The 54,291-nt window shown below is 61.5% G+C and carries 57 protein-coding genes, 1 tRNA gene and 1 other RNA gene (1 of these 59 cut by a window edge); 32 read left to right on the top strand and 27 right to left on the bottom strand.

Annotated features, from left to right (window positions below; genetic code table 11):
• Positions 1 to 64: 64 nt before the first annotated feature.
• The 13 genes from CFA77_RS14215 to recR all read left to right on the top strand — a co-directional run bounded on the left by CFA77_RS14215 (position 65) and on the right by recR (position 9,585).
• Positions 65 to 568, top strand: coding sequence for a YbjN domain-containing protein (locus CFA77_RS14215; RefSeq protein WP_034810645.1), 504 nt, complete (start codon positions 65 to 67; stop codon positions 566 to 568).
• A gap of 10 nt (positions 569 to 578) precedes the next feature.
• Positions 579 to 1,388 carry a pyrroline-5-carboxylate reductase gene (gene proC, locus CFA77_RS14210; protein ID WP_206991250.1) on the top strand — a complete coding sequence of 270 codons (810 nt, stop codon included), beginning with the start codon at positions 579 to 581 and terminating at the stop codon, positions 1,386 to 1,388.
• A 13-nt stretch (positions 1,389 to 1,401) separates the two neighbouring features.
• Positions 1,402 to 2,040, top strand: a complete 639-nt coding sequence (locus CFA77_RS14205) for a hypothetical protein (RefSeq protein ID WP_206991249.1) — start codon at positions 1,402 to 1,404, stop codon at positions 2,038 to 2,040.
• Entirely contained in the window at positions 2,041 to 3,123 is a 1,083-nt protein-coding gene (locus CFA77_RS14200) for a phosphotransferase (RefSeq protein WP_051607420.1), read from the top strand.
• Between the two features lie 210 nt (positions 3,124 to 3,333).
• Positions 3,334 to 3,606, top strand: a complete 273-nt coding sequence (locus tag CFA77_RS14195) for a DUF1153 domain-containing protein (protein WP_206991248.1) — start codon at positions 3,334 to 3,336, stop codon at positions 3,604 to 3,606.
• A 106-nt stretch (positions 3,607 to 3,712) separates the two neighbouring features.
• Entirely contained in the window at positions 3,713 to 4,390 is a 678-nt protein-coding gene (locus tag CFA77_RS14190; protein ID WP_206991247.1) for a hypothetical protein, read from the top strand.
• Positions 4,387 to 5,316, top strand: coding sequence for a FliG C-terminal domain-containing protein (locus tag CFA77_RS14185; protein WP_206991246.1), 930 nt, complete (start codon positions 4,387 to 4,389; stop codon positions 5,314 to 5,316). Before CFA77_RS14190 ends, CFA77_RS14185 begins: the two co-directional genes overlap by 4 nt.
• Positions 5,313 to 5,717, top strand: coding sequence for a hypothetical protein (locus CFA77_RS14180; protein ID WP_034810659.1), 405 nt, complete (start codon positions 5,313 to 5,315; stop codon positions 5,715 to 5,717). The genes CFA77_RS14185 and CFA77_RS14180 overlap by 4 nt, the downstream gene beginning before the upstream one ends.
• Complete coding sequence (gene fliN / locus CFA77_RS14175; protein ID WP_034810661.1) at positions 5,714 to 5,980, top strand: flagellar motor switch protein FliN; 267 nt, start codon at positions 5,714 to 5,716, stop codon at positions 5,978 to 5,980. Before CFA77_RS14180 ends, fliN begins: the two co-directional genes overlap by 4 nt.
• A 171-nt stretch (positions 5,981 to 6,151) precedes the next feature.
• Positions 6,152 to 7,156 (top strand): flagellar biosynthesis protein FlhF-like protein, encoded by a 1,005-nt coding sequence (locus tag CFA77_RS14170; protein ID WP_242517382.1) that lies wholly within the window; start codon positions 6,152 to 6,154, stop codon positions 7,154 to 7,156.
• A 4-nt stretch (positions 7,157 to 7,160) separates the two neighbouring features.
• Positions 7,161 to 8,000 (top strand): AAA family ATPase, encoded by an 840-nt coding sequence (locus tag CFA77_RS14165; protein WP_034810665.1) that lies wholly within the window; start codon positions 7,161 to 7,163, stop codon positions 7,998 to 8,000.
• 135 nt (positions 8,001 to 8,135) lie between these two features.
• A complete protein-coding gene (gene ctrA / locus CFA77_RS14160) occupies positions 8,136 to 8,849 on the top strand; it encodes a response regulator transcription factor CtrA (protein WP_034810668.1) in 714 nt (237 codons plus the stop codon).
• Positions 8,850 to 8,979: 130 nt separating this feature from the next.
• On the top strand, positions 8,980 to 9,585 hold the full coding sequence (gene recR / locus CFA77_RS14155; RefSeq protein ID WP_206991245.1) for a recombination mediator RecR: 606 nt from the start codon (positions 8,980 to 8,982) through the stop codon (positions 9,583 to 9,585).
• Positions 9,586 to 9,591: 6 nt separating this feature from the next.
• Here the strand turns inward: recR and CFA77_RS14150 are convergent, their stop codons facing one another.
• Together CFA77_RS14150 and CFA77_RS14145 are read right to left on the bottom strand one after the other, a co-directional pair.
• Positions 9,592 to 10,734: a PQQ-dependent sugar dehydrogenase gene (locus CFA77_RS14150; protein ID WP_242517381.1), complete on the bottom strand. Its 1,143-nt coding sequence runs from the start codon at positions 10,732 to 10,734 to the stop codon at positions 9,592 to 9,594.
• Positions 10,735 to 10,853: 119 nt separating this feature from the next.
• Positions 10,854 to 13,727: a TonB-dependent receptor gene (locus CFA77_RS14145; protein ID WP_206991243.1), complete on the bottom strand. Its 2,874-nt coding sequence runs from the start codon at positions 13,725 to 13,727 to the stop codon at positions 10,854 to 10,856.
• 211 nt (positions 13,728 to 13,938) lie between these two features.
• Here CFA77_RS14145 and queC point away from each other — a divergent pair, with 211 nt between their 5' ends.
• Both queC and CFA77_RS14135 read left to right on the top strand, forming a co-directional pair.
• The gene (gene queC, locus CFA77_RS14140; protein ID WP_206991242.1) at positions 13,939 to 14,646 is read left to right on the top strand and encodes a 7-cyano-7-deazaguanine synthase QueC; all 708 of its coding nucleotides are present in this window, start codon (positions 13,939 to 13,941) and stop codon (positions 14,644 to 14,646) included.
• A 129-nt stretch (positions 14,647 to 14,775) separates the two neighbouring features.
• Entirely contained in the window at positions 14,776 to 15,195 is a 420-nt protein-coding gene (locus CFA77_RS14135; protein ID WP_206991241.1) for a 6-carboxytetrahydropterin synthase, read from the top strand.
• Here CFA77_RS14135 and CFA77_RS14130 read toward each other — a convergent pair.
• The 3 genes from CFA77_RS14130 to CFA77_RS14120 all read right to left on the bottom strand — a co-directional run bounded on the left by CFA77_RS14130 (position 15,192) and on the right by CFA77_RS14120 (position 16,870).
• Positions 15,192 to 15,683 carry a hypothetical protein gene (locus CFA77_RS14130; protein WP_206991240.1) on the bottom strand — a complete coding sequence of 164 codons (492 nt, stop codon included), beginning with the start codon at positions 15,681 to 15,683 and terminating at the stop codon, positions 15,192 to 15,194. The genes CFA77_RS14135 and CFA77_RS14130 overlap by 4 nt on opposite strands.
• 97 nt (positions 15,684 to 15,780) lie before the next feature.
• Positions 15,781 to 16,092 (bottom strand): cupin, encoded by a 312-nt coding sequence (locus tag CFA77_RS14125; RefSeq protein ID WP_206991239.1) that lies wholly within the window; start codon positions 16,090 to 16,092, stop codon positions 15,781 to 15,783.
• An 82-nt stretch (positions 16,093 to 16,174) separates the two neighbouring features.
• Entirely contained in the window at positions 16,175 to 16,870 is a 696-nt protein-coding gene (locus CFA77_RS14120; RefSeq protein ID WP_206991238.1) for a pirin family protein, read from the bottom strand.
• A gap of 137 nt (positions 16,871 to 17,007) precedes the next feature.
• Here CFA77_RS14120 and CFA77_RS14115 point away from each other — a divergent pair, with 137 nt between their 5' ends.
• The 8 genes from CFA77_RS14115 (at position 17,008) to CFA77_RS14080 (ending at position 24,679) form a co-directional block, all read left to right on the top strand.
• Positions 17,008 to 17,898, top strand: coding sequence for a histone deacetylase (locus CFA77_RS14115; protein WP_206991237.1), 891 nt, complete (start codon positions 17,008 to 17,010; stop codon positions 17,896 to 17,898).
• A gap of 49 nt (positions 17,899 to 17,947) precedes the next feature.
• Complete coding sequence (gene recQ, locus CFA77_RS14110; RefSeq protein WP_206991236.1) at positions 17,948 to 19,783, top strand: DNA helicase RecQ; 1,836 nt, start codon at positions 17,948 to 17,950, stop codon at positions 19,781 to 19,783.
• Between the two features lie 105 nt (positions 19,784 to 19,888).
• Positions 19,889 to 20,761 (top strand): hypothetical protein, encoded by an 873-nt coding sequence (locus CFA77_RS14105; RefSeq protein WP_206991235.1) that lies wholly within the window; start codon positions 19,889 to 19,891, stop codon positions 20,759 to 20,761.
• 139 nt (positions 20,762 to 20,900) lie between these two features.
• On the top strand, positions 20,901 to 21,500 hold the full coding sequence (locus CFA77_RS14100) for an ATP-dependent Clp protease proteolytic subunit (RefSeq protein WP_034810690.1): 600 nt from the start codon (positions 20,901 to 20,903) through the stop codon (positions 21,498 to 21,500).
• A 150-nt stretch (positions 21,501 to 21,650) separates the two neighbouring features.
• Entirely contained in the window at positions 21,651 to 23,282 is a 1,632-nt protein-coding gene (locus CFA77_RS14095) for an ATP-binding protein (protein ID WP_206991234.1), read from the top strand.
• Between the two features lie 49 nt (positions 23,283 to 23,331).
• A complete protein-coding gene (locus CFA77_RS14090) occupies positions 23,332 to 23,682 on the top strand; it encodes a DUF983 domain-containing protein (protein WP_242517380.1) in 351 nt (116 codons plus the stop codon).
• A gap of 90 nt (positions 23,683 to 23,772) precedes the next feature.
• A tRNA-Met gene (locus tag CFA77_RS14085) sits at positions 23,773 to 23,849 on the top strand.
• 65 nt (positions 23,850 to 23,914) lie between these two features.
• Positions 23,915 to 24,679, top strand: a complete 765-nt coding sequence (locus CFA77_RS14080; protein WP_206991232.1) for a hypothetical protein — start codon at positions 23,915 to 23,917, stop codon at positions 24,677 to 24,679.
• A 4-nt stretch (positions 24,680 to 24,683) separates the two neighbouring features.
• On the opposite strand, the gene trxB is transcribed toward CFA77_RS14080, so the two are convergent.
• The 3 genes from trxB to CFA77_RS14065 all read right to left on the bottom strand — a co-directional run bounded on the left by trxB (position 24,684) and on the right by CFA77_RS14065 (position 27,708).
• Positions 24,684 to 25,652, bottom strand: coding sequence for a thioredoxin-disulfide reductase (gene trxB / locus CFA77_RS14075; protein WP_206991231.1), 969 nt, complete (start codon positions 25,650 to 25,652; stop codon positions 24,684 to 24,686).
• Between the two features lie 86 nt (positions 25,653 to 25,738).
• Positions 25,739 to 26,701, bottom strand: coding sequence for a cation diffusion facilitator family transporter (locus CFA77_RS14070; RefSeq protein WP_206991230.1), 963 nt, complete (start codon positions 26,699 to 26,701; stop codon positions 25,739 to 25,741).
• A 92-nt stretch (positions 26,702 to 26,793) separates the two neighbouring features.
• The gene (locus tag CFA77_RS14065; RefSeq protein ID WP_206991229.1) at positions 26,794 to 27,708 is read right to left on the bottom strand and encodes a DMT family transporter; all 915 of its coding nucleotides are present in this window, start codon (positions 27,706 to 27,708) and stop codon (positions 26,794 to 26,796) included.
• A gap of 158 nt (positions 27,709 to 27,866) precedes the next feature.
• On the opposite strand from CFA77_RS14065, the gene CFA77_RS14060 reads away from it, so the two are divergent.
• Entirely contained in the window at positions 27,867 to 28,586 is a 720-nt protein-coding gene (locus CFA77_RS14060) for a VOC family protein (protein ID WP_206991228.1), read from the top strand.
• A gap of 129 nt (positions 28,587 to 28,715) precedes the next feature.
• On the opposite strand, the gene CFA77_RS14055 is transcribed toward CFA77_RS14060, so the two are convergent.
• From CFA77_RS14055 to CFA77_RS14025, 7 genes are all read right to left on the bottom strand, one after another.
• Complete coding sequence (locus CFA77_RS14055; RefSeq protein WP_206991227.1) at positions 28,716 to 29,387, bottom strand: hypothetical protein; 672 nt, start codon at positions 29,385 to 29,387, stop codon at positions 28,716 to 28,718.
• A gap of 155 nt (positions 29,388 to 29,542) precedes the next feature.
• Positions 29,543 to 29,728, bottom strand: a complete 186-nt coding sequence (locus CFA77_RS14050) for a DUF3008 family protein (RefSeq protein WP_206991226.1) — start codon at positions 29,726 to 29,728, stop codon at positions 29,543 to 29,545.
• Between the two features lie 288 nt (positions 29,729 to 30,016).
• On the bottom strand, positions 30,017 to 30,757 hold the full coding sequence (locus CFA77_RS14045) for a class I SAM-dependent methyltransferase (RefSeq protein WP_206991225.1): 741 nt from the start codon (positions 30,755 to 30,757) through the stop codon (positions 30,017 to 30,019).
• A 239-nt stretch (positions 30,758 to 30,996) separates the two neighbouring features.
• Positions 30,997 to 33,423: a DNA topoisomerase (ATP-hydrolyzing) subunit B gene (gyrB, locus tag CFA77_RS14040; protein ID WP_206991224.1), complete on the bottom strand. Its 2,427-nt coding sequence runs from the start codon at positions 33,421 to 33,423 to the stop codon at positions 30,997 to 30,999.
• A gap of 244 nt (positions 33,424 to 33,667) precedes the next feature.
• The gene (locus CFA77_RS14035) at positions 33,668 to 34,432 is read right to left on the bottom strand and encodes an enoyl-CoA hydratase (RefSeq protein ID WP_206991223.1); all 765 of its coding nucleotides are present in this window, start codon (positions 34,430 to 34,432) and stop codon (positions 33,668 to 33,670) included.
• Positions 34,433 to 34,510: 78 nt separating this feature from the next.
• Entirely contained in the window at positions 34,511 to 36,466 is a 1,956-nt protein-coding gene (locus tag CFA77_RS14030; protein WP_206991222.1) for a DEAD/DEAH box helicase, read from the bottom strand.
• Positions 36,467 to 36,683: 217 nt separating this feature from the next.
• Positions 36,684 to 37,913 carry a cytochrome P450 gene (locus tag CFA77_RS14025; RefSeq protein WP_206991221.1) on the bottom strand — a complete coding sequence of 410 codons (1,230 nt, stop codon included), beginning with the start codon at positions 37,911 to 37,913 and terminating at the stop codon, positions 36,684 to 36,686.
• A 233-nt stretch (positions 37,914 to 38,146) separates the two neighbouring features.
• Between CFA77_RS14025 and CFA77_RS14020 the strand changes: the two genes are divergently transcribed.
• Entirely contained in the window at positions 38,147 to 39,529 is a 1,383-nt protein-coding gene (locus CFA77_RS14020; protein ID WP_206991220.1) for a cytochrome P450, read from the top strand.
• Positions 39,530 to 39,534: 5 nt separating this feature from the next.
• Here the strand turns inward: CFA77_RS14020 and CFA77_RS14015 are convergent, their stop codons facing one another.
• The 5 genes from CFA77_RS14015 to CFA77_RS13995 form a co-directional block, all read right to left on the bottom strand.
• Positions 39,535 to 40,302, bottom strand: coding sequence for a siderophore-interacting protein (locus CFA77_RS14015; RefSeq protein ID WP_206991219.1), 768 nt, complete (start codon positions 40,300 to 40,302; stop codon positions 39,535 to 39,537).
• A 96-nt stretch (positions 40,303 to 40,398) separates the two neighbouring features.
• Positions 40,399 to 40,839 (bottom strand): PaaI family thioesterase, encoded by a 441-nt coding sequence (locus CFA77_RS14010; RefSeq protein WP_206991218.1) that lies wholly within the window; start codon positions 40,837 to 40,839, stop codon positions 40,399 to 40,401.
• A complete protein-coding gene (locus tag CFA77_RS14005; RefSeq protein ID WP_206991217.1) occupies positions 40,839 to 41,294 on the bottom strand; it encodes a PaaI family thioesterase in 456 nt (151 codons plus the stop codon). The genes CFA77_RS14010 and CFA77_RS14005 overlap by 1 nt, the downstream gene beginning before the upstream one ends.
• Before the next feature lie 15 nt (positions 41,295 to 41,309).
• Complete coding sequence (locus CFA77_RS14000; RefSeq protein WP_206991216.1) at positions 41,310 to 41,783, bottom strand: SspB family protein; 474 nt, start codon at positions 41,781 to 41,783, stop codon at positions 41,310 to 41,312.
• A 185-nt stretch (positions 41,784 to 41,968) separates the two neighbouring features.
• Positions 41,969 to 42,160: a hypothetical protein gene (locus CFA77_RS13995; RefSeq protein WP_206991215.1), complete on the bottom strand. Its 192-nt coding sequence runs from the start codon at positions 42,158 to 42,160 to the stop codon at positions 41,969 to 41,971.
• Positions 42,161 to 42,277: 117 nt separating this feature from the next.
• Here CFA77_RS13995 and CFA77_RS13990 point away from each other — a divergent pair, with 117 nt between their 5' ends.
• The 4 genes from CFA77_RS13990 to CFA77_RS13975 all read left to right on the top strand — a co-directional run bounded on the left by CFA77_RS13990 (position 42,278) and on the right by CFA77_RS13975 (position 46,508).
• The gene (locus CFA77_RS13990) at positions 42,278 to 43,522 is read left to right on the top strand and encodes an aminotransferase class V-fold PLP-dependent enzyme (protein ID WP_242517379.1); all 1,245 of its coding nucleotides are present in this window, start codon (positions 42,278 to 42,280) and stop codon (positions 43,520 to 43,522) included.
• Positions 43,523 to 43,550: 28 nt separating this feature from the next.
• Positions 43,551 to 44,420, top strand: a complete 870-nt coding sequence (locus tag CFA77_RS13985; RefSeq protein WP_206991214.1) for an SDR family oxidoreductase — start codon at positions 43,551 to 43,553, stop codon at positions 44,418 to 44,420.
• A 106-nt stretch (positions 44,421 to 44,526) separates the two neighbouring features.
• A complete protein-coding gene (locus CFA77_RS13980; RefSeq protein ID WP_206991213.1) occupies positions 44,527 to 45,732 on the top strand; it encodes a Gfo/Idh/MocA family protein in 1,206 nt (401 codons plus the stop codon).
• A gap of 104 nt (positions 45,733 to 45,836) precedes the next feature.
• Positions 45,837 to 46,508: a glutathione S-transferase family protein gene (locus tag CFA77_RS13975; RefSeq protein ID WP_206991212.1), complete on the top strand. Its 672-nt coding sequence runs from the start codon at positions 45,837 to 45,839 to the stop codon at positions 46,506 to 46,508.
• A gap of 3 nt (positions 46,509 to 46,511) precedes the next feature.
• On the opposite strand, the gene CFA77_RS13970 is transcribed toward CFA77_RS13975, so the two are convergent.
• From CFA77_RS13970 to CFA77_RS13960, 3 genes are all read right to left on the bottom strand, one after another.
• Complete coding sequence (locus CFA77_RS13970; RefSeq protein ID WP_242517378.1) at positions 46,512 to 48,128, bottom strand: amidase; 1,617 nt, start codon at positions 48,126 to 48,128, stop codon at positions 46,512 to 46,514.
• A gap of 98 nt (positions 48,129 to 48,226) precedes the next feature.
• Positions 48,227 to 48,585: a transfer-messenger RNA gene (gene ssrA / locus CFA77_RS13965) on the bottom strand.
• A 28-nt stretch (positions 48,586 to 48,613) separates the two neighbouring features.
• A complete protein-coding gene (locus tag CFA77_RS13960) occupies positions 48,614 to 49,441 on the bottom strand; it encodes a hypothetical protein (RefSeq protein ID WP_206991211.1) in 828 nt (275 codons plus the stop codon).
• Positions 49,442 to 49,681: 240 nt separating this feature from the next.
• Between CFA77_RS13960 and CFA77_RS13955 the strand changes: the two genes are divergently transcribed.
• Positions 49,682 to 50,647: an amidohydrolase family protein gene (locus tag CFA77_RS13955; protein ID WP_206991210.1), complete on the top strand. Its 966-nt coding sequence runs from the start codon at positions 49,682 to 49,684 to the stop codon at positions 50,645 to 50,647.
• 82 nt (positions 50,648 to 50,729) lie between these two features.
• Here CFA77_RS13955 and CFA77_RS13950 read toward each other — a convergent pair whose 3' ends face one another.
• The 3 genes from CFA77_RS13950 to dapB all read right to left on the bottom strand — a co-directional run bounded on the left by CFA77_RS13950 (position 50,730) and on the right by dapB (position 52,366).
• Positions 50,730 to 51,038: an HPr family phosphocarrier protein gene (locus tag CFA77_RS13950; RefSeq protein ID WP_034810777.1), complete on the bottom strand. Its 309-nt coding sequence runs from the start codon at positions 51,036 to 51,038 to the stop codon at positions 50,730 to 50,732.
• Positions 51,038 to 51,442 (bottom strand): PTS sugar transporter subunit IIA, encoded by a 405-nt coding sequence (locus CFA77_RS13945; RefSeq protein ID WP_034810778.1) that lies wholly within the window; start codon positions 51,440 to 51,442, stop codon positions 51,038 to 51,040. The genes CFA77_RS13950 and CFA77_RS13945 overlap by 1 nt, the downstream gene beginning before the upstream one ends.
• Positions 51,443 to 51,550: 108 nt before the next feature.
• Positions 51,551 to 52,366, bottom strand: coding sequence for a 4-hydroxy-tetrahydrodipicolinate reductase (gene dapB, locus CFA77_RS13940; protein WP_206991209.1), 816 nt, complete (start codon positions 52,364 to 52,366; stop codon positions 51,551 to 51,553).
• A 95-nt stretch (positions 52,367 to 52,461) separates the two neighbouring features.
• On the opposite strand from dapB, the gene CFA77_RS13935 reads away from it, so the two are divergent.
• Positions 52,462 to 53,337: a diacylglycerol kinase family protein gene (locus CFA77_RS13935; RefSeq protein WP_206991208.1), complete on the top strand. Its 876-nt coding sequence runs from the start codon at positions 52,462 to 52,464 to the stop codon at positions 53,335 to 53,337.
• The gene (locus CFA77_RS13930; RefSeq protein ID WP_206991207.1) at positions 53,337 to 54,125 is read left to right on the top strand and encodes a metallophosphoesterase; all 789 of its coding nucleotides are present in this window, start codon (positions 53,337 to 53,339) and stop codon (positions 54,123 to 54,125) included. The genes CFA77_RS13935 and CFA77_RS13930 overlap by 1 nt, the downstream gene beginning before the upstream one ends.
• Before the next feature lie 14 nt (positions 54,126 to 54,139).
• Here the strand turns inward: CFA77_RS13930 and CFA77_RS13925 are convergent, their stop codons facing one another.
• A protein-coding gene (locus tag CFA77_RS13925) for a LysR family transcriptional regulator (protein ID WP_206991206.1) crosses the window boundary here: on the bottom strand, positions 54,140 to 54,291 show its 3' end. The gene runs 757 nt beyond the window's last position; the window shows 152 of its 909 coding nt (coding positions 758-909); its start codon lies off the right edge, out of view — the gene reads right to left on this strand; its stop codon occupies positions 54,140 to 54,142.

The following is a 54,291-nucleotide window of genomic DNA, read 5'->3' as shown; positions in this document are numbered from 1 at the left end:
CAACGGGGATGGCCATTGGGCACGAATCCTGTGTCCATGACTTCAGAAAGAAGGGGAGACTTTCATGAGCCTTGATCTTTCACGCGAAGAATTCGAAGGGATCGATCCGCTCGATCGCGTCGAAGAGGCCCTCGAAATCGCCGGGTGGCAACACGAACGCGACGAAGAAGGCACTATTCAGGCTGTGGCTGAGACCCGTTGGGGTGATATGGGCGCGCTGTTTGCGTTTCGCCCTGAGCCAGCCGCGATCCATTTTTCCGTCACCCTCGACATCAAGCCGATTGCTGACAAACGCCGTCAGCTGTCCGAACTGATCATCATGGCCAATGAGCGCCTCTGGCTCGGCCACTTTGATTACTGGGCAGACGAAGGTGTGGTCATTTTCCGATATACCTTTTCCATGATGGATCGGGATGAAGCCTCGCTGGGCGAGCTCCGTTCGACCATCGCGGCGGCCGTCAGCGCCGTTGACCGGTTTGTGCCTGCGTTCAACTTCCTGATCTGGGCTGGCAAGAGCCCACGCGAAGCGATGGATGCGGTCATGTTCGAAACCCACGGCGAAGCCTGAGACCCGGCGCGTGGCGGCGGCACAGTCAATTGTCCTGATCGGGGCAGGCCGCATGGGCGGCGCACTGGCGTCCGGTTGGCTGTCGGGGCGATCCAAGCCTAGTATTTCCATCGTCGCGCCGCGCCCGACCCCGCAAGTGCAAGAATGGGCTGAAGCCGGCCGCATCACGCTCAACCCGGACCCGTCGCCTGCGCGCATCGTCGTTCTGGGTATCAAGCCCCAGCAATTCACGCGCGCTGCTGAAAGCATCAAGCAATACATCGATGAGAGAACATTGGTGATCTCTGTCATGGGCGGGATCAAGCTGAGCCAGCTCGAAGACCGCCTCGGCACACCGCATGTGATCCGCGCCATGCCGAACACGCCGGGGTCCGTCGGCAAGGGCGTCACGCTGCTGTCGGCGGCCTCGTCGCTGGGCTCTGTGGATATTGAAACCGCCCGCAAGCTGCTCACACCGCTCGGGCTTGTCGAAGGGCCAATGGACGAGAAGACGATGGTTGCCGCGACTGGCATTTCAGGATGCGGCCCGGCCTATGTCTTCCTGCTTGCCGAGGTGATGGCCGAAGCCGGAGAGGCCGAAGGCGTGCCAAAGGACATGGCGGCGCGCCTTGCCATCGAGACGATCATCGGCGCGGCGGCCCTGATGGAACAATCTGGCCAGACTCCAAATGCGCTCAGAAAAATGGTCACTTCCCCCGGCGGCATCACCCAGGCCGCTCTTGACATCCTTATGGATGACGGTGGGATGCCTATATTGCTGAGGAAAGCCCTGCGCGCTGCTGTGACCCGCGACCGGGAGCTTTCCAGAGAGCCGGATTAGAGGACAGTTACCGATGACGACGCAGGCGGGCATATTGGAAAAGGGCCTGCTCGCCGCACTGGAACTTGCCGACGAGACGCCCTGGGCCGATCTGACACTGTCGGCCATTGCGGAGGCCGCAGATACCAGTCTTTCCGAATTTCATGGCCTTGCCGGCAAGGATGATCTTGCCGCACATGCCGACCCCTATTTCGACAAGGCCATGTCGGAAGAGGGCGTGTCGCATGATGAAAGCCCGCGGGAACGCCTGTTCGACGTCATCATGCTGCGGTTCGAGGCAATGGAAGCACACCGTGCCGGTCTCCTTTCGCTGATGAAGTATCGCGACCATACGCCGTTGCTCTTGCTCTCGCTTCCACTCGCCCGAAAGCGCAGCGCCGACTGGGCGCTTGTCTCGGCCGGGCTCGACAATCGCTCCGGCGCGCCGGTGGGGCTCAAATCCGTCGCGATTGGTTATGTGATCGACACAGCCGAACGCGCCTGGCGCAAGGAAACAAGCGGCGATTTCGCGCTGACCATGGCCGCGCTCGACAAGGGCCTGCGCGACGCCGAAGACCGGATGGAGCAGCTTCAGCGCTTCACCGGCTGGGGAAAAAAGAAAACACGGCAGGACAACACTGCCGACGAGGAAACGAAACCGGAGGAAACATGAATGAGTCGACCAGGCCTCGACGCAGACCCGCTCTCATTGGGAGCGGATTGGTTCAATGCGCTATTTGGAGAGATCGGTATTGACGCCGAGGTTGCTGGCCTCACCGCAAAATCCATCGGCACCGGACAGATCGGCGAGAATGTCCGCTTTGTTTTCGACTATGCGCGCAAGGGGCCGAATGCTCCGGCGACACTGGTAGGCAAGTTTCCGTCTGACAGCCCGGAAAGCCTGATGACTGCCAAGCTGCTCGGCCATTATGAGCGGGAAGTAAAATTCTATCGAACTTTTCCGAAAGTGGCCGGCGTGATTACACCCGCGGCATTTTACACAGATTATGACCCGGACACGAACCGGTTCGCGCTGATCATGGAAGACATGGCGCCGTCAGAGCAGGGCGACCAACTTCAGGGGTGTAGCGTTGCCGAGGCCGAGCGTGCCTTGTCGGCAGCGGCTGTGTTGCATGCCGCGTACTGGAATGATCCTTCGCTTGATACGCACGCCTGGTTGCAGGGCAGTGACCTTGCGCCGCCACCCGCGCTGACACCGGAAGCAGTGAGTGGGCTCTGGCATGGATTCAAGGATCGGTATGGTGAACGGCTGGAGGCTGACGACATCCTTGTGGGCGATGCCTATGCGGCCGCGTTGCCAGCCTGGAGTGAGGGTTATGACGGCCCGCACGCGCTTACGCACAATGATTTCCGGCTCGACAACATGTTGTTCGGCGCGGACGCGGCACCCAAGCCACTGGCCGTTGTAGACTGGCAAACAGCTGGCAAGGGCGCGCCAGCTGGCGATGTCGCATACTTCATCGGAGCGGGCCTGACGCGCGAAGACCGGCCAAAGCACGAGCAGGCATTGCTGCGCTTCTATCATGCGCGGCTGACCGAGCAGGGTATTTCCGACTATTCGTTCGAGGCGCTCTACGATCATTATCGCTGGTTCAGCTTTTACGGCATGTCGGTCGCTTTCGGGGCCGCGATGCTGGTGAAACAGACGGACCGCGGAGACGAGATGTTCCTCACCATGCTGCGCCGTCACGCAGCGCAGGCACGCGACAATGATGCGCTGGCATTGCTGCCGTAATCCAGGCGAAAGTTATACTTTCTGTAATGAATCCAGCCGATTCCCACATTTTGTCCCGGCCCGGTACAGCTTTCCAAACATTCCTCTAACCGGGGGAGTAAAACTGACCGGGTCGCTTACGCCTCGGCTTAAACCCCACCCTGTATGTTGATTTCCATGGCGCCCGGAGAAGCCGGGCAGTCCTGTCATAGCAACTAGAATGGTGTGGACATGGAACAGCACAATGCACGTAACATCAGCGTCCCCGGCCCGGATGGCCAAATGCTGACTCTGGCGGATCTTCCGTCACCTAACATTTCGCGTTGGGTTACGCGTCGCAAAGCTGAAGTCGTTGCAGCAGTCTCCGGGGGGCTCCTGTCCCGCAAGGCTGCTTGTGATCGCTACAGCCTGAGCGAAGAAGAGTTCGAGACGTGGGAGAAGCTTTACTCCCGTCACGGAACCAAGGGACTGCGGACCACACGTTTGCAGCAATACCGCCGCTAGGACGCGTCACGGTTAACGGACTCCTCTCCGTTAAACACAAATTTAAATGCCAGCGCCTATCACTGGTCCTGAATGCCGGAAGTTTACCCGGCAACAGGAGTGGCGAATGGACCATAAGCTCGCAAAATTCCAAGGCAGCGCGATGCTCTCCACACGAGCAGTCGCGCTGTTTGCGCTTGTCATTGCTGGCGTGCTGGGCAGCTGGCGTGCCAGCGACCTGTTCACCCAGCCCGTTGAATCCTGGGTGCCTGGATCAGCCATTGAAACTTCCCTGATGGGTATTCTTGAGCCGGTGGCTGGCACGGGAAATATCCGCCTTTCCGTGTCCGGCGATGGTCGCTCAGGCCGATCGGTCCTCATCCTGCTGGCGTCAGATGCGAGCGAGACCGCACCAACCCTGCAACGTCTTGCAAGTTCCGCCATTCTCCTGTCGCCTGAAACCGGCGATCAGTTGATCATCGAACAGGCTGACTTCGCGCGCGGTGTTGCCGGTCGTCCGGATGCAACTGGCTGGACCGAGCTTGGCCTGTACGCATTGCTTTGCGGTTTGTTGGCATGGGTTGGTTTTCGTGCCCCGCTTGATGCGGCTCCCGCGGCGACGAGCACCGGCGCGCCAGCTGACCGAAAGTCGACCCGCATCGAATCTGCCGACATCATTCCGGTGTCCAAACCACGCCCGGTCCGCCAGCCGGACCCGGACGCCGCATCCCTTGTGCGCAAGGATCCCGCGCGCACCGCATCGATCCTGCGCAGTTGGATGCGCGGTGAAGGAGATGCCGCATGAGCGCGCTGGCGATTTCCCGGCCGCGCGGCACGACCGGGCTTGCTCGGTCGGCGCGTCTGATGCGCGCTCTGGGGCCTGAGGCCGCGCCAGTCTGGAGCGAATTGAGCCCGCAGGAAGCCCGCGCACTTTCTGCCGCAATGGACGCGCTGGATGATGATTTGCGTGATGAGACTGATGCGCTGGAAAGCTACAAACAGGCGCATGCGCGCAGCGGCGCATCTGCCGAAGCCGATACGCCAATCTGGGCTGAAGTGTCTGAACTTGAAACGCGGGACCTTTTGAAACTGGCTGAGGGCCAGCACCCGCAAGCACTTGCCCTGATGCTTTCCCGCCTGGATGGCAAAGCCTCGGCGCGCATGTTGAAGGCGCTCGAGAAACCTGTCGCCGTCGATGTGCTGCAACGCCTGTTACATCTGGGGCCAGCGCATCCAAGCGCGGTCGCAGCGCTCGAAACAGCCGTGTCGGCATGGATGGCCGGCGCGGCGCCAGCTTCCCGAACCGGTGGTCATGAAGGTGTCGCTCGTATCTTTGACCGGATGGATAGCCGTTCAGAACAAAGCCTTTTGTCTGCGCTGGAATCCGCTGTGCCAGGCGCCGGACAGCGCGTCCGCTCATTGATGTTCACTTTCGACGATCTGGCGAATCTGGATGCGGGGGGACTGCAGACCTTGCTGTCTGCCGCAGACCGTACACGCCTCACCTTTGCGCTGAAAGGCGCACGCGAAGAGACCCGCGCGGCCTTCTTCCGAAACATGACGCAACGCGCTGGAGAATTGCTGCGCGAGGAAATCGACATGCTTGGCGCCGTGCGCCGCAGCGAGATTGAAGCCGCACGAATGGAACTGGTTGATCTGGCCCGCACGCTGATCGAGCGCGGAGACATTCGCGCAGGGCGTCCGCAAGATGAGGATGAACTCGTCGAATGATCCACCGCGCTGTCAAATCTGTTACGCAATTTGAATTTCGCAGCGATTTCAGTCCGGGCGAAGCGGCTCCGGTCGAGCTTGACCCACCGGTCAAGCTGACCACGCCGGAATTGCTGGAAATGCTGGCGGAAGCCCGTGCGGAAGGCGCTGCCAGTGTGCGCGCCGAAGCGGCCCGCGCCGACAGCGAGCGCTTGCAGGGCGTGACGAATGCACTCAACGAAGCCCTCGCCAATCTCGTGGCGCTGACAGGTCATCTGGAGGCCTGCGCCTATGAGGAGGGTTTCAGTGACCGGGCCCATGCGTTAATAAGGGCCACCGCCCGCACTATTCTTGACGGGCAGGGTGATCTGTTCGACGCCCGGCAATCTCTCACGCGTGTTACACCCGAAGGTACCTCATGACTGATTCTGCCAATCCCGCGCTGAAAAAGAGCCTGATGGATGTGCCTGTCCGGGTGGATGTGGTGCTGGGTGAACTGCGGATGCCCATCGAGGAACTGATGGCCATGGCAGAAGGGGACATCGTTGCCCTGGAACGCCATACGGGTGAGCCGGTTGACATCTATCTGTCAGATCGCCTGATGGCGCGGGGCAAACTGGTTATTGCGGATGGCCAATTGGGCGTGACCCTGTCGGAAATCGTCGACGATCGCGCGGCTGCCTGACGCTTAGGCAATTATCATTAAAACATTGCAAGGCCGCCCAATTCCTAACGGAAGAAAGGAAGTTGTTAACCTTTGCCGGTGTTAACTGCTTCCAACGAAAGCATGTCCTGTCGGCCTATTGGGGTGGCGATCGGCGGGGTGATCAACACAAGGGAACATGCAAACATGCGCATGAAGATGTTCGCCGCGGAGACCCTTGAGGCCGCCAAAGCGATGATTTTTGCCGAAATGGGAGCGGACGCGGTCATCCTGTCTGAACGGGAGATCGACGGCGGTGTGGAAGTTCGCGCTGCAACGGACAAGCTGGGAGGCGGCGTTGTTCCAAGCGAACCGCTATTCCTGCGAGAAGCCCGTGGCACCGGACATGGTCGTGGCTCTGAAAACCCTCTCTACAGTCGCGTTCGCGACGCTCTTCTATGGCATGGCGCCCCCAAGCGCTTTGCGGATCGGGTCGCTCATGAGGGCGCTGATCAGAATGCGGTTCCGGGCGACTCGCCAGAGGATTCGATCGCGGCCGGTCTGGAGCGCATCGTCACCTGCGATCCGATTGCGGCCCGCATGGAACGCGACATCATCCTCGTGGGACCGCCAGGACATGGCCGGACCTCCACTGCAGCGAAACTGACCCGCCGGGCGGCGGTTGCCCGTACGGCCATCCTGCCAATCGCTGCAGACCTTGATGGAACTGCAGGCGGCGCTCAGCTCGCAGCCTATCTGGAACAGGAGCGTGGCCAGATTCGCACCGCTTTGACGCCAGATGCCCTTTTCGACACGTTGCGCACCGCACGGGCCGCCGGGCATCGCTGTGTGATTGACCTGCCATCGATCAATGCGTTCGACCAGGATGACATGGACAGTCTGCAGGACCTGATTCAGGTCGTGCGCGCCGAGCCCGTACTTGTCATGTCAGCCGAAGGTCACCCGGAAGATCAGGCAGATGCTGCCCGCATCTTTGCCCGCGCTGGCATACGCCGCGCTATCCTGACCAAACTCGATATTGCCCGCAGGCGGGGAGGGGCCATTTCGGCTCTGTCTTCTGCGGGAATCGCCTTCTCGCACCTTGCCGTTACGCCCTTTATAGGCGGCGGGCTGGTGCCGGCAGCGCCGTCCCGGCTGGCTGCCTTGTTGATGGAAGATGCCCCCGGCGATGTGATCGCCCTGAAAGGAGCTGCGTAGTCCTATGAGCTTCATGCTTCGAAAATCGCAGGAACGTCCGGCTCAGCGGCCGACCCCTCGCGTCGCGCCAGCCTCGATCATCGCTGTTGCGAGTGGCAAAGGTGGTGTCGGCAAGACTTTCATGGCCATTACCCTGGCCTCCGCTTTTGCCCAGGCCGGCAAGCGCACACTGTTGGTGGATGGCGATTTGGGCCTTGCCAATGTCGACGTTCAACTCGGCATCGCTCCGGAAACCGACCTCGCCGCGGTCATCGCAGGCTGGGTCGAACTGGATGACGCTGTGACGGCCGTCGATGGCGGCGCAGCAGATGGCGGCTTTGACGTATTGCCTGGCCGATCCGGCTCTGGCGCGCTGGCTGAGCTTCCGCCTGAGGAAGTTGCCCGCCTTGCTGCAGGCCTTTCGGCGCTGGCGCTGCAATACGACCAGGTGGTCGTGGACCTTGGCGCCGGGATCGAAGCCAATTGCATGCGCTTGGCGCGCGCCGCCGACAAGGCGCTCATGGTCATTACCGACGAGCCGACCTCGATGACGGACGCTTACGCGTTCATCAAGGTGTTGCGCGGTTACGCGCCGAACGTCGAACCGGTCATCTGTATCAATCAGGCCGAGTCTCGGGCCGCAGGCCAGCGCACCTATGAAGCGATTGCGCGCGCTTGCCAGACCTTCCTCGGCTTCCGTCCACATCTTGCGGGTACCGTAATGCGGGACCCGAAGGTGCGCGATGCGATCCGCTGCCAGAAGACGCTGATCTCCACAGACCAGCAGGCACAGCCGATCCAGGACGCAATTGCAATTTCCCAGATGCTCATAGGCGCCCGTCAAGGTGTCGATATTGGCTATTAATCTGTGTGAAGAAAGTAGAAGTTTTGGGGGCGGATCGTACGGCTTGTTAACCTTCGTTAAAGGAACAGCCCGTAGGATTCACATTGACAGGAAATGCGGCTAGCTTGGTCGTAATGATGATTCGGGAGACGAGAGATGCGCGTCCTGCTGATTGAAGATGATAGTGCGGTGGCTCGTTCCATCGAGTTGATGCTGAAGGCTGCAGGCTTCAACATCTACACCACCGACCTCGGCGAAGAGGGCGTGGACCTCGGCAAGGTCTATGAGTACGACATGATCGTGCTTGACCTCTCACTGCCTGATATTTCCGGGTACGAAGTGCTCAAGCAGCTGCGCATGGGCCGTGTGAACACGCCTGTGATGATCCTCTCCGGCAATCCCGACATTGAAGCGAAGGTGAAGACGCTCGGCTACGGCGCCGACGACTATCTCACCAAGCCATTCAACAAGGACGAGCTGATCGCCCGCATCACCGCCATTGTGCGTCGCTCCAAAGGCCATGCCGAGAGCGTGATCCGCACGGGCGAAATCGTTGTGAATCTCGACGCGAAGACCGTGGAAGTGGACGACGAGCGCGTTCATCTGACCGGCAAGGAATACCAGATGTTCGAGCTTCTTTCCCTCCGGAAAGGCACGACGCTGACCAAGGAAATGTTCCTGAACCACCTCTACGGCGGCATGGACGAGCCAGAATTGAAGATCATCGACGTCTTCATCTGCAAGCTGCGCAAGAAGCTGCAGAATGCGACCAACGGCAACCACTATATCGAAACGGTCTGGGGGCGCGGTTATGTTCTGCGCGATCCGCGTCCAAGCTCGAAGACGGCGGAAGTCGAAGCGGCGGCCTGACGCCCAGAGTTTTGAAGCTTTAAGAGTGCTTCCCGAACCCCGGCCGAAAGGTCGGGGTTTTGTTTTGCGCGCAAATGGCTTTTGCACGTTCCGGCTTGCAACCAGGCGCAAATAGCTGACATTGAACGCCATGTCCCAGAATTCTGCCGGTCCTGAAATCCTTCGCCTGATTGAACTGATCTCGCGCCTGCCGGGCCTCGGGCCCCGGTCTGCGCGGCGCGTTGCCCTGTTCCTGCTCAAGCGTCGCGACACTTTGCTGAAACCGCTGGCCGACGCGCTGGCTGAGGCGGGCGAAAAGATCGAACGGTGCAAGGTCTGCGGGAATTTCGACACGGTGCAGCCTTGCGCAGTGTGCCAGGCAGGTGGGCGCGATGATGCGCTGGTGTGCGTGGTGGAAGACGTGCCGGATCTCTGGGCGCTGGAGCGCGGTGGCGCGTTCCGGGGGCGTTACCATGTGCTCGGCGGCGTCCTGTCGGCGATCGACGGTATTACGCCAGATGACCTCAACATTCCGTCATTGGTGACCCGCGTGGAGGCGGGCGGCATACGCGAAGTGATCCTGGCGCTCAATGCCACTGTTGATGGCCAGACGACAGCGCACTACGTGGCCGAGTTGCTTGAAGGGAAGGGCGTCAGTGTCACGCGTCTGGCGCATGGCGTACCTGTGGGCGGCGAACTGGACCATCTCGATGATGGTACGCTCGCCGCCGCACTCAGGTCACGCCGCGATATCTGATCGGGCCTATTCGGCTTCCGCTTCAGCGATATCCACGCGGAATATGCCGTCGAAATCCTTGGTCGCGACATAGAGGTGACCATCGGGGCCCTGAACCACGTCACGGATCGCATATTCTTCGTCAAACAGTGACTGCTTGCCGACCACTTCTCCATTTTCCATGTCGATCCGCGTCAGCTCCAGTCCGGCCGGACCGTTCATGCCGCCCGTGAAAAGGTCGCCTTTCCAGCCCGGATAAACGTCGCTGGTCAGCATGGTGAGGCCTGAAGGAGCAATTGATGGTACCCAATAAGTGAGCGGTTGAACCATGCCTTCGGCTTCGGTCTCATTCGTTATGATTGTGCCATCATAATTCACGCCATAGGTGATCTTGGGCCAGCCATAATTCGCGCCGGGCGTGGAGATGTTGAGTTCGTCGCCGCCTTTGGGGCCGTGTTCTGTCTCGTACAACGTGTCCGTGGCGGTGTCGTAGTAGAGCCCCTGCACATTGCGGTGACCATAGGACCAGACTGGGGGCGCACCGGCTTCACCATCGGCAAACGGATTGTCTGCAGGAATAGAGCCGTCTGTGTTGATGCGGACGATGGTACCATGCGTATTGGTGGGATCCTGAGCATCCTTCATGAAGCTGAAGCCCTCGCCGAGGGAAACGAACAGGGTGCCGTCATTCGCAAATTGCAGGCGCGAGCCATAATGGTAGGCGGTATCGCGCGCATCGGCCCAGAAGATTTCCTCAACATTTTCCAGCGCGCTGGCATCGTCGCTGAGGCGGCCCTTGATGACGGCTGCTGCGTTCGCGGCACCATCGCCCTTGGAATAGGAGATGTAGACCATGCGGTTGGTCTCGAAGTCCGGATCCAGCACCAGGCCAAGATATCCTGCCTGACCTTCAATGAACGCTTCCGGCAGGCCGGTCACGGAAGAGGGGGTGCCCTCGCCACCAGCCACGAATTTCAGGCCGCCTTCTTTCTCTGTGAACAGCAAATCGCCATTCGGCAGGAAGGCGAGGCCCCAGGGCCACTCGGCCTCGGTCACGACGGGCGTGAGTTTCACGTCAAAGTCGCTTGTTGCGACCGGCGTGGTTTCAGCTGGCCCGCCACAAGCGGCAACAATCAGTGCGAGCGGAAGCAGGGGGATGATAGGGCGCATGAGGGCGTCTCCGTTTGAGGCAGGGAGGTTTGCTGGGACCATAGGACGAGCCTGCCGATTGGCCAAACAAAAAGGGCGACCTCGAAAGGCCGCCCTTGGAATTCAAATGAGTCCGGGTCCTACCAGGACTTCTTGACCGTGACGCCGTAGAGAGCTGGCTCGGTCAGGAAGGCGTTGGTGAACAGGCCTGAGGAATCGTCGGTCAGGTACGTGCCGGTGATGACTTCCTCGTCGGTCAAGTTCTTGGCGAAGACTTCCACGCCCCATCCGCTCTCTGGATTATTGAGCAGGATCGACAGGTTGACGTTGGACCAGGATTCCAGTCCATCGCGCGGCGTGTTCCAGATACGGCTCTCGCTTTCCGACTGCATGTAGTAGTCGCCGCGGATCGTAAGGTCCCAGTTGGAATTGCTGATGGCTGGGAATGTGTATTCCGCCGCCAGGTTCAGCGTCATGTCCGGGGCGCCCGGCATGGAGTTGCCATCCAGATTCTTGGCATCCCCTTCGATGGGCTGCAGGGCCGTGGCCGTCTGCGTGTCGCCATTGGAGTCCGTGTAGGTCACGGTGACGCCGTCCAGACCGAAGGCGGCTTCCTGCCCGGAGAATGCGCCGGTACAGAGGCCAAGCGTGGAACCCGGAGCAAGCAGGCCGCCCTGAATGGCTCCCAGCACTGTGGCATAGCCCTGAGCGGACACGACACAGTTCGAATAGGTGCTGGAATTCTTCAGCGCGACGAGATCTGCCCGTCCATTGGTGCGGTCGAGCACGTCGATGCCATAAGTGTCGACGACTTCGGCATTCAGAAGGCCGAGATTAGCCGTCAGCAGCCAATTGTCTGCCGGCGTCCACAGGGCTTCCAGCTCAAGACCCTGAAGCTCTGCGTCCACGTTGATGTTCACCGAAGAGCGGTTGATGATCTGCGTGATCTGGTAGCCTTCATAGTCATACATGAAGCCGGTCAGGTTCAGCTGGGCGGTCCCGCCTGCAAACGTGTTCTTCGTTCCGATTTCATACGAGTTGATGAATTCCGGATCGAAGGTCTGCGGGAACAGGTTTGCACCTGCTGGCTGTGGCGGGTTGATGCCGCCACCCTTGTAGCCCTTGGAATAGAAGCCGTAGATCAGCGTATCGTCTGTGAAGTCGAGATCAGCTGTGTAGTCAAAACCGATACGGCCAGTGATTTCCTGGAAGTCGGCTTTCAGCTTGCCTTGAGACGCAAGTGGGTCTGCGCCTGCTGGTTGTGGAGTGAACAGGAAGGTCGAGACGATGTCCTGTTCCTTCTGGTCATCCGTATAGCGAAGTCCCAGCGTGAGCTGGAGATCGTCAGAGACGTCATAGTAACCTTCACCAAAGACAGCGAAGGATTCCAGCTGGTAGGGGGACAGCGAGCGGAAATAGTTCCCGCCGTCACCATTCAGGGACAGGTCGAACAGGGACGCACCATCGGAGGTCGTAGAGCCGCTATCGAGCGGAACATTGCCGCCGAACAGGGCGCCACCAGCCGCATTATTGATCTGCGTCAGAGCCGTCAGCGCGTTCGACAGAACGTAATAACCGTCTTCAGCATTGTACGGATCGATGGATTCGAAATCCACCTTGATGGCACCAAGGTTGAAGTTGAACGGACCATCATAGTCGGACTGGAGCCGAAGTTCGTGAGTGGTCTGCTCACTATTGCCACCAGACAGGTCGAAGGTCCGGAAGGAATTGGCAGCGCCAAGTTCCGGATCGGTCACGACGCCGCCTGGGAACAGGAGGGGATAGAGTGGTGCCAGGGCCGGGTTGATGAAGGGGCCGGCCGTTGTGTTGAAGGTCAGTGATGCAGAGGCCTTGTTGTAATCCTCACGCGATACGACCGAGCTCTCACTATAACTGCCGAGATAGGTCAGCAGCAGATTGTCGCCGATATCGGCTTCAGCTTTCCATGAATAGAGCGTCTGATCGGCCTGGTACATTGGGTCGAAGGCCGACTCAATCTTGCGCAGGTCCGAAATGGCCGGGGCCAGGTTCACATCACCGTTCAGGAGGCCGGCAAAGATGCCGAGGCCGCCAGCGAGGGTGGCCTGCGAATTCACGCGGTCACGGGACTGGTCGAGCGGAGCATCTTCACAGCCGAGCGATGTCGCCAACTGGTCAACAGCTGAGACCGGAATGCCCATGAAGCTGTCGAAGCCTTCGTCCTTGTCGCACAGCTGCTTACCGGAGCGGAGGCGGGAATCGTCTTCTTCGAAATGCTCAACCGAAATCCAACCACGGGCCCAGTCTGTGGGCTCGAATGCGAGGGTCGCCCGCACACTATAGAGGTCACGATCATCGACATCATTGCCGGTTGTCAGATTGTCCACATAGCCGTCACGGCCGAGATAGGAGCCAGCCACACGCAGGGCGGCGTTTTCGCCAAGGGGCAGGTTGACCATGCCCTTGCCTTTGAACGTGTTGTAATTGCCATAGGTCAGCTCGGCATCTGCCTGGAATTCGCCCAGTACCGGCTTGGCAGTAATCAGGTTGAACACACCGCCAGTCGCGTTGCGTCCATAAAGCGTACCTTGTGGGCCACGCAGGACTTCGACACGTTCAACATCATAGAACTCGGCTTCGAAGAGGCGGTTGGCCGTAAGCGGAATGTCGTTCTGGTGGATACCCACACCCGCATCACCGGATTGTGCAACCACGTCGGCGCCAATACCGCGGATCTTGAAGTTGAATGATGTGAAGTTGCCTTTGGTGAAGCTGACGTTCGGAATGGATTTCACCAGGTCAGGGCCACCGGCAAGCTGGAGCCGGTCGAGGGCATCTTCATCGAACGCGGAAACCGCGATCGGAACATCCTGAATGGATTCCTCGGTTTTCTGTGTCGTCACCGTGACCGTTGACAGGGTGCGCGGGCTTTCGTCGGAATCATCCTGAGCGGCGGCCACCGGCCCCACCAGACCGACCACGAGAGCGGATGCCCCAGCCAGCCAGACGGATTTCGAGTGTCTGATATTTCGCATGTTTTGTTTCCTCCCCTCGGGCCGCTTTAGTGCTGCCTCGAGCAATTTTAGCCGAGCCGGCCTCTTTTGGGCCTGCTTCAATTGTCATCTGAATGCATTCGTGACGGGTCTGTCAACATGACGCTGGGGTAATGACGGGTTTTAAAATGCGGGTGTTAAAAATGTAACGCCCTTGCTTGGCCGCGTTGCCCATGCCTGTTACAGGCGCAGCATGTCACATTCTTCTACCGCCGCACTGGTCCTCTTCTCGGGAGGGCAGGATTCCACGACCTGCCTGGCATGGGCGCTTGAGCGATTCGGGCGCGTAGAGACGGTCGGTTTTGACTACGGCCAACGCCACCGGATCGAACTCGATTGCCGGGAGACGGTACGGCGGGGTCTGGCTGACCTAAATGCAGACTGGGGCAGCCGTCTTGGACCGGACCATATGCTCGACGCCACCGTGCTGAAGTCGCTCGGAGAAACGGCGATGACGCACGATGTCAGCATCGAGATGACAGAGGCCGGCCTGCCTTCCACATTCGTGCCGGGCCGTAATCTGCTGTTCCTGACCTTGGCGGGCGCTCTGGCCAGCCGCCGGGGCATTTCTGTTCTGGTCGGCGGGATGTGCGAAACGGACTATTCGGGCTATCCCGACTGCCGCGCAATGACGATGGACGCCCAGGCTGAAACACTGAGGCTGGGCCTCGATGTTCCGATGCAGATCGACACGCCACTAATGTACATAGACAAGGCAGGGACGTGGGCGCTGGCAGAAGATTTGGGAGGCCAGGCGCTGGTCGATCTGATCGCGGAAGATACCCATACGTGCTATCTGGGCGAGCGCGGCCAGCGCCATGAGTGGGGCTATGGCTGTGGGGAATGCCCGGCTTGTGAGCTGCGCGCAAAGGGCTGGGCAGGCTGGAAAGCCGGTGTCTGAACACCCAATTCACTTGCAGAAGAAGCAGCCATAACAACTGGACTTTTCGAGCTTTTTCCAGCAATTGGGCGCCAATCCGCGCCTCAAGCACTTGTTGGCGCAAAACCGCACGAGAATTGAAACGAACCGATGACCACACAGACTGACCAGACCAGCACCTCAGCCGCGGCGACCAGCCCGGAAGGCCGCGTGTTTGCGATCTCGAAATCTGTGAATTTCGAGGCGGCCCATTATATGGGCGGCAAGCCTGAAGGGCATCGCTACCGCAATGTGCACGGCCATTCCTTTGTACTGGAGGCGACGGTTGAGGGCACGGTCAAGCCAGGCGAGCAATGGGTTGAGGATTTCTCTCATCTGACCGCCTGCCTGCAGGCTACGGCGGCGAAGCTGGATCACAAGCTGCTGAATGACATTGAAGGGCTTGAAGTGCCGACGCTGGAGCGGATCTGCCTCTGGGCAGCAGCCGACCTGAAAGAAGGCCTGCCGGGCCTGACGAAAGTCGCCATTTCCCGGCCAAGCCTGAATGAGCGGTGCGAGCTGGTTCTCTAGCTGCCGGACGGCGTCGCGGCTGTCAGTTCTTTCACAAATTTGCGGGCAAACCGGTCAGAGGCGCGCTTGGCGTCCTGCCAGGTCGAGATACCGGCATAACGAATATCAGTCTCATACCAGTCATAGGTCAGGTCGCCTGTCGCTTTGCCGCTGGCATCAAAGGCCGTTGCTGACAGTTTCATGCCACCAATGCTTTTGGAGTCGCCATAATCAAGGCCGGGCGTATCACCCAATTGCTTGAACGTCGGCTTGTTGGGCTTGGCGTCAAGGATGGTCACATCAATGCGGGCTATGTCGAGCCCGGCCTTGCCGAGTTCGCGGGTCAGGTCTTCCTGCACTTCTTCTATCAGGTAATCAGCTTCGCGCATGCCATATTCATCGTTCAGCTCCTCGGTGAATTCCGGGCTGAAGGTGACATTGATTTCGCCTGCGAGCGCGGCCGGGGCGGCCAGCAAGGCTAGGGCGGCGAGGGGAACTAGTCGTTTCATCGAAGTCTCTCCAAAACTGCTATAGATTCATCCTACCACGCGGCCCATGCCCGTAGAAGTCACAGGCCTGTGAGCGTGGAGTGCACCTGTCAGGGGTTCAAACACTGCCTTCCTGCTCGACCACAAGGATGCGGGCTTCACCCCGGGGGTGAGCGACATGTTCGCATCCAATCCCGGCGAAGAAAATGTCTCCTGTTTCCAGCGTCACGATCTTCTCTGCACCGTCTTCGCGATAGTGCATGTCCACGATCCCATCGAGGACTGCGAACACTTCCTCACCCTCATTGACGTGCCAGATATAGGGCTGGTCGGTCCAGTGAAGGCGTGTGGTGATCCCGTCCATGTTTGCGACATCGATCGCACCCCAGGCCTTGGGCGCGGTAAACGCCTTGCCGCGGATAACTTGCATCGTGTGACCTCCCACAACCAATAAGACCGAGCCGCATTGCGCTGCGGCCCGGTCTTCGAAGTAACGTGGCCGGAGGCAGAGATCAAACCGTGTCGACGAACACGATCTCGGCGTCGGCAATGCCCTTCACCGTCAGGGTCTCGGGGCCGGTGATGGCGGCCCCGTCGCGTCCGGTCATGACAAGGCCGTTCAACTCGACAGATCCGTCGGCCAGCACCAGATATCCATGACGGCCTTCCTTCACTTCATAGGTCAGCGTTTCGCCTTCCTTCAGTGTCGCGCCGAGCACATTGGCGTCCTGATTGATGACGAGGCTGTCGTCTGCGCCGTCACCCGAGGCCAGCACCGCCCAATTGCCGGACCGTTCCCCTTTGGGAAATTTCCGGGCGCCCCAACCAGGCTTGCCACCTGCTTGACGCGGCAGGATCCAGATCTGGAACAGGGTGGTTTCCTCGTCTTCGGCGTTCCACTCGGAATGCTGCACACCGTCGCCAGCGCTCATGACCTGAACGTCCCCGGCCTCGGTACGGCCGGTATTGCCCATGGAATCCTTGTGCGTGATCGCGCCGGTGCGGACATAGGTGATGATTTCCATCGAGCTGTGCCCGTGCGGCGGGAAGCCGGTATGCGGCTGGATCGTGTCATCATTCCAGACACGCAGGGCGCCTTCGCCCATGCGCTTCGGGTCGTGATAACCGGAAAAAGAGAAATGGTAATTGGCATTCAGCCAGTCATTCTGGAACCGGCCGAGCTGTTTGAAGGGTCTGTGTTCAATCATGGCGATATCCTTTCGCGCTCGTGTTGCAGCGAATATGACGCGTCCGGGCGCAGCCTGTAGATTGCGGCCAGCCATCACACCTATGCGCACCGTGCATAAGTGGAAACGGGCGGAAAACCCGCTAGGTTCCGCCCGATATGACACTGCCCATTATCCACCATGTCGATTATGACGCGAAAACGGTCGCCGATGACCATCGCTTCCCGATGCGCAAATATGCGCTCGTGGCCGAATTTCTCCGCGACGCGGGCCACCGTTTCATAGCCCCGGAGGCCGCGCTGGAAGACTGGCTGCACCTCGCGCATGACGAGGCCTATGTCAGCGCCATCATGACCCAGACGCTGGACGCGAAGGCCGCGCGCAAGGTCGGGTTCGAGATCACGCCCGCCATTGCCCGGCGCTCGGCTGCATCGGTCGGCGGCACATGTCTCGCCGCGCGCCTTGCTCTGGAGCAGGGGGCCGCTGTGAACCTTGCCGGCGGCAGCCATCATGCCGGGCCCGACGGCGGCGCGGGTTTCTGCGTGTTCAACGATGTCGGCGTTGCCGGAAAGCTCTTGCTGGAAACGAAGGAAGTGCGCCGTGTGGCGGTCATCGATTGCGACGTCCATCATGGCGACGGCACGGCGCTGATCTTCCGCTATGATCCGCGCGTCTTTACCGCCTCGCTGCATTGCGAACAGAACTGGCCGCGCGAGAAGCCGCCCTCTGATCTGGACATCGGCCTGCCGAAGGGCACGGGCGATGCGGACTATCTGGCCGCGCTGGAAGACTTGGTCGAGGCCGCGCTTGGTACGTCGCCGGATATCGTCTTCTACAATGCCGGGGTCGATCCGCATGCAGAAGACCGGTTGGGCCTGTTGTCCCTGACGGATGACGGCCTGCGCGCGCGGGACGCCTTTGTGGCGCGGGCCTGCCGCTCAGCCGGCATCCCGCTCTGCGGTGTCCTCGGCGGCGGCTATGCCCGTGACGCCCGCGCCGTCGCCCGTCGCCATACGTTTCTTGTCGAGGCGTTCGGCGCGGCTGCGTGAAGGCACCTGTGCTCTTGCCCCGACTCACTTGCGTCGCCACAAGAGGCTGATGCCTGCCCAGCCAACTCTTGATGATGCCCGCGCGCTGCTGAAGCGCGTCTATGGCTATGACGCCTTCCGGGGGCTGCAGGAGGATGTCATCGCCGACACGCTGGGGGGCAAGGATGGCCTCGCCGTGCTGCCGACCGGCGGCGGCAAGTCGCTTTGCTACCAGATCCCGGCGCTGTTGCGTGATGGCGTCGGCATTGTCGTCTCGCCGCTGATCGCGCTGATGGCCGATCAGGTCGATGCACTCAAACAGGTCGGCGTGCGCGCCGAGCGGCTGGATTCCTCGATGGATTTCAATGCCCGCGCCGAAGCGCTGGAGGCGGCCGCGCGCGGCGAGATGGATCTGCTCTATGTCTCGCCCGAAGGCATGGGCACGGGGCTGGCCCAGCGCCTCGCCCAGATGAAGGTCTCGCTGATTGCCGTGGACGAGGCCCACTGCGTCAGCCAATGGGGCCATGATTTCCGCCCGGACTATCGCGCGCTCGGGCGTCTGAAGGATCTGTTCCCCGGTGTGCCGCGCCTCGCAGTGACCGCCACGGCCGACACCCGTACGCGCGACGACATCCTTGCCCAGCTCGACCTCACCCAACCGGCCGTCCATGTGGCGAGCTTCGACCGGCCCAATCTCGCCCTCGCCGCCGAGCCCAAGGAAGGCAACCGCGCCCAGCGGGTCGTCTCCCTCGTCAAGGCGCGTCCGGGCCTGTCCGGCATCGTCTATGCCGCCACCCGCAACGCCACCGAAGATCTCGCCGAAGCCATTGAGCGCGCGGGCATCACGGCGCTCGCCTATCATGCGGGGCTCGATGCGGATGTACGGGCCGAGCGCCAGCGGCGTTTCCTGCTGGAAGATGGCCTCGTCATGTGCGCCACCGTCGCCTTCGGTATGGGGGTCGACAAGCCGGACGTCCGCTTCGTCATCCATGCTGATCCGCCCAAGACGATGGAAGCCTACTGGCAGGAAGTCGGCCGCGCAGGCCGCGACGGAGAGCCCGCCGAAGGCGTCGCGCTCTACGGCCCCGCCGACATGCGCCGCTCGCTCAGCTGGACCTATGAGGGCGACGCGCCCGAAGCGGTCAAGCGCGTGCAGATCACCAAGACCCGCCAGCTGTTTGCCTTCTTCGATGGCGATGAATGCCGCCGCGCTGCCGTGCGCCGCTATTTCGGGGAAGAGGGGGTCGAGGCCTGCGGCGCGTGCGACACCTGCCGGGGCGAGACCGGCGAGCCCTATGATGCCACCCGCTGGGCGCAGATGGCGGTCTCCGCCGTGTTGCGCTGCGGCCAGAAGATCGGGCGCGGCCGCCTGATCAATCACCTTCTCGGACAGGCCAAGGACAGTTTCGACGAGGAGCTTTCCACCCAGTCGACCTATGGCATCGGCAGGGACATGCCGAAACAGGGCTGGGGCCGCGTGTTCGACGCCTTGCTCTATGATGGCATGCTGGCCGAGGGCGGTGAGATGAACCGGCCGGCGGTCGTCGTGCCGGATGCCGAGGCCGCCCGCGCCCTGTTCCGGGGCGACCGCACCCTGATGCTGCGCGCTGACCCCGCCGCCACCCGCAAGCGCGCCAAGGGCAAGAGCCGCGTGGCGGCGCAAGCGCTGGCTGACATGTCGGAGCGCGACCAGATCCTGTTCGACATGCTGCGCAGCTGGCGCACCGAGACCGCCAAGACGCGCGGCGTGCCGCCCTATGTCATCTTCCATGACCGCACCCTCGCCGAGATCGCCCGCGAGCGCCCCGCCGACGCCGACGAACTGCGCCTGATCAGCGGCGTCGGCGAGAAAAAGGCCCAGCGCTACGCCGAAGATGTCTCCCGCATCGTCGGCGAGGCGGCGTAATCAATGCGATATCTTGATAGTTCTTATCAACTATAAGTTATGTGTTTTGCGCGCAAAAGGAGTGGTCTGTTAGTCTGACCGTGTTGGGCGGGATTGGAGAGGCGTATGCTGAAAAGCTTCGGCTACCTCGTAGTTGCCGCGACCATTGTATTATTCCTGTTCCTGGCATTCGTTCGGGACAAGCCCGCAATGCTGGACATTCCTGAGGCGCCTGCGCCCCCTGGCTATTGTGACGAGAATGACTGCTTTCAATTCCCAGTGCAGTATATTTCTTTCCGGATGGCAGAGGAATGGCATTCCATCCCCCATTGGAGCTGGTTCCATGGCCGGGATGATCTTGGCAAAGCGACGCGGGTGAGCATCTCGCAAATGCCCGATACCAAGTATGAGTATCGTGGGGGCAATATTAATAACCCCGAAGCCATCGCTTCCTATGCACACGCACGGTTTGTGGCGCCGGAAGCGCAGTACATTGTCATGAGCCGGTGTTGCGATGGATTGGCTCGGCATTTCGGTGCCGCGGAGGGCGAGACGCGCCTAGGCTCTCAAGTGATTATCTGGTCCGAACCCAAGGGATCGATTTACTTCGGCTACGATACCCTGCGTCGTGTGACGCCCGCTGACAAACTATCCGAAGCGTTTTTTCAAGTATCTGACCGATACGAATTGGTTGTTGGCGACGTTCCACCCTTGGATGCCGAGTCACGCATTCCAAGCTTCATTGCCTTGTCCAGAGATGCCATGGTGATGGAGAGCCCCCTCTGGTTCAATTGTTATCGTCATCGGTGCGATATCATTTGGTCCACCCATTCGAATGGCTATCGGATAGGATTTCATGTTGGTGCTTTTTCTCCAGGGTCGTGCGGAGACGAGTGCACGCCCAGCGAGCAGGTTAATCATATTGTTGATCAGGTCGAAGGATTCGCGCGGCGGTTCGAAGTAATTTGGAACGCCTCTCTTGATGTGCCGACACCCTGACAAGACGCTCCGTCAGGCGGCCTGATCTCGCCGGTCGCTGTCACAGGTTTTCGCGCGGACAGGCAGGTCCAGCCTTGACCCGGCGCGCGTGGCACCTCACCTATAGGCTCAACCAGATTTCCCGCCTTTCGGAGTCCTCATGAACCTTTTGCACCGCCTCGATGACGAGACAGAAGAAAAGCCCCAGTCCGAGCCGAATGCCTTCCTTGAGGAAGCGCTGTTCAAGGCCCGCACCATCCTGCTGACCGGCGGCATCGATTTCCATGCCGCCCGCCGTGTCAGCCAGCGCCTGCTGGCCTTGTCGGCCGAAAGCAAGGAGCCGATCCTGCTGGTCCTCTCCTCGCCCGGCGGTCACGTCGAAAGCGGCGACATGATCCACGACATGATCAAATTCGTCGAAGCGCCCGTGAAAATCCTCGGCACCGGCTGGGTCGCCTCGGCCGGCGCGCTGATCTATGCGGCGGCGAAGAAGGAAAACCGCTTCTGCCTGCCGAACACCCGCTTCCTGCTTCATGAACCGCGGGGCGGTGTTGGCGGCCAGGCCACGGATGTTGAAATCCAGGCCCGCGAGATCATCAAGATGCGCGAACGCCTCAACAAGATCTTCGCAGCCGCCACCGGCAAGTCGCTGGAACAGATCAAGGAAGACACCGATCGTGACTTCTGGATGAGCGCGGAAGAAGCCGTCAAATACGGCCTCGTCGGCAAGGTCGTGAACCATCGCAGCGACGTCAACTAGGCGCGCCCCCGCGCTGAAAGATTACCGAAATGAACGCCCGGTCCTCCAAAAGGATCGGGCGTTCATTTTTGGTTAGGGATGTGTTTGCCGCACGTAAAGGTTTATGGAGCAAGGTGTCTTCTTAACCTGTGTAAGGACACCGTCGCTTTCATGCCGGTACGAGTAGAAGACATTGCGGTCGCTGTGCGGCCTGTACCCACAGCTGCGACCGTGTCAGCGGTCTTTACGCGGTTGCTCGCCCATCCTGATGTATTTGCCGTGCCGATTGTCAGCGATGGCGCTGCGCTGGGCATGGTCTCGCGCCGGTCCGTGTTCGAGGCGCTTGCAACCCCCAGCGCCCGTCAAGCCAATGGCACCACGCGCATTACCGAAATCATGATCGAGCATCCCATCATGTGCGAGGCTGGAACACCGATCGGCCTGGTGGCAAAGCTCGCCGCGGACGGCTCGACCTCGGCGCTGACCGATGGCGTGATCGTCCTGTCTGACGGCAAGTATCTCGGCCTGATCAGCCCCGCGGCGATGCTCTCCGCCGTCGCGCTGGAAAACGCCGCCCGCGCCCGCGCCATGCAGGTCGCCCAAAAGCGGCTACAGAAATCACGGACGGATACGGGCGCCTTCGAACAAGAGAAGGCACGCTTCCTGGCATTTGTCGGGCATGAGATCCGCACGCCACTGACCGGCATTCTCGGCGTTGCTGACCTGTTGCAGGACAGCGTGAGCGGCGGTGAGCCGAAACGCCTCGCGCGCACCATTTCGGAAAGCGGGCACCATCTCGACCGACTGCTGAGCGACCTGCTCGATCTGTCACGCCTGGAAGCTGGCAAGCTCACCGTGAACAATGCGCCGTTCGACCTGCACGATTTCGCGAATGAAGCGCGTGACCTCTGGCAGTCGCGTATTGCCGGCAAACGGCTGGACCTGCGCATCAAGGTCGCCGGCGGCGCTGTGGCAAGGCTGGAAGCCGACGCGATGCGGCTGCGCCAGATATTGTTCAATCTGATGAGCAATGCGCTGAAATTCACCGAGCGCGGATATATCGGCGTCGAGCTGTCCACATTCGAAGCCGCGGGAAACCTTAAATTGCGCATGACGGTGGAAGACACGGGCTGTGGCATCACCGATCTCGACAAGGCGCGCCTGTTCGAAGCCTTTGAACAGGCCAATGCCTCTACCGCCGCCACGCATGGCGGATCCGGCCTGGGTCTGTCCATTGCCAAGGGGCTGGCCAAGCGTCTCGGCGGCGAAATCCTGCTGACAGACAATCCCAATGGCGGATCAATCTTTACCGTCACCATGCCCGTCGAACGGGCGGGGCCGCGGCTTGCGGTCACCGGTGCGCCGCCGAAGCCGCGCATGCGCGCCTTCGATCTCGGCCGCATCCTGCTGGCCGAAGACCATGCCGTCAGCGCCCTTGTCGTCACCCGCGCCCTGTCGGCGGCAGGCTGGCAGGTGGATTCGGTCCAGACCGCCGAAGACGCGATCGACCGCGCCGCGACCAACACATATCAGGCGATCCTGACAGATATTCACCTGCCGGGGGCCACCGGCGACGAGGTCCTCAAGGCCATTCGCGATGGGCGAGGCCCGAATGCACTTGCGCCGGTCATTGCGGTGACCGCGGATGTCAGCCCGGAGCGCCGTCTGGCGTGCGAAGAGGCGGGCTTCACCACAATCATCGAAAAGCCGATCCGGCCGCGTGCGCTGGTCGCGACGCTTGTCGACATCCTCCTTGCGGATCGCGCAGCAGCGGCCGAAGCAGACCACCGCCAATTGGCCTGATCCGGGCATGACGGGTCACACGCCTGCGCAAGACCAGAAACCAAGCCTGATGACCGCCATAGGGCGAGGGCTTCGATTTCGGTGTCCCAAATGCGGGCAGGGGCGGATTTTCCGGGCTTACCTGAAACAGGCCGATGCGTGCGATCATTGCGGCGAACCGCTTGGCAGCATTCGCGCCGATGATGGCCCGGCCTGGTTGACCGTCCTGTCGCTCGGTCCGTTCCTCGTGGCAATAACCTTCTTTGTATCGTTCGGCCACTTCCCGCTCTGGGCGGCTCTGCCGGTGGCCGCCATCGCCGTCACCGGGGCGGTGCTCCTCCTGCTTCCCCGCATCAAGGGTGCCTTCATCGCGGCGCTCTGGGTCTCCGGTATGGGCAATGGGGCAGGGACGGCCGATTGAGGGCCCGGAATTCTCCTGCATCGCGTGCAGGCCGGGTGCTTGCGGAGGCGGGAAACCGCGTGTATGAGGCGCGCTTCGCAACAGCGAAACGGTTCGGTAGCTCAGCTGGTTAGAGCGCGCGACTCATAATCGCGAGGTCGGGAGTTCAAGTCTCCCCCGAACCACCATTTTCCGCTTTGATGTTGATTGACTGGCTGGTCCTGCGGGGCTGAGCGTCCTATCATGTTCATCCATGACGCGATCAGTTTTCCTTGCATTCGTACTGGCGGGCCTGGCCTTTGCGCCCTTGGCGGTGGCTGATGAGGCAGCGGCGGAGGCGGCCTTTGTGCGTGGGGAGTATGATACTGCCCTCACGGAACTGTCGGATAGCAAAACTGCAGATGCGCTGGCCTTTCGCGCGCGGGCGCTGTTGGCAGAGGCGATGTCAGGGCCGGCTGACCCACCGGAGGATGTGCTGCACCGGGCATTGGATGACGCCAATGTCGCCCTCATCATGGACCCGGCCCATGCCGAGGGGCGTTTGCAGCGGGCGATTGCCTTGTCCCTGATCCTGAGACCGATGAGCACGCGTGAGGCGCGCAAGACCGGCTGGGCGGAAGAGGCGCGAGACCTGGCGCGGGGCGTGCTGGAAGACGAGCCCGGCAATGTCTATGCGCACGGTTTCCTGTCGGTCTGGAATCTGGAAGTCGTCAATCGCGGCGGTCGGATCGGGGCCATGATCATGGGGGCGGGGGTCTCTGACGGACGCGACCATTATGAGGCCGCCATAGCCGCTGCGCCGGATGAGGCGTCGGTTCACTGGCAATGGGCGCGGGCGCTCGCGGCGCTGAATGCGCGCAAGTATCGTGATGAAGTATTGTCCGCGCTGGACGCAGCCCTTGCCGCAGCTGTCGATTCCGAGCTCGAGCGCGTCATGCAGGCGCGCGCGGCCATGTTGAAAGCCGAAATGCTGAGAGATGACCGCCGCGCCCAGGAGATCGCGGCGGGTATGCTCTAGCGCGCTATTCCGCTGCGACGGCTTCGGCGTGGGCCTCTTGTTCAGAGAGGAAGCGCTCGGCTTCGAGCGCCGCCATGCAGCCCATGCCAGCGGCTGTGACAGCCTGACGATAGGTCTCGTCTGTGACATCGCCCGCTGCGAAGACGCCGGGGATTTCCGTCGCGGTCGAGTCGGGCGCCGTGATCAGATAGCCATTGTCCTTCATCTCCAGCTTGCCCTTGAACAGTTCGGTCGATGGAGCGTGGCCGATGGCAATGAAGACGCCGTGGACAGGCAGGTCTGTGGTCTCGCCGGTCTCGACATTCTTGATGCGCGCGCCTGTGACGCCAGCCGGGTTGCCGCCGCCGAGGACTTCGTCGAGCACGCTGTTCCAGATGACTTCGACTTTCGGGTTCTTGAACAGGCGGTCCTGCAGGATTTTCTCTGCGCGGAAGCCTTCGCGGCGGTGCACGACCGTGACCTTGGACGCGAAATTGGTGAGGAACAGGGCCTCTTCAACGGCCGTGTTGCCGCCGCCGACGACGAGCACTTCCTTGCCGCGATAGAAGAAGCCGTCACAGGTGGCGCAGGCGGAGACGCCGAAGCCCTTGTATTTCTCTTCGCTGGGGATGCCGAGCCATTTGGCCTGTGCGCCCGTGGAGATGACAACGGAATCAGCCGTGTAGGTGGTGCCGCTCTCGCCGACGGCCTTGAACGGGCGCGAGGAGAAGTCGACTTCGGCGATGTGATCATTGATCACGTTTGCGCCCATGGCTTCGGCGTGTTCCTGCATCTTCACCATCAGGTCCGGGCCCTGGATCTCGGTGAAGCCGGGATAGTTCTCGACCTCGGTCGTGATGGTCAGCTGGCCACCGGGCTGCATGCCGGTCACCACGGTCACATCGCGCATGGCGCGCGCGCCATAGACGGCGGCGGTCCAGCCAGCGGGGCCAGAGCCGATGATCAGGATTTCGGTGTGTTTCGTGTCAGCCATTGCGAAGGATCCGCCATCTGTTCTTGTCATGTCGGCCCGGCATATGGGGCCTGCGGCATGAGCCTTAAAGTGCTGCGGGCATCATATCAATGTGAACACTGCCCGGCGGGGCCCAAAGCCCCGTTATTGCCGTCGCAGACGACTTCGACCGTGGCATGGAAGACATCGAACCGGTCAGCGAGGCGGGCCTTTACCGCGCGGCGCAGCTGGTCAGGATCGGCGCCAGGGGCGGCGGTGACTTCCAGCGTGATCAGGGGCTTGGATTCGGTCAGGGCCCAGGCATGGAAATGGGCCACGCCCGCGATGCCGTCGATCTCGGCCAGCAGGTCGGCCTGTATGTCTTCGGGATCGAGCCCGGCAGGCGTGCCTTCCAGAAGGATATGGCCGGACTTGCGGGCAATGCGCACCCCGGCGATGAGGACCAGCAGGGCCACCAGCGCTGACAGGATGGGGTCGGCGGCCATCCAGCCGGTGGTCATGATGATGATCGCCGCGCCAATGGCCGCGATCGAGCCGAGCAGGTCGCCCGCGACATGCCAGAGCGCCCCTTGCAGGTTCAGGTCCTCTTTGCTGCCACCATGCAGGATGGCAAAGGCAAGAATGTTGACGAGCAGGCCGCCCACGGCGACGGCCATCAGCACGCCGCCCATCACATCAACCGGATCCAGCAGGCGATGCACGGCTTCCCACATGATCCAGCAGGCCAGCGCGACCAGAAGAATGCCATTGGTGAAGGCGGCGAGAATCTTCATCCGCGCAAAACCGTAGGAGCGCTGCGGATCGGCCGGGCGTTCGGCCAGCTTGTACCCCACCCAGGCGAGGGCCAGCGAGCCGGCATCGGTCAGCATGTGCGCGGCATCGGCCAGCAGGGCCAGCGAGCCGGAGATCAGGCCGCCCGCCACTTCGGCAAACATGAAGGCGGCTGTCAGCAGCCCGGCTATGGCGACGCGGCGACGCGAGTCGGCGCTGGTCATGTCGGCATGATGCTCATGGCTGTGGCCATGTGCATGATCGTGATCGTGGTGGTGAGAATGGGAGTGATCGCTCATATCGGCTGTACTGGCGGGTCTGGGGGAAGGGGTCAATCGGCCTGTGATAGCGTTGCGTTCGTGACGCTATAGCATCTGCATCCCGCGGGCTGTCATTCCGGCAGGTCACTGGCGGGCATGCGCGCTTCGCGACGGGTGCGGAACCGGCCTTCAAAGGCGACGACCAGGCAAGCCGTGATGATCACCACCGCGCCGACCCAGAGCTGCCAGCCCGGCATCTCATCGAAGAAAATCAGGCCGAGCAGGGCGGACCAGACCAGCGAAGTGTATTCCAGAGGGGCCAGCCGCTGCGCCGGGGCGCGGGCATAGGCCAGCGTTGCCAGATACCAGACCCCATAGCCGAGCAGGCCGAGCAGCGCGAAGATCGGAAGGTCATTCCAGTCCGGCGCGCCGAACAAGCCGAACGTGACCGGCAGCATCGCCAGCGCTGGCACGATATTGGTGAACAGCGCAATCGTGGTGGCGTCCTCGATCAGGGCGCGCATGCGCAACAGGACGAGCACGAACGCATAGCCGATGGTTGAGCTGAACAGCGCGATCAGGCCCAGCGTCTGGTTGCCCGCGTCCTCGCCCGCGCCGGACTGGCCAGAGAGGGCAAAGGCGACGCCCGCAAAGCCCAGCAGGGTGGCGCCCGCGGCAACAGGGCTGATCTTCTCCCCCAGCAGGAGGCGCGCGACCGGCGCAACCAGCAGCGCCGCCGTGAAGCCGAGCGTCGTGGCCACGGCCAGAGGCAGCTGGGTGAGGGCATAGAAGAAGGTGAACGCGCAGAACAGCTGCAGCAGGCCGCGCAATGTGTGGAACCGGATTGCCGCCCAGCCGGGCACAGGCTTGCGCTGGGCCAGGAAGACCGCAAAGGCGATCACCGTGCCGAACAGGAAACGCCAGGCCACCAGATGCTGCAGCCCCGCATCGGGCGCGACGCCCTTCACCAGAGCGTCTACGCCCGTGCCGACAAAGATGGCAAAGGCGGCGATCAGCATGGGGGCGGAGAGCAGGCGGGCGGTCATAGGCCGCGGACCGTAGACCAGCGGTGCGCGACCGGAAACGGATTAATTCGCCACCATAATTTCGAGACGGTCTGTGTGGCCCTTGGGGCAGGTATGGTATGGAGCGCGAAAGAGGTGGCCGTGACACAGTGAGCCGCCCGCGAAGGGGAGACGATGAGATGACTGCACCACGCTTGCGCCAATTGGTGATTGCGGCCGAGACGCTGGAGACGGCCGACCGGCTGGGCGAATTGCTGGGTCTGGGAGCGCCCTTTATTGATCCGGGCGTGAAGGAGTTCGGTCTTGAAAACCGCGTCTATGCGATTGGCGACCAGTTCCTCGAAGTGGTCGTGCCGATGACGGACAGCGCGCCCGCGCGCCGCTTCATCGACCGGGGCGGGGAAGGCGGCTATATGGCGATCTTCCAGACGGATGACCTTGAGGGTCTGCGCACTCGCGTGGACGGTATGGGCATTCGCCGGGTCTGGAATATTGACCTGCCGGATATTTCAGCCAGCCATCTGCACCCGGCCGATATTGGCGGGGCGATTGTGTCGGTCGACGAGGCGCGCCCGGCAGGCAGCTGGCGCTGGGGCGGGCCGGACTGGCGCGAGCGCGCCGTGGCCGGACGGTTGACCGCGCTGGCCGTGGAGTCCCCTGAGCCCGAAGCGCTGGCCACGCGGTGGGCCCTGGCGCTGGGCCAGACGGTGGATCGTGACAGCATCTTCCTTGCCGATGGCGTCATTCAGTTCCGCAAGGGCGAGACGGAACGGGTGGCCGCCTTTGGCATCCAGACGCCCGATCATGCCGCCGTTCTGGAACGCGCCGGCAAGATGGGGCTGGACGTTGACTGGCGCGAAGTGAAGTTTGCGGGGGTGGGGCTCAGCCTTGTGGTTTGAGCCTTTTTGGGGCGCTGAGCGAAACTCCCAGCACCCGTATCTCCGGCGCATGCCGGAGTCCCTGGCGGCGAGCGAGGGAGAGAGACGCCGGATCAGGTCCGGCGATGGCGGCGGGTGCATTGATCCGTCTCAGGATGTATCGGGATTTTCCCGCACGGCGGCTTCATGCAACTCCGTCAGCGTCGCCTGTTCGGCCTGCGTCACCGGCAAGCGGCAAAAGGCGGGCGGCAGGGCGCGGGCGATCACCGGGCGGGGACCGGCCAGAAGGCGGCGCATCGCCTCGACATAGCGGGGCAGGTTTTCCAGCGCATCCTCCAGCGCCAGCAGGCGGCGAACCTGCCGCGTGGCGGGCAGGATATCGTGCGGGGCGGCCGGATAGTCGGAAAGGTCGACCGGCGTCTCGACATCGAGGCGGCGGATGCGCGGCCCGGTGCGGAAGCGCTTCGGCGGCGGCGTGCGGGGCGTCTGGCCGGGCGCGGCTTCGCAGAGGCGGAAATGCGGCTGCGGGAAGAGGGGGCGGTTGGGTGGTTTCTGGCTGGGAGCGACGCGGGCGGCCGGCTCGCCGCGCGGACGGGTGGCCAGCGCGCCAAGATCTGCGGCCATCAACAGGATCAGGCGGCGCAGCAGCGGCTCGGCCTGGGCCAGGAACCGCGTCAGCTGGCGGAGTTGCCAGCGCGCCAGGAAGGGCAGGCAGGGCAGTCGGCCCAGCCCCAGCGCGCGGCGCATGTCCCCGGCCAGCCAGTCCAGCCGCTCAAGGCTGAACCGGGCCGCATGAAACAGAAGGTCTGCAGGCGTGGTCATACAGGACAGAATGAGGGTGTGGGCTGTCAGACGGATTGGGGGAGACTCTATTCCCTCTCCGTATCTCCGGCGCAGGCCGGAGTCTCTCGCGGATGAAGGCGCGGAGCCGCCGCACGAGGCCCCGGGTCAAGCCCGGGGACACGGAGTGGGGCGAGTCAGTCGCCCTTCTTTTCAGGGAGGTTGTCGTGGCTTGTCGAGGCGAGGTCTTCGAGTTCGGACTCGCTCATCGAATCGTACATCTCTTTCGACGCGCCTTGCAGGTCGCTGACCTTGGTGTCGCCGCGCTTGGCGGACAGGGCCGCGCCGGCGGCCTTTTGCTGTGCTTCGGACTGGGCAGGCATTTGGGGCTCCTTCTCGCTTGGGGTTTGCGGAAGGAACGGGGGAGCGGGGGATGGGTTCCCTGTGCTGATCTTGTCATCCCGGAATCTGCAGGAGCAAATATCCGGGACTCATGTCCCTTGATCGCTTCATCCTTCGACTTCGCTCAGGATGAGCCGGTTCTGTGCTGCACTTCATGAGCGCTCATGCTGAGCGAAGTCGAAGCACGGGTGCGGGCTGAGACACAGATCCCGGAGAAATCCTCGCGGATTTTCCGGCATGATAGGGGAGCGCTGCACGGCCAGGTCGTGTCAGACGAGTTTGCGCCCCGATACACCCGAGGCGCAACCGAAAAAGTATTCGTGATAGTCCGTTTGAAGTCCGGCGGCTTCGAGCTCCGCAGCGAAGTTCCGTGCATTTCCAAAGTTTGCCGTGTACTGCCCAATCATTGTAAAATCCTGCGCGCCCTGAAGGAACAGTCTCTCGACCATCGGAAGCACGCCAGTCATGTGAAATCGGTACAACGGTCGAAACGCCCAGCCTGACGGATCGGACGCTTCAATGAAGGAAAAGGTCCCGCCTGGTTTCAGGACGCGGGCGACCAGTCTGGCGAGGTCGGTCTGCTGGGAAGTGTTGAATGTTTTGAGTCCAAAGGTCGAGACCAGGAAATCTGCGCTCTGCTCCGGCAGTTGGCTGTCGAATATATTGTCTTCAATGAAGGCAATCTTGTGCGCTCTATGTTGATGCAGTCGCGCCATGGCGTGTTCGTGCATGCCGGTCGAGATATCGATGGCGGTGATAGCGCCCAGGTTGGGGAAGCGTTTGAGGAGGTGGGGCCACGCTTCACCGGTGCCCGCCATCAGATCGTACCCCAGGTTCAGCCCGCTCCTGGGCACGGGCAAGGCAGCGACGCATTGGCGTCTCCAACGCTCGGTGAATCCGAACGAACAGGCATAGCTGAACGCGATGTACCGACCGGAGCACCGGTCGAACACGTCCTTCACATAGGCGGGATCGTATATGTCGGGCGCCGGGCCATGGGGATCAGTCATGCAGGGGAGTCTCCAGAATTCCCGTCAGAGTAGCAAGTTTTGCGTTTCAGACGATGTGTCAGAACGTCAAATGGGTCCCGGATAAATCCTCGTGGATTTTCCGGGGTGACAAGCCAGCATAGCCAGTGTCTTCGGGATGAGCCCGGGGAGGCGGCATGGCGAAAGTGTAGGGCGGGTTAGCGCGAGCGTAACCCGCCAACAAGTTCGACGGCATGGCGGGTCATGACCCGCCCTACGGATCAGACATCCACCTCGGCTTCCAGGGCGAATTCCTCGATGAACTCGCGCCTTGGTTCCACGACGTCGCCCATCAGTTTGGTGAACATTTCGTCGGCTTCTTCCATATGGTCGACCTTGACCTGGAGGAGGGTGCGGGCGTTGGAGTCGAGCGTGGTTTCCCAGAGCTGGTCAGCGTTCATTTCGCCCAGGCCCTTATAGCGCTGGATCTTGATGCCGTCGCGGCCGGAGTCGAGCACGGCCTGGAACAGGGCGCATGGTCCGTGGACGGTAATGTCTCCGCCTTTTTCGCGGCGCAGGACGAGCGGCTCTTCGTACAGGTCTTTCAGCGTCGCCGCGCGCTCGGCCAGGCGGATCGCGTCCTGGCTGGCCAGCAGGGGCGCAGGCAGGATGGCATTCTCTTCAACGCCGCGCACGGTGCGCTGCAGGACCAGCGCGCCTTCGGCAAACCGGCCAGCCCAATTGTCTTCGCCTTCTTCCGCAAAGCGGTTGAGGCGTTCGGCGGTCTTCTCGGCTTCGGCGTCGCCGGCACCCGCGGCCATTGCGCCCGCCATGGCAGCCTGTTCCAGCAGGTCAGCCGGGGCGCGCAGGGCGAGCCGGGCAAGGTTTGCCTTGAAGTTCGAAGCCGCGCGCACGCGATCGCGCAGGTCTTCGCCCGCAATCTGGGTGCCGTCCGGCAGGATCAGGGCTTCGCCGCTCGTGCCTTCGTCGATCAGGTAGGAATCCAGCTCGGCATCATCCTTGAGATAGCGTTCCGAGCGGCCGCGCGTCACCTTGTAGAGCGGCGGTTGGGCGATGTAGAGATAGCCCTTCTCGATCAGCTCCGGCATCTGACGATAGAAGAAGGTCAGCAGCAGGGTGCGGATGTGCGCGCCGTCGACATCAGCATCGGTCATGATGATGATCTTGTGATAGCGCAGTTTCTCGATGTTGAACTCATCCCGGCCAATGCCCGCGCCGAGCGCCATGATCAGCGTACCGACCTGATCAGATGACAGCATCTTGTCAAAGCGGGCGCGTTCCACGTTCAGGATCTTGCCGCGCAGGGGCAGGATGGCCTGGTTGTCACGGCTGCGGCCCTGCTTGGCAGAGCCACCAGCAGAATCACCCTCGACGATGAAGAGTTCGGATTTCGCCGGATCTTTTTCCTGACAGTCGGCCAGCTTGCCGGGCAGGGAGGTGATGTCGAGCGCAGACTTGCGGCGGGTCAGCTCGCGCGCCTTGCGGGCGGCCTCGCGCGCAGCGGCTGCCTCGACGATCTTCATCATGATTTCCTGAGCTTCCTTCGGATGCTCCTCGAACCATTCTGCCAGTTTCTCGCCCATCAGGCTCTCGACGACCGGGCGGACCTCGGAGGAGACCAGCTTGTCTTTCGTCTGCGAGCTGAATTTCGGGTCCGGCACTTTCACGCTGAGCACGCAGGTCAGGCCCTCGCGCGCATCATCGCCGGAAATCTCGACCTTGGACTTCTTGGCGATGCCGGTTTCGTTGGCGTATTTGTTGATCAGGCGGGTCAGCGCGCCGCGGAAGCCGGCAAGGTGGGTGCCGCCATCGCGCTGGGGGATGTTGTTGGTGAAGCAGAGCACGTTCTCGTGGTAGCTGTCATTCCATTCCATCGCGACCTCGACCGTGATGCCGTCCTTCTCGCCAATGGCGTAGACGGGTTCGGGGATCAGCTTGGACTTGGTCTTGTCGAGATGCTCGACGAAGGCCTTCACGCCGCCCTCATACATCAGGTCGATTTCGTAAGGCTCTGCGTCGCGCTCGTCGCGGAAGATGATGTGGACGCCGCTGTTCAGGAAGGCCAGCTCGCGCAGGCGGTGCTCCAGCGTCTTGCGGTCGTAATCGGTCATCGTGAACGTGCTGGCAGAGGCCAGGAAGCGCACCGCCGTGCCGGTATAGGGCTTGCCCTTGTCGGTCATCGGGGAGGGGCCACGCGTGACCAGCGGGGCCTCGACGCGGCCACCTTCAACAAAGCGCACCCAGTGTTCATTGCCTTCGCGGTGGATGGTCAGTTCCAGCCAGTCCGACAGCGCGTTCACAACCGACACGCCCACGCCGTGCAGGCCGCCGGAAACCTTGTAGGAATTCTGGTCGAATTTCCCGCCCGCATGCAGCTGGGTCATGATGACCTCGGCGGCTGAGGCGCCCTCTGTGGGGTGCATGCCAACGGGGATGCCGCGGCCATTATCGGTGATTTCAGCCGAGCCGTCGGGGAAGAGGGTGACCGTGACGCGGTCTGCATGGCCGGCAAGCGCTTCATCGATGGCGTTGTCCACGACCTCGTAGATCATGTGGTGCAGGCCCGAACCGTCATCGGTGTCACCGATATACATGCCGGGGCGTTTGCGGACCGCTTCGAGGCCCTTCAGGACCTTGATCGAGCCAGCGCCATATTCCGGATTTTCAGCTTGCGTGCTTTCGGCCATTTAGGCGTCCTCATCGATTCGTAAATTCACCTTTGTTTATAGGGGGTTTGGGGGGTAAAGGCCACAGATGGGGAGGGGATTTTGCAGCCGCAAAAAGCCTGTAAATACAGGGTGTTGCAGGGGCGTTCGATGGGCAGGGCTTCCGCCTGCGGAAGACCGGGTCAGAAAACCGTCAAAAAGGCCCGGAATCAGGGGCGATTCCGGGCCTTTTGGCAGACATTTCAGAGGATGAAACTTATCTGGATCAGTCCTGAAACACCGGCTTGCGCTTCTGCATGAAGGCGGCGGCGGCTTCGGCGAAGTCCGGGGATTTGAGCTGTTCGGCAAAGGCTTTGCCTTCGGCTTCCATACGGTCCTTAACGGCGTCGCGATTCATGCGGATCAGCGCCTTGGAGCGGCGAATGGCGGTCGGGGCGGCAATGGCGATGCGCTCAGCCGTGGCAAGCGCGGCCGACATCAGGCCCGTGTCCGGCTCGACGCGCGAGACGAGGCCGCAATCGAGCGCCTCCTGGGCCGACAGGATGCGGCCGGCGAGCAGGATGTCATTGGCCATGGAATTGCCCACAGACAGCGGCAGCAGCAGCGAGGAGCCTGCCTCCGGCACGAGGCCAAGCGCGGTAAAGGGCGCGCGGAAATTGGCGCTCTCGGCCGCATAGGCGATGTCGCAATGCAGCAGCATGGTCAGGCCAACGCCCACGGCGGGGCCGTTGACGGCAGCGATCAGCGGCGTCTCGGCGTCGCGGATACCATTCAGGAAGCGTGTAACCGGCGGTTCGCCAGAGGAGCGCTCGGAATCGGAGGCAAAGTCGGTCAGGTCGTTGCCCGCGGTGAACATGTCGCCTTCGCCGGTGATGATGATGGCGCGGATGGCCTTGTCATCATTGGCAGCGTTGATGGCATCGGCCAGCGCGCCATACATGGCCTGGGTGAGCGCATTCTTGCGCTCGGGCCGGTTGATGGTGAGCGTCAGGACGCGATTTTCGAGGCTCTGGGTGATGTGGTCAGTCATGGGGCGCTCCGCTTCGGGTTTCCTGCAGGGGTGTGCGGGGTCCGGGGCGGAGCGTCAATCTCTGACCGTGCGGGAGTGTCAGTCCCGGGGCTTTTTCGGGCCCTTCTTGAAGGGTTTCTTGCCACCCTGCGGCTTGGGACGCTTATAAGTCTTGTCGCCGCCGCCGGGCTTGCCCTTGCCATGGGCGTGCGGCTTGTCCTTGCGGGGCTTGCCGGCGGGGCGGTCGTCCTGGATGTAGTCGGTCAGCGGGTCGAAGGCCTTTTCCGGCGCCGCGGCGGCGGGCTTTGGCTTCTTGTTCAGGTGCGGCTTGCGTGGCGGCTTGCCGGGCGTGCGCTCACGCGACGGAGCGTAATCCTGGCGCGGCGGCTGGGCAGGCGGCGGGCCGTCCAGCGCAAAGGCGCGCAGGCCTTTTTCCAGCATGCCATCATTGCCGATCACCTCGAACAGGCGTTTGGCGGCGTCGGGCTTCAGCTCGACATGCGTGTCGGCCGGGTTGATGCGGATCGCGCCGATATCGTCACGGCCAAGGCCCCCGGCCTTGCACAGCATGGGCAACAGCCAGCGCGGCTCGGCGTTTTTCTTGCGACCGACATTGATGCCGATCCATGTCGCGTCGTCAAAGCCCTTGCGGTCCTGACGCTCGCGCTTTTCGCGGGGCGGACGGTCGTCGCGGTCACGCCGGTCTCCGCGTTCGTGGCGGTCACGGGACGGGGCGCGGTCATCGACATCGCGCAGGTCTTCTGGCGCGGTGCGCCCGGCGCGGTGGCGGCGCACGAATGCGGCGGCAACCTGTTCGGCGCCATATGTGTCGATCAGGGTGCGGGCGAGTTCGGCCTCATTGGCGCTGGAGTCTTCGGTGAAGATCGGGTCGGCCATCAGGCGCGCATCATCGAGCGCATTGATTTCGTCCGCAGACGGCGGTTTGCCCCAGCTCGCTTCGATCTTGGCATCGCGCAACAGGCGCTCGACGCGGCGGCGGGCACGCGGGGCGACCAGCAGGGCGCTGACGCCTTTGCGACCAGCCCGGCCGGTGCGGCCAGAACGGTGGAGCAGGGTGGCCGGATCGCGCGGCAGGTCTGCATGGATGACGAGGCCGAGGTTCTGGAGGTCAAGGCCGCGGGCGGCGACGTCAGTGGCGATACAGACGCGGGCACGGCCATCGCGCAGGGCCTGGAGCGCGTTGCCGCGTTCCTTCTGGCTCAGCTCACCCGACAGGGCGACCACCGGGAAGCCGCGATTGCCCATGCGGCTGATCAGCTTGTTGACGGCGGCGCGCGTCGTGCAGAACACAATGGCGGTCTCGCTGTCGGAATGGCGGACAATGTTGACGATGGCGTTCTCTTCGTCGCCGGGGGCGACGAGCAGGGCGCGGTATTCAATATCGACATGCTGTTGCTGTTCGGCAGCCGTGGTGATGCGCATCGCATCCTTCTGGTAGCGCGCAGCAAGGGCGGCGATGCCTTTTGGCACGGTGGCCGAGAACATCAGCGTGCGGCGGGTTTCCGGCGTGCCTTCGAGAATGTGTTCGAGTTCCTCGCGGAAGCCCATGTCGAGCATTTCGTCGGCCTCGTCCAGCACGACAACGCGGACGTTCGAGGCATCCAGCGAGCCGCGACGGATATGGTCTGACAGGCGGCCGGGTGTGCCGACGACGATGTGCGCACCGCGGGCAAGCGTGCGGCGCTCCTCGCGCATGTCCATGCCGCCGACGCAGGTGGCCATGCGGGCGCCGGACTTGGCGTAGAGCCATTCCAGTTCGCGGGCGACCTGTTGGGCAAGTTCGCGGGTTGGCGCGACGATGACGGCCAGCGGCGTATCGGATTTCTCGAAGCGGTCTGCCCCGGCGAGCAGGTCGCCAGCCATGGCGAGGCCGAAAGCAACGGTTTTGCCTGAGCCGGTCTGGGCGGAGACGAGGAGGTCCTTGCCGTCGAGTTCTGCTTCAATGACAGAGGACTGGACGGGGGTGAGCGTCTCGTAGCCACGCTGTGCGAGGGCCTCGGCGAGCGCCGATGGGATAGAAGGGGTATCGGTCATTTGGTAGGGCTTTCTGGGGCGCTGGCGCAGCTTTCATGCGCGCCGCGGGAAGATTTTGCCCCGTATGGCACGTTTTTGCAGTCGGCGCCATAAAGGGTGCGCATGTGAGGGCAAACCTCAAATATCCGTATCCCCGGCGCATGCCGGGGTCTCATGCGGTTCCTGCTGGAAGCCAGCCGCGGGAGGCTCCGGCATGCGCCGGAGACACGGGGTGAAGTTAACCTTTCACGTCGAGCCGTTCGAGGCCGCGGAAGAAGGGCAGCGCGCGCCAGACGAGGTCTTGCGGGGGCAGGGACAGGTCTGGATAGCGCGCGAAGAGTTTTTCGAAGACACGCCGGGCCTCCATGCGGGCAAGCGGCGCGCCGATGCAGATGTGGGGGCCGCCCCCAAAGGCAACATGGCTGGCGCGCTTTTGCGTGATGTCGAAGCGTTCCGAGCTCTCGAACATGGTCTCGTCGCGATTGGCCGAGGCCAGCGAGCAGAAGACGACCTGACGCGCTTTCATCGGACAGCCGGCAACCGTCCTGTCGGCCTCAACGATCCGGGATGTGGCCGAGACGGGGGCCTCGAAGCGCAGGACTTCCTCCACCGCCTGTCCGGCAAGGGCGGGATTGGATTTCAGTGCGGCGAGTTGCTCAGGATGGTTCAGGAACAACCAGACGCCATTTCCGATCAGGTCGGTCGTGGTGAGGTTGCCGCCGACCAGCAGCGCGCCGAGATTGATGCGAATTTCATCATCCGACAGCGGAGCGTCACCGCTGGCCTGCAGCTGGACCATATCGGTGATGAGATCATCGCCCGGCACTTTACGGCGGGCTTCCATCAATTCGGTGAAATAGGCGTCCAGCGCGTGGCTGCCTTGTTCCATCCGGGCGGTTTCTTCAGGTGTCCGCACGGGGTTCAGGCTGAGGATCACGTCCTCTGACCATTGCCGGAAATCCGGCAGGCGGTCTTCATCCACGCCGAGGATGCGTGCGATGACAAGGACCGGAATCGGCACGGCAATCTCTGACATCAGATCGAAGGTGCCGGACGCGGGCGCGGCGTTGATCGTGTCGTCGATGATGGCCTCGATCTGGGGCTTCATCTTCTGGATGCGTGTGTAGAATGCCTTGGCCAGTGGAGGCCGCACGCGGGCATGGTCCGGATCATCAAGAAAGAGGATGGAGGTGCGTCGGGGCTGGTCATCATCCTCGATCAGCTGGCGAGAGATCGAGCCTTCCTCGGCGTTCAGCGGATGGCGGACAAAGCTGCGATCATTCACCGTTTCGCGAATGTCGGCATAGCGCGTCAGGAACCAGGTCTTGGCCATATCGTCGCGCAGGACAGGGCAATTGTGGCGCAGGGCCTCCAGTGGGGGGTGGGGATCGTTGCGGGCGTCGGGCGAGAAAGCCGTCACTTCCAGCACGGATTGTGGCACGCGCGGTGTGCCCGGATCATCGGCCATGTTTTCCTCCCTGTCCGGTCTTTGCGCCGGATCATATGAACGAAGCCTATCATGGATTTGCGCTGAAATCGTGGGTGACCCTGCGGGAAGGCGTTGAGGGCCAGGAGGCTCGGATGTCTATTTTCCCCTTGAATGTCGTAGGGAGAGCGCAGGCTAAATGATTCTGTAACCCCTTGTCGCTTGCCTTGACGCGCAACTGCGTCAACTTCAGTGACGGCCTTACGGAGCTTGTAATGACTCAACTCGTCAGCGATCACATCCTGGAAGATACCGGCGCGGACATGCCGGTACACGCCAGCGCATATCCCATGCTGGAAACCGACTTCGAGCTTTGGAATCCCAATTCCTGGACGCGGGGCCACCCTCATGACCTGTATGCGCGAATGCGCAGCGAGGCGCCGGTCATGTGGTCGAAAATGGGCCGGGGCGGCAGCGGTTTCTGGTCGGTTACGAGATATGAAGACATCAAGACAGTCGAGTTGAACCCGGCAATCTTTTCGTCCGAGCGGGGCGGTATCAATATGGCCGTGCCACCGCGTGAGCATTGGCGGCCCGAAGTCCTGATCCGCGCGGCGATGGACAATCTGATTTCGATGGACGAGCCGCGCCACATGCAGATGCGGATCCAGCAGAAAGACTTCTTCATTCCAGCCTATGTCAAAGAGCTGCGTGAGAAGGTCAGCGTGAAAGTCGAGTCGCTGCTCGATGATCTGGAGGCGAACGGGCCTGAGCTGGATTTCGTCAAATTCTTCTCCAACCAGTTGCCGCTCTATACGCTGTGCGAAATGCTGGGCGTGGACGAGGAAGACCGCCAGAAAATCGTCTACTGGATGCACTATCTGGAAATGGCGAGCCAGTTCATGACGAACCCGTTCCGGACCTTTCTCAGCGAGCCGCTGTTTCCGCTACGGTTCAAGAAAGTGGTCGAAGAGATGTTTGCCTATGGCGCACGTGTCATGGCCGACCGCCGGGCCAATCCGCGCCATGACCTGTTGACCATGATCGCGCATTCAAAGCTGGATGATGAACAATTGCCGCAGGAATACCTGGATGGCTCCTGGTTGTTGATCATCTTCGCCGGCAATGACACGACGCGGAACTCGCTGTCGGGTACGATCAAGCTGATGACCGAATGGCCGGACCAGCGCGCAATGGTGCTGGACGATCCGTCTCTCATTCCGCGCATGTCGGAAGAAGCCTTGCGCATGGTTTCACCGGTGAAGCATATGCGCCGCACCGCGCTGGAGGAGACAGAACTCAACGGCCAGCTCATCGCCAAGGATGAGAAAGTCGTCATGTGGTATGGTGCAGGCAATCGCGACCCGGAAGTCTTTCCGGACCCGGACAGGTTCGACATGATGCGTGACAATGTCGACAAGCATATCGCCTTTGGCCACGGCATCCATAAATGCCTCGGCTCGCGCGTGGCACAGATGCAGCTGCGTGTTGCCTATGAGCAGATCTTCCAGCGTTTCCCGAACATCGAGTTCACCGGCGACATCAAATACGGGCCGAACGCGCTCGTCCATGCGATCTCGAAGTTGAAAGTGAATCTTTACGGCAAGGGCAATTCGCGACCGACCAAGGTGCAGGTCAAGGCGATGGAGACGGCCTAGACGGCCTAGGCGGCCTGCGCCTTGAAGGCTTTGTGCTCGGGCTCGATCAGGCCGAGTTTCCAGTAGGAGCTGACATAGGTCAGGTCTTTCCGGGTCGGCTTCTGTTTACGGAAATAGGTGCGTAGCGCGCCTGCGAGGGCGAATTCGCCGGCGACGAACACGCTTGGCTCGCCGCTGCGCCAGTCGAGGGTCTGCACCGCCTGTATCAGCGCTTCGCTGGGGGCGTGCGGGTCTGATTTGATGATCCAATGCACACGGATACCCGTTGGTGTGCGGATAGGTTGCCGGTCCTCGTCGCTGGGGATTTCGAAGAATGCGTCACCAATGGCATCAGAGGGGAGCGCTTCGAGTTCAACGGCAGCGGCGGGGATGGAGGACAGGTCTGCGACAAAGAGGTGCCAGTCTGCTCCCTCGGTGCCGAATTTGAGCGTGCCGGGACGGGAGATCAGGATGCGGTTGCCGGGGGCGGCCTGTCTGGCCCACGGTCCGGCAATGCCGTTATCGCCATGCACAACGAAATCAATGTCGAACTCATGCTCGGCCGGCCGGACATGGCGCAGTGTGTAGGTGCGCATCCGTGTCTTGAAGGAGGCCGGATCGAAAGCGGGCGGTCCGGCCTCTCCCGGTGCGGGAGCAATGACTTTCAAATATGCGCCTGGCGCGCCGGTCACGAAATCTGCCGCAAATTCGGATTGGAAGGTCAGGCGGACCATGTGCGGGGATAGCTGCTGGGTGCGCAGGACAATGGCTTCGGCGAAATTCGGTGTGGACATGAGCGGCATACCTGTATTGAGAATTATTCTCATTATCAGATAACAATTCTGCTGACGGGATCAACCGTCAGGTCGGCAATTGGCCTGGCATAACACTTATGTGCCGGAAGGCAGGGCGCGGGGGATGCAGCTGGCGGTAGCTTGCGCAAGCAGGGTGCCGTCTTCGCGGGTCAGCTCGCCGCGCGTGAAGAGGGCTGCGCGGCCCCGGCGGACACATTCGCCGCGCCCGAGGAGGCGCTCGCCAATCGGCACCGGGCGGAGATAGCTGGTCGTCATCTGCAGGGTCGGGGACATGGCCGGGCCATCCTGCGCGATTGAGCCGGCAAGGCTCATCACTTCATCCAGCATGGCCGAGACGAAGCCGCCCTGCGCGTCGCCGCCGGGATTGGTGGCGTGTTCGGGCAGAGTGAAAGCGGCCTCAACCCAGCCGGCGTCGGGATCGAAAGCGATGAGTTCAAAGCCCAGAAAGGCGGTTGCCTTGGGCGGCGTCTTGTTGGTCAGGAGATCCTGCCAGAAAGCGCGCTTGTCAAACGACATCAGCCGAGCCGCTTGAACAGCATCGGAATGGCGGTGGCAGTGGCCTTGGCGACGAGCTGTCCGTCCGCGTCAAAGCATTCCGCTTCCATGAAGGCGGCCGATTTTCCGAGTTTCAGGATACGGGCCTCCACGCTGGCCTTGCCTGGCATCAGGCGGCGTAGATAGCTGGTCTTCATTTCGAGCGTTGGCGCGGTCATCGTGATGTTGGAAGCGATGATGACGCAGGTGCTCATCGCCTCGTCCATCATGGCGGAGATGAAGCCGCCCTGAACCGCACCGGTCGGGTTGGCAAAGCTGGGGGAGACGTCGAAATCCATTCGGATGCGCTGAGCGTCCTGCTCGACTTCAGCCAAGCGCATACCGAGCGTATCGGAGCAGGGTGGGCGCTTCTTGGAATTCTGGAAACGCGCGAGCATGTCGGCGTCCGAGGCGCGGGGTTTTTCGGTATCTGCCATCAGGTCGGGCGCGGCCTATTTCCGGCGGAAAGCGTCGAGATTTACGACCGTACCGGGCTCTTCCTCGGCCTCGACCGGCGGCACATCCGCGGCAGTGGCTTCCCCTGCTGGCGAAATGACCGACGCGTCCTTGTCCGGCGATTCGAAGGTCAGTCCGAAGTTCACAGACGGGTCAACGAAACGCGTGATCGCGGCATAGGGAATGTGCAGGTGCTGTGGCACGCCCGAGAATTTCAGGATGATCTCGAAATGGCTGTCTTCGACTTCCAGGTCCCAATACTGGTGCTGGATAACGATGGTCATTTCTTCTGGGAACCGTTCTACAAGGTAATCAGCAATCTTCACGCCCGGCGCCTTGGTGCGAAAGGTGAGATAGAAGTGATGATCACCCGGCAGGCCATTTGAGTTGTAGCCCTTGCGCAGGGCTTCGCGGACAACACCGCGCATGGCAGCCTGGGTGAGCGCTTCGTAGCCGATATAGTCCGTCATAGGCGCGCGAGTTCCCGGTTTGGTATGGTTGAACCTGTGATTCATACAGTAAGGTCGGGAAAAGAGGCCCGCAACGGCCTTCGCACAAGGGGCGAGCAAAAAATTGCTGCTCGCTTGTTAGCCGCTGTGACTAACCCCTTGTGGTCATGGCGATCTTTTCCGCCATGGCGCCTCGATATTTCCTGTTAGTAATTTGCAGGCGGGTCGCTGGCCGGGAACGACTCGTCGAGTTCCTCGTCCACTTCGTCCCACTCTTCGGGCGGGTGTTCCATGTTTTCTGCACCCGCCGGACGGACCGTCTTGTGATGGGTCGGTTCATCCTGATTGTCTGTCTCTGGATCGGGCTTGCGGGTTTTGGGGTCAGTTTGCTCGGTCATGTGAATCTCCTTCGTGCCGGATCAACGCATTTGGCGGCGTTCGGTTGCGTTGGGAGGCAATCTCTCTAGGCTGCTGGCGACAGACCAGAAGACTGGCAACAGGGGAGGACAGGCTGAATGATCATGCAGATGCCGGAGACGGGACGCGACTGGAACGATGTGCGCGCAGAAATGGTTGCGCGCGGCGGGGGCGATGCGCAATGGCGCGACGGACGCACAGCGGTTTATGTCTTCAATGCCGGGCCGGAAATTTCAGCCGTCCAGCATGACGCCTATGGGCTCTACATGGCGGAGAACGGTCTGGGGCCGCTGGCCTTTCCAAGCCTCGCGCAGATGGAAAAGGAAGTCATCGGCATGGGGTTGGGCTTGCTCCATGGGCCGGACGGATCCACCGGGGCGATGACATCCGGCGGGACCGACTCGATCACGATGGCGATGAAGACAGCCCGCGACTATGCCCGGTCGCTGGGCAAGCCGCGCGAAGGCCAGAATGTCGTGCTGCCGCAATCGGCACATCTGGCGTTCGACAAGGCGGCGCATTTGATGGACATCGAAATCCGCCGCGTGCCGCTGAAGACGGATGGGTCTTATGAGGCCGATCCGGTTGCCATGGGTGACGCGGTGGATGCAGCCACCATCATGATGGTCGGTTCGGCGCCAAACTTCCCGCACGGCATTATCGACCCGATTGCGGCACTGGGCGAGGTGGCCGCGAAGCACGGTGTCTGGCTGCATGTCGATGCTTGTGTGGGCGGATATTTCGCGCCGTTCGCGCGGATGAATGGCGTGCCGGTGCCAGCCTTTGATTTCGAAGTGCCAGCGGTTCAGTCGATGAGCGCCGACCTTCACAAATATGGCTATTGCGCAAAAGGCGCCTCTACGGTGCTGTTCCGGAGTGTGGAGCTTTACGCCCACATGCCGTTCGACATGGCGGGCTGGAGCGGCGCGCCGATGAAGACGCCGACGCTGGCGGGCACGCGGCCGGGCGGGGCGATCTCCGCGGCCTGGGGCGTGATGAACACGCTGGGTGTCGAAGGGTACAAGCGGTTGCAGGGGCAGGTCTGTGCGACGCGGGAGCGAATGGAAGACGGCGTGAAGCGGCTCGGTTTCGAGATTGTCGGAAATCCGATTCTGGGCCTGATGGCCTTTCACCATCCCGATGCCCATGCCTTCGCGATTTATGGCGAGATTTTCAGGCGTGGCTGGTTCACATCGGTCACGAAAGAGCCGCCGAGCCTGCACCTGATGCTGAGCCCCAAACATGCCGATGTGGCCGACGCCTATCTCGCAGACCTCGAAGCCAGCGTGAAAGCGGTGCAGGCTGGCAAGGCCGGTGAAAAGGTTGAAGCGCGCTATAGCTGACAGGTCAGAACGCCAGGGAGGGCGGATAATGGAAACCAAGGGCAGAACGGCGGTCATCACGGGCGGTGCAAGCGGCATCGGCGCGGCGTTGGCCGAAGCGATGGTGGCCGATGGCGGTCGCGTCGTGATTGTGGACATCAACAAGGATGCGGCCGAGGCACATGCGGCCAGGCTCGGCGATGCCGCGCTGGCCATCGCCTGCAATGTTGCCGATGTGGCGGGGGTCGAGGCCATGGCCGGCGAGGCCTGGAACTGGCTGGGCGGAGTGGATCTGGTGTTCGCCAATGCCGGGGTCAGTGTGGCGCGGCCGCTATTGAAGGCCAGCGAGGCGGAGTTTGACGTAACGATGGGCGTCAACCTCAAAGGCGTCTGGGCGACAGCCAGGGCGTTTGCCGCACGCATGATCGATGCGGACCATGCCGGGCATCTCTGCCTGACCGCGTCGGAACACGCGCTGGGCCTGCAGCATCCGGGCAATGGGTTTTACACGGCGTCAAAGCATGGCGTGCTGGCACTGGGCGATGTGTTCCGCGCCGAATTGCCAGAGTCGATTGGTGTCAGCGTGCTGTGCCCCGGCCTGACGGCAACGCACATGCCGGATACAAGCCCCGCTGCGACGGGCATGTCGGCAGATGAGCGCCGCAGCGACATGGCACGCGCCGTGATGGCCGAAGGCAAGCCGCCTCTCGAGGTTGCGCGACATACGTTGGACGAGATTGCGCGCGGCACATTCCTGATCGTGCCGGAGCCATCGGCCTGGCTGGCGGCGGAAAAACGCGCAGATGAAGTACAAGACGAATTCGCCCGGCAGGCACCGATGGGGCCGGACGCAATGAAGTATCATGTCGGCGCGGTGGTCGAGCGGCTGATGAAGAAGACAGGTCCCGGTTTGATGTGATCCAATTGTGATCCGGACCGCTCGGCTTTTTCCTTGACCGGTTTGGCGGCCTGCGGTTTTCTTGAGATAGCGCTAACAGAAGACTGTGGCCTTCAGGGAGATTGTCATGACCGAATTCACGCATTCACGCAGGCGTTTCATGGTGCTGAGCAGCGCCACGCTGGCAGCAGCGCCATGGCTGGCAAGTTGCGCGAGCGCAGAAGGCAGCGCGGCGATCCCGGCCAAGGCGATTGGCATGCCCTGGCCCAATTGGGGCGAACTGCCTGACACACCGCCATCCGCGCCCAATGCTGGCAGCGTCGGCTTCGCGGTGATGGGGCTCGGCGGCTATGGCATTGGCAAGGTCCTGCCTGCGCTGGCGAATGGTGAACGCTGCCATGTTGCGGCGGTTGTGTCCGGTAATCCGGAGAAGGCGAAGACCGTGGCCGCCGCCTATGGCTTACCGGATGATGCTATTTATTCGTATGAAGACTTTGACCGGATCGCAGACGATGACCGGGTAGATGCGGTTTACAATGTGCTGCCGACGGGGCTGCATCTGGAGTGGACCGAAAAGAGCTTTGCGGCAGGCAAGCATGTGCTGTGCGAAAAGCCGATGGCCCTGTCCGTGGCCGAGTGCGAGCAGATGATCGCGGCCTCGGAAGCGTCAGGCAAGAAGCTGATGATTGCGTATCGCTGCCATTTCGAGCCGTTTAACCTGCGCGCCATGGAGTTGATGCGTGAGGGTGCGGTTGGCAAGATCAAGACGATCGAGACGGCCCAGACCTATCGCATGGGCCCGACCAGCGTGGCGGAAAACTGGCGGGTTGTCCGGGCGCTTGCAGGGGGTGGTCCTCTGGAAGATTATGGTATCTACGGATTGCAGTCGGCGCTGTACCTCTCCGGCGAAATGCCGGTCTCTGTAAAGGCCGTAACAGAGCAACCGGCGAATGATCCGCGTTTTGCAGAAATCTTCTCTACAGTGACGACAGAGATGCGTTTCCCGTCCGGAGCCGTGGCCAATATGGTCACGTCCTATGACACGACACCCGGCCGCAATCTTGCGCGGGTCGAAGGGGAGGGCGGTGTGCTGATGATGGAACCTGCAACCGGCTATGGCGGGCATAAGATGTCGCTGGTGCGCGACGGTGTCCGCGAAGACCTCGTGCCCGGCGATCCCGATGTGCAGTTTGCCCGCATGTGTGACCATATGGCGGATGCGATCCGGGAGGATGGAGCGATCCTCACGCCGGGCGAAATGGGCCTTCGCGACATGGCCCTGATTGAGGCGATCTATCGCTCTGCGGCTGAAGGGCGTGAAATCACGCTCTGATTGTTACAGGAAATTCGTGTTTCCCTCGCAGGATCGTGGCTGGACGTGGGGCCGTCGCGCCCTACAGTCCTTCTGTCGCCAATATTGGGCTGAGGGGCCAAACCATGATCACGCTGCACCATCTCGAAAAGTCGCAATCCATCCGCATCCTCTGGCTGTTGGAGGAGTTGGGCGTGCCGTACGAGGTCAAGCTCTATGACCGCGACCCGAACACGCGGCTGGCCCCGGCTGAGTACAAGGCGGTCTCACCGCTGGGAACGGCGCCCTGCATCACCGATGGCGACATTACGCTCTCGGAGACGAATGCGATCATGGATCATATCCTGGATACGCATGATGATGGCCGCCTGCGCCCCGCGCCGGGCACACCGAACCGGGCCGATTACCTGTTCTGGTTTCATGTCTCGCAGGGAAGCCTGCAGCCTTTGCTGACCAACAAATTCGTCATGATGGCGATGACAGCGCGTGCGCCATTTTTCCTGAAGCCTGCGGCGAAGATGCTGGTCGGCGGACTGGACAAGGCGTTCTTCGGTCCGCGCCTGAAGGCATTGATGACCGAAATCGAAAAAGCACTTGGCAAGAGTACATGGTTTGCCGGAGATAATCTGACCGCGGCAGATATCGTGATGGGATACTCGATGGAGTTGGCGGCGCACCGGGCCGGCATGGATGCCGGGAACTATCCGAATGCGCACAGATTCCTGCAACAGATGCGCGCCTATCCCTCCTATCAGCGCGCGCTGGAAAAGGATGGCAAGGGCACGATCCTGCTCTAGCGATCAGTCCCGGCGGCGCATGGCCTCGGCGATTTCGGGCAGGTCTTCGGCGGTCTGGTAGTATTGCGGCTCGGCGCGGGCTTGCGTCCGCTGCTCATAAGCATAGCCGAGCGAGAGGATCGCCGCGTCCTGGTCCTTGCCGCCCATGAAGGACAGGCCAATGGGGATGCCCCGAACAGTGCCCATTGGCACCGTCAGGTGCGGATAGCCGGCAATGGCCGCCGCATAACCCGCGCCTGCCCAGTCCGGCCAGACATCGCCATTGACCGGATCAGCGCGCGGGGCAAGTGGCCCTGAAGGGGCGACAAGGGCGATCACGTCATGCTCTGCCAACAGACGGTCTATGCCGTTTTCGCGGGTGGCGGACTGGACGAAGGCAACAGCCTCTTTGTAGCCATCGGATTCAAGATCTTCCATGCCTTCTGACTGCTCAAAAATATCCTGATTGAACAAGGCGAGTTCGATGTCTGCATGTTCGGCATTGAAAGCGATCAGGTCGGCCAGCGTGGGCGTTGTGACCGTGTCCGGCGTGCTCGCGAGATAGGCATTCAGTGTCGCCTTGAACTCATACTTCAACACATCGAATGACTTTCCCCAAAAGCCGTCGGGCATGTCGATGTCGTCGATATCAACCAGGATTGCGCCTGCCGATTCCATGTCCGAAAGGGCCTGTTCGAAACTGTCTTTGATGAGCGGGCTGCTGCCTTGGGCGCCGCGCAGGACGCCGATGCGCTTGCCTTGCAATGCGGCGGCATCAAGGGTGGCGGCATAGTCTGTCTTCGCTGCGCCGGTCGCCATGGCGTTGAGCATCATCGCGGCGCCCATGACCGTCTTCGTCATCGGGCCGGCTGTATCCTGTGAGGAGGAGATCGGAATGATGAAGTCCTGCGAGACGAGGCCGACCGTGGGCTTGAAGCCGACGACGCCATTCACGTTGGATGGGCAAATGATCGAGCCATTGGTTTCGGTGCCGACCGTACCCGCGGCGAGGGAGGCGGCGGCGGCAGCGCCCGATCCGGAACTTGAGCCACAGGGGTTGCGGTCCAGCATGTGCGGATTGCGGACTTGTCCACCAAGCGCGGACCAGCCGCTCATCGAACTGTTGGAGCGGAAGTTTGCCCATTGGCTGAGATTGGTCTTGCCGAGGATGATGGCGCCCTCAGCGCGCAGCCCTGCGACGAGTGGGGAGTCGCGGCCCGTGACATTGTCCTTCAGGGCGAGGGCGCCGGCCGTGGTGGGCATGTTGTCTGCTGTTTCGATATTGTCCTTGAGCAGGATCGGCAGGCCGTGGAGCGCGCCGAGCGGCTCGCCGGCGTCCCGCTTTGCGTCCAGCGCGCGGGCGGCCTCCAGCGCATCCGGGTTCAGGGTGAGGACCGCTTGCAGCGTGGGGCCGGAGCGGTCGACCAACTCGATCCGGTCCAGATAGGCCTGGGTCAGCGCTTCGGCGGAGACCTCACCGGTTTGCAGGGCTTCCGCCAGTTCAGGCAGGGATTTTACGGTCCAGCCTTCGGCGGCATAGCTGATCGGCGCTTTGGTATCCGGCATCGACGTGTCTCCAGTCTGCGGGGAACAGGCGGTCAGGGCGAGCGCCGATATGGCGGCGACGAGGTAATGTTTCATGGTGGCCAGCTCCCTCAGCGTGTTCGATCCGAACGCTAGCGACAAAGTTCTAGACTGGCCAGCGCGCGGCGGCCACGAATTTGCGAGGAAAAGGATAAGGTGGAGGCTTCTGTTGCCAGGCGCCTCCGGGCCCCGCCTAGGGGTCTGAAACCCTAGGAGTTAGATCGGTTAACCGAGCACAGCTTACGCTGCGAGCAGTTCACCTTCAGCAAAGTTGTCATTTGCAACTATGTGATATGGGCTTCTGAGGGGGCCCAATCCGGCAAAGGCATCGTCTTTACACGTCCGTCGATCCTATTTCGGCCCCGTCAGAAACAGGCCGGTGAATGCCTGAACCTGCTTTTGGTGGAGCCGCCGGGTACCGCCCCCGGGTCCGAACCGCTTATTGCACGCGCGTTTATCGCCATAGTCCGAAGACATAACCAATATAGGGATGATTTGGGGGTTTTGGAAGGGGGGAGGTGCCCAGGCAGGCTGTCCCAGGCCTATTCACTCAACGATGCGTAGATGTCGTCCCAAGTTCCAAGCGATTCCCCAGATTGTGTACGGCAATATGGAACGCCATCTTCATGGCCGTACAGAAGTCTGACGCGGGGGGCAGACTGAAGGGGGGAGGTGTACCGGACGGGTACCGCGTACACGAGCAGCGCCTTGGCATTATGCTTTGCCATATAGCTGTCCTCCTCGATCGGCACCCCATCCTTTGTGCAACCAGACAGTTCCTGGAAAACCGTGTTGGCCTTGGCGGCGAGTTGTTTCGGCGAGGTGTCTGGGGCGCTCACCCAGACTTCAAAAATGAGATTGCCATCATTCAGGTCTCTGCGACGCAGTTCTGTACGGTAAACGTCGGCCGTCTCGTCGTATTCGAACGTCATCATGGAAAATTTCGATAGATCCAGTTCCGGACCTGCGACCTGACTCCAAACCCACTGGTCCTGAAGATCAAAATCATAGTTTTCGAAGGTGCTACCGATGAAATTCAAAGACAGCAGGGAGGGCGGTCGGTTCTTCCTCGTGGTCACCTCTGACAAGTTCTCCCAGATCGCAATTCGGGAGAATCCCTTTTTTACAGCCATGGGAATAAGGTGATCCTGAAGTATTTCCACGAGTGACGCTGTCCGCTGGTGTGATGAGTCTGCCTCGCTGTCGAACTTGACCTCCAGAACGAGGCGCTTGCCTCCACCGAGCGTGAATGTGGTTTGATACTCCGAATCCGCAAGAGTTTCTCCCGATTTCAGGGAATATGCTTGCGCATTTGCCGGTAAAACCGCGATCAGAGCGTACAGAAACAGAAGAGCAAACAGACGGGTCATGCCCAACCACTATAAATCGGGGGTTGCAGTGTCCAGCTCAAATTCTGACCCTGATTTTCAGCAGATCGTGTCGGCTTCGCCCTGTTCGCCGAAGCCGTCGGCGATGAGTCTGGCAAAGGCGAATTTAGATCGTCCGCCCTATGATAGCATCAGCGCTGAGCCCGGCATCGACCCGCGGTCGTTTTGACAAGGCCTTGGATATCCTCGACAAGTGAACTCCAGACTTCACGGGGACAGTGAATGCGCTCACACAACATTCTGATACTGGCCGCAGCACTGGCAACGCTCACGAGCTGTACCCTCTTGTCGCCAGCGTATGGTGACGGCACGGAAGAGCGGCCGGAACCTGTCGCGAAGATCATTGACGTGCATCGCCATGGCACCTGGCCGACAGGGGATGATGATGCTTACCGCTCGCAAATGTTGAGCGAGATGTCGCAGAATGGTGTGCGGTTGGCCGTAATTTCCATCACGGACTACGACGATGTGGAAAACTGGAAGAATGTGGCACCGGATGCATTTCTGGTTGGCGTCATGCTGGGGTGTCCTCGAAATCTTGCGGAGCCCCGGTACAACTGCTTCCCGGCGGATGAGGGTTGGGTCGATATCGAATGGCTGCGGACAATGGTCGAGCACGGAAAAATCGAGGCCATCCACGAGGTCATTCCGAATTATTACGGTGTTTCGGTCGGTAATCCGAGATATGATCCATATTTCGCATTGGCGGAGGAATACGATCTACCCGTCGGCGTCCACACTCAGCGCGGCCCGCCACCAAAAGCAATAAATTCCATGCGCAGTGATCCCGATTGTTGCCCGGACTATGATCCTGAAATGGGTAATCCGGCATTGTTGCGCCGGGTGCTGGAGCGTCATCCCAATCTGAGAGTCTGGATACAGCATGTCGGAGCCGGACGCGCAGGGAGCTATGAGCCGCACTGGGACGAGACCTTGGCGCTGTTACGCGATTATCCGCAGGTCAATGTCGATCTTTCGATCACAAATGGTCCGCTGCCTATTGAACTGTACGATGAAAGCTTGCGAATTCTGATTGAAGCCGGTTTCGAAGATCGGATCATGATGGGGACGGACAATATTCCAACCGCATTGGTCCTGGGCCGCCTGGAATCCATCGAATGGCTGAGCGACGATCAACGCGAAGCGATCCTCTACAACAACGCTGAGCGCTTCTTTCAATTGAAATAGACGCACAAGACGGGACCGGGTCCGCCTTCCTTCCTTGTCGAGGCTCATGATCGGCTTGTGGTTTCCGATTGAGCCCTGATTTTCAGCAGATCGTGTCGGCTTCGCCCTGTTCGCCGAAGCCGTCGGCGATGAGGCTGGCGATGGCGGTGACCGCCTCGGCCGCGTCGGGGCCTTCGGCGTTGATGTCGACTTCGCAGCCCTTGTGAGCGACCAGCATCATGAGGTCCATGATGGAGCGCGCATCGGCGGTTTCGCCCTCGTGCGAGACGATGATGCGGGATTGAAACTCACCGGCAAGGCGGGACAGGCGGGCAGAGGCGCGCGCGTGCAAGCCCTTGCGGTTGACGATCATGGCGCGCTGGCTGGCGGTGAGGGTTTCCGTGTCAGGCATCAGTTCGACTTCGCGAGGAGTTCGGAGGCGATGTTGATATACTTGCGGCCCGCCTCTGCGGCGACTTTGGCGGCGTCCTTGAGGGTCATCTCGCCGCGCACTTCGGCCAGCTTGATCAGCATGGGCAGGTTGACGCCGGACAGGACTTCGACATTGCCGGCATTCATTACCGACATGGCGAGGTTTGAGGGCGTGCCGCCAAACATGTCTGTCAGGATGATGACGCCCTTGCCGGCATCGCAGGACTTGGCCGTTTCGCGGATCTGATCGCGGCGCGCCTCGATGTCGTCTTCCACTTCGATCGAGATCGAGCGGAATCGATCCTGCTCGCCGACCACGTGTTCCGTGGCGGCGACGAGTTCGCGGGCAAGCTTTCCGTGGCTGACAACCACAATTCCGATCATATGCCGGTCCCAGTGCTCAAACTTTACGAACTTGTCATGCTGCCACTGCGAACACGAGCGTCAACCCTGATTCAGCTGTTGCGAGAATGGTGACCTGTGGGCGTTGCTTCAAAGCCCCAGCACGTCATTCATGTCGTAGAGGCCTGGATCCTGGCGCATCGCCCATGCGGCCGCGCCCAGGGCGCCATGCGCGAAGACGGCGCGGTCAATGGCGGTATGGCTGAGCGAGAGGATTTCCATGTCCGAGCCGAAGCTGACTTCATGCTCGCCGATCACCCCGCCAGACCGGCGTACGGCAAAGCCGATGCTGCCAGCGCGCCGCTTGGCGTCTGGGCCATCGTAAGGGCCAGCCCGCAGGTCTGACAGCGGCTTTCCGCGGCCTGCAGCGGCGGCCTCGCCCACCATGAGCGCGGTGCCCGAGGGGGCATCGACCTTGCGGCGATGATGCGTTTCGAGGATTTCGATATCCCAATCCGGACCGAGCCGTTCGGCCGCCATGCGGGTGAGGGCCTGCAGCAGATTGATGCCCACCGAGAAATTGCCCGCCTTGACGATGGCAAGGGACTGCGCGGCCTGCGCAATCTCGGCCTCTTCTTCATCAGTGAAGCCGGTCGTGCCGATGATGGCGGCGCGCACGCTTGTGTGTTTCAGGGAGTCTAGCGCAGCCAGGGTCGCGGCAGGGCGGGTGAAGTCGATCCAGACATCAGCCTTTGCCGCAGCTGCGACGGGATCGGTCGCCGGTTTCAGGTCCAACAGGCGACGGCCTGCCAGTTCGCCAATATCCTCGCCGAGATGTTCGGAAGAGGGAGCCTCGCTGCCGCCCACCACGGTAAGGCCAGCATCAAGCGCGGCGCCGACCAGCTGGCGGCCCATGCGACCCGCGACGCCGGCAATGGCGACGCGGAGCGAATCGGAAGGTGTCATTTCTGTCATGTGCGCCGTTATAGCGAGGTTTTCCCGCAGGGCGAGAGCTTGCTGAACGCCGGGAACAAATTTGTCATCTGGCGCGTTCTACGCACATGACCCCAACAAATGTGCTTTCGCGGCTTGGCCGTGTGTCCTGTGTGATCAATCCGCTCTCGGGCAGCACGCCCGAGGGAGCCGCTGATCTCTTGCGTGAAAAACTCTCCGACCTGCCGGACGCTGCGTCGATCCATACGGTCGGTGAGGATGATCTTGCGCTGCTCATGGAAGCGGCGCTCGCTGAAGAGCCGGACACGCTGATTGTCTGGGGAGGGGATGGCACGATTGCCTGCGCGTTGTCGCATGCCGGTCTGCTCGGTCCGGCGGTCCTGCCACTGCCGGGCGGGACGATGAATATGTTGCCCACTCGCGCCCTGGGCGGCGACCATGAGTGGGACGTGCTGATCGATCGCGCGCTGCAGGGCGGCAAGGTACGCCCGATGCCATGTGGCGAGATTGTCGGCGGACCCCGCTTCTTCGTGGCGGCCATGATGGGTGACATGACCCGGTTCACCAATTCACGCGAAGCATTGCGCGAGGGGAAAATTCTTGAGGCCGCGGAGATCGTGCACGACTCTTCGGCTCTGGCTCTGAAATCCAACATTGCCTGGAACGCCCCCGGCAAGGCCGCCGAGACCGCCACCACTCTGACGGTGAACATCAATCCGGACACGCCCGGAAAGCTGGAGATTGCGAGTATTGACCCTCAGGGCTTGCTGGACCTCGCCAAGCTTGGCCTGGAGATGATGTTCGATGGCTGGCGCAATGCTGAGGATGTTGCGCTGAAACTTGCTGACGAGATCGAGGTGCACCAGACCGACAAGGGGCGCATCAATGTCACGCTGGATGGTGAGCTCAAAGAGATGGACACACCGCTGAGGTTCCGGCGGATCGATTCTGCGGTGAAAATCTTCGTTCCAGACATGTCCTGATGACGGTTATTGCACAGATTTCAGACATTCATTTCGGCGCCGAAGACGAAAACGCGATTGAGGCTGCCGAAGCCTGTATCAAATCCACCAAACCTGACATGTTGGTCGTGTGCGGAGATTTGACCCAGCGGGGACGCACTCGTGAGTTCGATGCTGCGGCCGAGTGGCTGGACAGGTTCGACATGCCGAAGCTCGTTGTGCCCGGCAATCACGACACCCCCATGTTCAATGTCGCGGCGCGGGCGGCGGAACCCTTTAAACGATTCAAGCGGCGATTCAATCAGCAATTTGAGGTCGTCGAAGCTGGCGGTGCGATCGCTGTCGGCCTCAACACGGCGCGCGGCTGGCAGGCACGGCGGAACTGGGCCGAGGGGTCTGTCAATCTGGACGACCTGGATGAGGCGATTGTTCGCGCGGGCAAGTCACGGGCAGAGGTCAAACTGATTGCCTGCCATCATCCGTTTCATTCCCTGCCGGGTGCGCCGCTCCGCACACGGACACGCCGAGGCCGACGCGCCAGCGATATGGTGGCGGCGAGCCATGTACAGATGGTGCTGACGGGGCATGTCCACACGCCCTCGGTCGTCGTGCGCCAGCGCGCCAATGGTTGTTATCTCGCCGTCTCATCCGGAACGTTATCGGTGCGCCTGCGGGCTGAGCCGCCTTCGTTCAATCTGATCCGGCTGGAAGAGGGAGAGTTGCGGATCGACCGATGCGATATTCATGAAGATGGGCCGAAAAATTCCCGTATGGGCGCGTTTGATGCCAATCTGGAGGCTTGCGCCTAAAAGGGGTGACGGGGTTATCCTCGCAGGTGATGCTGGATGCGCACTTCGAATGCGGGCTGCAATTGTGCGCGGATACGATCTACCAGCAAGTGCACTTTGGGCTGAAGATGACGGGCTTGGGGGTAAACCGCCCAGATGGGTTCCGGCTCGGGTCGGAATTCCCTGA

The organism is Hyphomonas sp. KY3 (assembly GCF_017309975.1).
In the GTDB taxonomy this organism is placed as follows: domain Bacteria; phylum Pseudomonadota; class Alphaproteobacteria; order Caulobacterales; family Hyphomonadaceae; genus Hyphomonas.
Note: the sequence above shows the minus strand (reverse complement) of the source record. Positions and strands in the feature narration are given on the sequence as shown.

What these genes read in the sequence shown, in the direction of transcription:
- CFA77_RS14215 (WP_034810645.1), top strand. Translation starts at nt 65, where the DNA reads ATGAGCCTTGATCTTTCACGCGAAGAATTCGAAGGGATCGATCCGCTC.
- CFA77_RS14205 (WP_206991249.1), top strand. Translation starts at nt 1,402, where the DNA reads ATGACGACGCAGGCGGGCATATTGGAAAAGGGCCTGCTCGCCGCACTG.
- CFA77_RS14200 (WP_051607420.1), top strand. Translation starts at nt 2,041, where the DNA reads ATGAGTCGACCAGGCCTCGACGCAGACCCGCTCTCATTGGGAGCGGAT.
- CFA77_RS14195 (WP_206991248.1), top strand. Translation starts at nt 3,334, where the DNA reads ATGGAACAGCACAATGCACGTAACATCAGCGTCCCCGGCCCGGATGGC.
- CFA77_RS14190 (WP_206991247.1), top strand. Translation starts at nt 3,713, where the DNA reads ATGGACCATAAGCTCGCAAAATTCCAAGGCAGCGCGATGCTCTCCACA.
- CFA77_RS14185 (WP_206991246.1), top strand. Translation starts at nt 4,387, where the DNA reads ATGAGCGCGCTGGCGATTTCCCGGCCGCGCGGCACGACCGGGCTTGCT.
- CFA77_RS14180 (WP_034810659.1), top strand. Translation starts at nt 5,313, where the DNA reads ATGATCCACCGCGCTGTCAAATCTGTTACGCAATTTGAATTTCGCAGC.
- fliN (WP_034810661.1), top strand. Translation starts at nt 5,714, where the DNA reads ATGACTGATTCTGCCAATCCCGCGCTGAAAAAGAGCCTGATGGATGTG.
- CFA77_RS14170 (WP_242517382.1), top strand. Translation starts at nt 6,152, where the DNA reads ATGAAGATGTTCGCCGCGGAGACCCTTGAGGCCGCCAAAGCGATGATT.
- CFA77_RS14165 (WP_034810665.1), top strand. Translation starts at nt 7,161, where the DNA reads ATGAGCTTCATGCTTCGAAAATCGCAGGAACGTCCGGCTCAGCGGCCG.
- ctrA (WP_034810668.1), top strand. Translation starts at nt 8,136, where the DNA reads ATGCGCGTCCTGCTGATTGAAGATGATAGTGCGGTGGCTCGTTCCATC.
- recR (WP_206991245.1), top strand. Translation starts at nt 8,980, where the DNA reads ATGTCCCAGAATTCTGCCGGTCCTGAAATCCTTCGCCTGATTGAACTG.
- CFA77_RS14150 (WP_242517381.1), bottom strand. Translation starts at nt 10,734, where the DNA reads ATGCGCCCTATCATCCCCCTGCTTCCGCTCGCACTGATTGTTGCCGCT.
- CFA77_RS14145 (WP_206991243.1), bottom strand. Translation starts at nt 13,727, where the DNA reads ATGCGAAATATCAGACACTCGAAATCCGTCTGGCTGGCTGGGGCATCC.
- queC (WP_206991242.1), top strand. Translation starts at nt 13,939, where the DNA reads ATGTCACATTCTTCTACCGCCGCACTGGTCCTCTTCTCGGGAGGGCAG.
- CFA77_RS14135 (WP_206991241.1), top strand. Translation starts at nt 14,776, where the DNA reads ATGACCACACAGACTGACCAGACCAGCACCTCAGCCGCGGCGACCAGC.
- CFA77_RS14130 (WP_206991240.1), bottom strand. Translation starts at nt 15,683, where the DNA reads ATGAAACGACTAGTTCCCCTCGCCGCCCTAGCCTTGCTGGCCGCCCCG.
- CFA77_RS14125 (WP_206991239.1), bottom strand. Translation starts at nt 16,092, where the DNA reads ATGCAAGTTATCCGCGGCAAGGCGTTTACCGCGCCCAAGGCCTGGGGT.
- CFA77_RS14120 (WP_206991238.1), bottom strand. Translation starts at nt 16,870, where the DNA reads ATGATTGAACACAGACCCTTCAAACAGCTCGGCCGGTTCCAGAATGAC.
- CFA77_RS14115 (WP_206991237.1), top strand. Translation starts at nt 17,008, where the DNA reads ATGACACTGCCCATTATCCACCATGTCGATTATGACGCGAAAACGGTC.
- recQ (WP_206991236.1), top strand. Translation starts at nt 17,948, where the DNA reads ATGCCTGCCCAGCCAACTCTTGATGATGCCCGCGCGCTGCTGAAGCGC.
- CFA77_RS14105 (WP_206991235.1), top strand. Translation starts at nt 19,889, where the DNA reads ATGCTGAAAAGCTTCGGCTACCTCGTAGTTGCCGCGACCATTGTATTA.
- CFA77_RS14100 (WP_034810690.1), top strand. Translation starts at nt 20,901, where the DNA reads ATGAACCTTTTGCACCGCCTCGATGACGAGACAGAAGAAAAGCCCCAG.
- CFA77_RS14095 (WP_206991234.1), top strand. Translation starts at nt 21,651, where the DNA reads ATGCCGGTACGAGTAGAAGACATTGCGGTCGCTGTGCGGCCTGTACCC.
- CFA77_RS14090 (WP_242517380.1), top strand. Translation starts at nt 23,332, where the DNA reads ATGACCGCCATAGGGCGAGGGCTTCGATTTCGGTGTCCCAAATGCGGG.
- CFA77_RS14080 (WP_206991232.1), top strand. Translation starts at nt 23,915, where the DNA reads ATGACGCGATCAGTTTTCCTTGCATTCGTACTGGCGGGCCTGGCCTTT.
- trxB (WP_206991231.1), bottom strand. Translation starts at nt 25,652, where the DNA reads ATGGCTGACACGAAACACACCGAAATCCTGATCATCGGCTCTGGCCCC.
- CFA77_RS14070 (WP_206991230.1), bottom strand. Translation starts at nt 26,701, where the DNA reads ATGAGCGATCACTCCCATTCTCACCACCACGATCACGATCATGCACAT.
- CFA77_RS14065 (WP_206991229.1), bottom strand. Translation starts at nt 27,708, where the DNA reads ATGACCGCCCGCCTGCTCTCCGCCCCCATGCTGATCGCCGCCTTTGCC.
- CFA77_RS14060 (WP_206991228.1), top strand. Translation starts at nt 27,867, where the DNA reads ATGACTGCACCACGCTTGCGCCAATTGGTGATTGCGGCCGAGACGCTG.
- CFA77_RS14055 (WP_206991227.1), bottom strand. Translation starts at nt 29,387, where the DNA reads ATGACCACGCCTGCAGACCTTCTGTTTCATGCGGCCCGGTTCAGCCTT.
- CFA77_RS14050 (WP_206991226.1), bottom strand. Translation starts at nt 29,728, where the DNA reads ATGCCTGCCCAGTCCGAAGCACAGCAAAAGGCCGCCGGCGCGGCCCTG.
- CFA77_RS14045 (WP_206991225.1), bottom strand. Translation starts at nt 30,757, where the DNA reads ATGACTGATCCCCATGGCCCGGCGCCCGACATATACGATCCCGCCTAT.
- gyrB (WP_206991224.1), bottom strand. Translation starts at nt 33,423, where the DNA reads ATGGCCGAAAGCACGCAAGCTGAAAATCCGGAATATGGCGCTGGCTCG.
- CFA77_RS14035 (WP_206991223.1), bottom strand. Translation starts at nt 34,432, where the DNA reads ATGACTGACCACATCACCCAGAGCCTCGAAAATCGCGTCCTGACGCTC.
- CFA77_RS14030 (WP_206991222.1), bottom strand. Translation starts at nt 36,466, where the DNA reads ATGACCGATACCCCTTCTATCCCATCGGCGCTCGCCGAGGCCCTCGCA.
- CFA77_RS14025 (WP_206991221.1), bottom strand. Translation starts at nt 37,913, where the DNA reads ATGGCCGATGATCCGGGCACACCGCGCGTGCCACAATCCGTGCTGGAA.
- CFA77_RS14020 (WP_206991220.1), top strand. Translation starts at nt 38,147, where the DNA reads ATGACTCAACTCGTCAGCGATCACATCCTGGAAGATACCGGCGCGGAC.
- CFA77_RS14015 (WP_206991219.1), bottom strand. Translation starts at nt 40,302, where the DNA reads ATGTCCACACCGAATTTCGCCGAAGCCATTGTCCTGCGCACCCAGCAG.
- CFA77_RS14010 (WP_206991218.1), bottom strand. Translation starts at nt 40,839, where the DNA reads ATGTCGTTTGACAAGCGCGCTTTCTGGCAGGATCTCCTGACCAACAAG.
- CFA77_RS14005 (WP_206991217.1), bottom strand. Translation starts at nt 41,294, where the DNA reads ATGGCAGATACCGAAAAACCCCGCGCCTCGGACGCCGACATGCTCGCG.
- CFA77_RS14000 (WP_206991216.1), bottom strand. Translation starts at nt 41,783, where the DNA reads ATGACGGACTATATCGGCTACGAAGCGCTCACCCAGGCTGCCATGCGC.
- CFA77_RS13995 (WP_206991215.1), bottom strand. Translation starts at nt 42,160, where the DNA reads ATGACCGAGCAAACTGACCCCAAAACCCGCAAGCCCGATCCAGAGACA.
- CFA77_RS13990 (WP_242517379.1), top strand. Translation starts at nt 42,278, where the DNA reads ATGATCATGCAGATGCCGGAGACGGGACGCGACTGGAACGATGTGCGC.
- CFA77_RS13985 (WP_206991214.1), top strand. Translation starts at nt 43,551, where the DNA reads ATGGAAACCAAGGGCAGAACGGCGGTCATCACGGGCGGTGCAAGCGGC.
- CFA77_RS13980 (WP_206991213.1), top strand. Translation starts at nt 44,527, where the DNA reads ATGACCGAATTCACGCATTCACGCAGGCGTTTCATGGTGCTGAGCAGC.
- CFA77_RS13975 (WP_206991212.1), top strand. Translation starts at nt 45,837, where the DNA reads ATGATCACGCTGCACCATCTCGAAAAGTCGCAATCCATCCGCATCCTC.
- CFA77_RS13970 (WP_242517378.1), bottom strand. Translation starts at nt 48,128, where the DNA reads ATGAAACATTACCTCGTCGCCGCCATATCGGCGCTCGCCCTGACCGCC.
- CFA77_RS13960 (WP_206991211.1), bottom strand. Translation starts at nt 49,441, where the DNA reads ATGACCCGTCTGTTTGCTCTTCTGTTTCTGTACGCTCTGATCGCGGTT.
- CFA77_RS13955 (WP_206991210.1), top strand. Translation starts at nt 49,682, where the DNA reads ATGCGCTCACACAACATTCTGATACTGGCCGCAGCACTGGCAACGCTC.
- CFA77_RS13950 (WP_034810777.1), bottom strand. Translation starts at nt 51,038, where the DNA reads ATGCCTGACACGGAAACCCTCACCGCCAGCCAGCGCGCCATGATCGTC.
- CFA77_RS13945 (WP_034810778.1), bottom strand. Translation starts at nt 51,442, where the DNA reads ATGATCGGAATTGTGGTTGTCAGCCACGGAAAGCTTGCCCGCGAACTC.
- dapB (WP_206991209.1), bottom strand. Translation starts at nt 52,366, where the DNA reads ATGACACCTTCCGATTCGCTCCGCGTCGCCATTGCCGGCGTCGCGGGT.
- CFA77_RS13935 (WP_206991208.1), top strand. Translation starts at nt 52,462, where the DNA reads ATGACCCCAACAAATGTGCTTTCGCGGCTTGGCCGTGTGTCCTGTGTG.
- CFA77_RS13930 (WP_206991207.1), top strand. Translation starts at nt 53,337, where the DNA reads ATGACGGTTATTGCACAGATTTCAGACATTCATTTCGGCGCCGAAGAC.